Source organism: Bacillus sp. B2-WWTP-C-10-Post-4, from assembly GCF_009183805.1.
Classification (GTDB): domain Bacteria; phylum Bacillota; class Bacilli; order Bacillales; family Bacillaceae_G; genus Bacillus_A; species Bacillus_A cereus.
In genome coordinates this window covers 1-57,671 of sequence record NZ_WEII01000009.1, presented here as the reverse complement: position 1 = coordinate 57,671, position 57,671 = coordinate 1, and the positions used below count along the sequence as shown (strand labels likewise).

Here is a 57,671-nt window from a genome sequence, read left to right as displayed (position 1 = left end):
GTGTAGACGCAGCAATTGTTTTTTTTGTTTTCATATTTTTGTACCTCTTTTCTTTCATATGCATGAACTGTTTTGTGTAAAAATGAGCATATAGAAGTAGATTCTTCCATCATTATATACCATCTGCGCCGTCTAGAGGAAGTATTTGCATAATAATCTATGATTATGTAATTTTTATAATCTCTTATTTTGGAGTAGGGGATAAATCTTTAGCTAGATGAACAATTTCTTCAATAGTAAAGCTTATATCTTTATTATTGCGAATAACAAACAAATAATCAGCCTCATTTTCTATAGGATCTACCACATCATCGTGAAGTGATTCAGTTTGTTGTCGATCAAATACTTCTTTGAAACTAGAATATCCACCTCTAAAAATATTCGTACTTCGCGTGCTTCGAGCCACTCTTTCGTAAAGTACATCATCTGGAATGTCAAAATGAACGAGTATGCGTACATATTCATTCTGTGGAAATAATTCGTTTAGTAAATATATCCTTCCATTTTTACTGCGATTGGAGTTACTAATAATAAGGTGTAAATTTGAATGTTCTTTCGCATAATCAACAATGAATTTTGAAAGACCGTGCTTAAATGTATTAGGGCCTTTAGCCGGCTGTAATTTTTCATAATGCGTGTTAATAAATTCAGCTTGATTATCTTGATCCATAACGAAAGAGTGGGGTAACTCTTTTTCTAATGCTCTTGCAAATGTAGTTTTTCCACTGTGTGTTTTTCCAACTGTAATGATGACTAATCTTTTCATGACGCCCTCCATTTGTATTGTTATGAACTGGAATATTCGGTGTAGATCGAAATCTTCCTGCTAGAGATTACACAAATTATTGGAGCGTTAGTAGGCTGAAAACTTGACAAAAAAACTTATTTATGCTATAATTTACCAATACGAAAATAAGGTGTATAATAGGGTTCTCCTGGCCAGGGGAACCCTATTTTTGTTGTGAAAATGAAGGAGAGTGTATGTGCGTGAAACAAGGTGAAGCAAGTGTAACGTCGTTAGTATCAGCATTCGGAAGGGCGTATCATAGTGAATTTGATAGTCCTAAAATCTTTAATGATTATGTAGCTAAAGATTTCATTTCACAAAAAGAACGTAACAATATTGAAACGAACATGGTTCAAGGGATTCACTTTTTCAATACAGACATTGCAGAGCAGTTTCAAGACAATCCAAAAAAAATATTAAAATGGATTACACAAGTTCAGTTATCACCAACACCTTTAGCACGTGCCGCATATTGTGAAAGAGTATTACTACATGAAATTACATTAGGAGCGAAACAATACGTCATACTCGGTGCAGGCTTAGATACGTTCAGTTTTAGAAACCGAGAGTTAGAGAATAAAATAGAAATATTTGAAGTGGATCATCCTTCTACGCAGGCGTTTAAGAAGGAAAGAATAAAAGAAGTAGAACTTGAAGTTCCAAATAACCTTCATTTTGTTTCGATGGATTTCACGAAAGGATTTTTCTATGAGCAGTTACGGAATGAAGGATTCGAAAATAAAAAGACGTTCTTTAGTCTATTAGGTGTAACGTACTATTTAACGAAAGAGGAACTTTCTAGTTTAATAGAATGTTTATTTGAGGTGGTTCCGGCAGGAAGTTCTATCGTTTTCGATTATCCCGATGAAAACTTGTTTACGGAAAAGGGACTGTCCAATCGAGTTGAAAATATGGTAAAAATGGCTGCGGTAGGCGGAGAACCGATGAAATCATATTTTTCTTATGCCGAAATGGAAGCACTGTTAGAGAAGGCGGGCTTACTCATTTATGAACATTTATCGCCAGAAGACATAAATAAATTATATTTTGAAGGACGAAACGATTATTTGAAAGCTTTTGAGACAGTGCATTATGTGCATGCGGTGAAAAGGTAGGAAATTAGTAGGCATGGGGAGGAATCTCTGTGTCTTTTTTTATAAAAAAGGAAATGAGCTGTAGTGGTGGAAAATATAATTATAAATATATATAAATTAATGTTTTGTAGAAACTAAAGGAAAGGGGAAATAGAAGATGTTGAAATTACGAGGAAAATACAATGAAGCGAAAGTATATACTACGAATGTAGAAGAAATGGCAGCAGGTCAAATTATTGATCTTTGTAACCAAGAATTCGTAAAGGATAGCAAGATTCGTATTATGCCAGATACACATGCGGGTGCAGGTTGCACGATTGGGACAACAATGACAATTCAAGATAAGATTGTTCCTAATTTAGTCGGGGTTAACTAATCGGCTCAGACTTTAAACTACTCACTCAATTGACTGGGAACCCTAACGATAAAAGGCGAGGGCAATCAGCAGCCAGTGGTTATGGTGACATAATCGAATGGTTCAGAGACTTGTACCATGTTAGCAGACTAAGGTACAGAATTATTCCTCATCTATTTTGAATTGAAGAGGAATAATTAATACGGTGAGCCTACAGTAGAGACTGCATATCTCGATGACTGTAGAGAAGGTATAGTCCACTCTTTCAGGAAACTGAGAGGTAAGTACGATATTGGTTGTGGCATGGAAGTTGTTATGATTAATAAGAAAAAAGAGGAAATCAACTTCGATCACTTAGACGAAACGATACGTAAATTTGTCCCAAGTGGTTTTCGTATTCGAGATAAGGAACATAGATTTTCAAAAATGATTGATTTTGATAGTGTAAGAGCCCCGTTTACATTGCAACGTGCTCAAAAAAGTATTGGTACACTTGGCGGGGGCAATCATTTTGTCGAACTGAATGAGGATGATGAAGGAAATGTATACATTGTTATTCATAGTGGTTCGCGTAATTTAGGGAAACAAGTAGCAGAGTATTATCAAAACTTTGCTTACGAGCAACTTATAAACGTTAAATCTATTAAAGAAGAAATTATTGAGCGTTTAACGAAAGAAGGCAGACAACAAGAAATACATGAAGCTTTACGTGAAATTAAGAAACCGGTGATTCGTAAAGAATTAGCTTATTTAGAAGGACAAGGATTTAAAGATTACATGAATGATATGAAAATTGCACAAAAATATGCGGAGTTAAATCGTAAAGCAATGATTGATGAAATCGTCACTACAATGGATTGGAAAGTAACAGATCAATTCACTACAATCCATAACTACATCGATATGGACAATATGATTCTAAGAAAAGGTGCTATTTCAGCTCAGAAAGATGAACGAGTAATCATTCCAATCAATATGAGAGATGGTTCAATCATTGCATTTGGTAAAGGAAATCCAGATTGGAACTTTTCTGGCCCTCATGGAGCAGGGCGTATTATGAGTCGCAAGAAGGCGAAAGAAGTACTTAACTTAGAGGATTTTCAAAATACAATGACAGAGGTTTGGACTACATCTGTTGCAGAAAGTACTTTAGATGAAGCACCAATGGTATATAAGCCAATGGATGAAATTATTGAGAATACAAAAGAAACAATTGATATTAAACATATTATTAAGCCACTTTACAATTTTAAGGCTAATTAAAAGAGGAGTAACTTTTATTAAAGAAAGAGAACTTGAAAAAATAGCATATTTTGTGGCGGTTATATAACAGAGATTAAAAAGACAACATATTAAACTAAGAGATTCATCATATTCATTTACATTTATGTAATGTTAAAGACTAGAAAGCTATATTGGCACGAATTGCTAATTGTGGATTGTGAAAAAAGACAAAATCTCTTAAAAAACACTTAATTTTTTATTCCATTAATCTTTACAATCTCCCCCTATAATGTGAATTGGACAAGCACCTAAGAGAAAGCAGAATATGTCAGTTTGTACATTCTATTATTAGGGGGAGAATTTGTATGAAAAAGACAGTTGCTTCGTTAGCAGTTATGGCGGCATTATTACCTACATTTTCAGCACATGCGGAAGGGAAAGAGCAAGTTCGAAAATCAGCTACAACTTTTAATGTTATTAGTGACATTCAAGGTGATTTAGGAGATTTTGATCACGTATTAAAAGATATGAATAAAGTAACGCCACTTTCTAGAGCGCTTATTATGAATGGGGATATAACGCCGACTGGACAACAGTCACAATATGATGATGTAAAGCGTGTGTTAAATAAAAATAAGCATCCGGAAAATGTATGGTCTACTGTTGGGAATCATGAGTTTTATGCTGGTAAATGGACAGCGGATGGGAAACTCTCTCAAAGTACATGGCCAAATGGTGTAACGGAAGAAACACTATTTGGTCGCTACTTACAATTTAGTGGACAAGAAAAGGTATATCATAAAAAAGAATTAGATGGCTATCCACTTTTATTTTTAGGAACTGAAAAATATATGAAATACCACGATTCAAAAATGTGGGACGAAGTATATATGAGTGATGAGCAATTAGGTTGGTTAAAACAAAATTTAGAAGAGTATAGTCAAAAAGATAAAAATAAGCCAATCTTTATTTTCTCTCATCACGTTTTACCTGATACGGTATCGGGATCAAGACAATCGCCGTATTTACAAGATTATTTAAACGTGGATAAATTGTACGATATATTAAAAGACTATCCGCAAGTTGTTTTCTTCACGAGCCATACGCATTGGGATTTAAACTTACCTGACTGGGCTGGTAAAAAGAAAATTAAAGGCGGAGATGAAAAAGGTTTCACTGTTGTAAATACGGGCGGGATTGAAACAGGCTGGATGTCAGCAGGACCAAATGGAGGAGAGAAAACTGCTCCAGATGGCTATTCATTTAAACAAGGGTTACAAGTGAAAGCATATGGTAACGATGTAATTGTGACAGCTTACGATTACAAACGTGATAAGGATATAAAGAAGTTATTAATTAGTGATTCAAAAATTGCGCAGATGGCACCAAATGTAACGGCAGATGATAGTGGAAATATAATTGTCGGTGCAACTGAATATATGGAGTATTCTATAGAAGGAACGAATGAGTGGCATACGTATAGTAAAGCAAACCCTCCGAAATTTGATGGGGATAAAGTCGTATACGTACGCCATAAAGGTGAAATGAATTTAGAGCCGGGATTAACACAGTTACTTCGTTTTTCGGTAAATAAGTGATTGGAGGGAGTCTGCATTTGAATGTGTGGGCTCTTTTTATTTTGTCACTTTTTGTCGGTAAGTCGATATATTTGAGAATCGCTGATATAAATTGAGAATCGCTGATATATTTTGAAAATCGCCGATATAAATTGAAAATCGCTGATATATTTGAAAAACCGCCGATATAAATTTCATGTACCGAATTTTAATACATTTTTAACCGAGAAAGGTGACTTCACCATTTTTACGTGTAATAATAGTAACGTTACATATATTGTGAAAGAAGTACAAAAGGAGCGTTACAATGAATTTAGCTAAATTCCCGAGAAAAAAATATACAGAATCATATACACCAATTGAAAAGTTAAACAACTTTTCTGAAGCACTTGGTGGCCCGACTATTTATTTTAAACGAGATGATTTACTTGGTTTAACAGCTGGTGGCAATAAGACGAGAAAGTTAGAATTTTTAGTTGCAGATGCACAGGAAAAGGGTGCAGATACGTTAATTACAGCTGGTGGTATTCAGTCAAATCATTGCCGCCTGACACTGGCAGCTGCGGTAAAAGAAAAAATGAAATGTATTCTTGTATTAGAGGAAGGGCTTGAGCCAGAAGAGAAGAGAGACTTTAACGGAAACTATTTCTTATATCACTTATTAGGTGCTGAAAATGTAATTGTTGTACCGAACGGAGCAGACCTGATGGAAGAAATGCATAAAGTAGCAAAAGAAGTAAGTGAAAAAGGTAGTACACCATATGTAATTCCAGTTGGTGGATCAAACCCTACGGGCGCAATGGGATACGTTGCTTGTGCGCAAGAAATTATGGCGCAATCATTTGAGCAAGGGATTGATTTCAGTTCAGTTGTTTGTGTAAGTGGTAGCGGCGGTATGCATGCTGGTTTAATTACTGGTTTTTCTGGAACACAAAGCCATATTCCTGTAATCGGGATTAATGTAAGTAGAGGAAAAGCTGAGCAAGAAGAGAAAGTAGCAAAACTTGTAGATGAAACTTCAGCACATGTTGGTATTCCAAACTTTATCTCGCGCGACGCTGTTACGTGCTTTGATGAATATGTAGGACCAGGCTATGCGTTACCAACGCCGGAAATGGTAGAGGCAGTTCAGTTACTTGCGAAAACAGAAGGTATTTTACTTGATCCAGTGTATACAGGTAAGGCAGTAGCGGGATTAATCGACTTAATTAGAAAAGGTAAATTTAATAAGGAAGACAATATTTTATTCGTACATTCAGGTGGTTCACCAGCTTTATATGCGAATACTTCTTTATTTGCGTAAGTGTAAAAAGCATTGGGTATCCAATGCTTTTTTTGTTATATACTGGAATTACCGAGAGGTAGGAGGATGATATGAATTCAAATTTAAAATGGATTATATATACGGCACTCGGCATTTCTATTCTATTAATCTTATTTGCGGCTTATGGGGTGTATTCTTATTTTGCATTTTAAAAGCGTAATGGAAGTGAACCATAATGTAATGTATGTTATAGTTTGATATGTTAATTACTTACAATACTTTCTACAAGGAGAATACATAATGAGAGCAAAGAAACTAGTAACGTTAGCAGTTCCATTTATGCTGTTAGTCGGATGCGAGGTAGGAGATAAAGATTCTACTCATAAGACTGAGCAAACTAGTAAAGCAATAACGAAAACAGTAATTTCTGAACAACAGTATCCGTACTACATATGTGAGCAAGTGGTAGAGTTCCAATTTAAGAAGGATGAACTATTACTAAACTTAGGAGAATCCTTAAAGGACAAAGAAAAAGCAAAAGCTGTTTTAAAAACATCAAACGAGATAGATAAAATTTTAGACAATATGGAACACATAAAAGTACCTGATACATACAAAGACATTCACAAATCCATACAAGAAGGGGTAACAGAGGCAAGAAAAGCAACCAAGTTAATTAAGGATGCTGGTAAAGAAGATAAACAGAAGATTCAAGAAGCTACAATGAAAGGTACTGAATTTTTATCAGGTGTAGACGGAGAGCATTGGAAAAAAGCAATTTATGAGTTATCGCAGGAAAACAAAGATGCTTATAGTAAGGCACTTGATAAGAAAGTAAAGGAGCACTCAAAGTAAAACGGTAACTTGTAACAATACATATCTACCTAAAATTTCCGCGAATGCTATGCTAGGAAGTTAGAAGGGAGATTACTGTCCTTAAATGTGGCTGATTAAAGCTACAGCCACATTCTCCTGTTCTAATTAACTAAAAGAAGAACTTCCCCATCCCGATTAGACTACTGATCATTCCTATTCCACTCATGGTGCCTTTTCCTGCTGTAAGTAAGTTTCCAAGCATTCCTAGCTGACCGTTACCTCCGTTATTTCCCCATCCCATTGGGGCCCACGGACCACCCCATCCTGGAGGGTTTCCAAAAACACCTGAGTTATTGGTATTGAAATGAAAAGGCTTGGCTGGCGGCGATAGTAAAGCTGCAAGATGACCTTGTGCGAACATCCCTGTATGATTGAATGGTTGTGCCCAGGGGAAGGGAGGTTTTTGAAAATTAAAACCTGCATGACTTGGTAATGGAGTCCAATTAGCAGGATGACCTTGGGGCATTATCCCTCCATAATTAATTGGCTGCCCCCAAGAGAAGAGAGGGGGGCGGGGATTGAACCCCGTATAATTGGCTGATGAATCCCAACTAACTGGATAGACTCGGTAACTCCAATTTTCAGGAATCTTCAAATCATTCATTACCTCAGATGTAGTTATTTCGGACTGTGAATATAATGAAATTTGGTTATTATATTGTTGCCCATTTCCCTGTGAATTCAAATACCAATATTGGTCCATACGCTTATTCTCCTCACTTTAAAAATGTAATGTTAGACTTAGCCTATGTAATATTCCTTTTTATGGATGGTTACATAACTAGATCTACAAGCCTGTATTTAAAGGAATGGGTGCGTGGTCTTTTTGGTTTTTCTCGCTGCCTGTAAAATTCCCATTGATTTAAAGCTTCACTTTATTTTAGAAGGGGATTTTCAGTTGCTTATTTTGTGTATTTCAGCCTAATTTAAATTCCGTTAACAAACATTTTTATAAAGGTTTAATCAACAAAAAGATTTTAAAATGGTATGTTGAGCAAGTGGAATTGCTAAAAAGAGAATATCCATTCGAAGAGTTTGGCAAAATACTGCAAGGGTAATATTTTCTTGTGCAAATATGTAAACGATTTAAACGAATCAATGAAATTTATAATGAAGGGGCAATTAAATATATGAGTGAAACATTACATAAAAGAAAACCACCATATGTAATGCTTGTAATCCTTTTTATTGGGGCATTTGTTTCATTTCTAAATAACTCCCTTTTAAATGTAGCCTTGCCATCAATAATGAAAGATTTAAACATTCAAGATTATTCAACGATCCAGTGGCTTTCTACAGGGTATATGCTTGTAAGTGGTATATTAATTCCGGCCTCAGCATTTTTAATAACGCGTTTCTCGAATAGGAGCCTATTTATTACATCTATGGTGATTTTTATTCTTGGTACTGCCTTAGCGGCTGTAGCACCTAACTTTGGTTTATTACTTACTGGTCGGATGGTTCAAGCGGCAGGCTCTTCAGTTATGGGACCTTTGTTAATGAATATTATGCTAGTAAGCTTTCCGAGAGAAAAAAGGGGAACAGCAATGGGGATTTTTGGACTAGTTATGATTACAGCTCCAGCAATTGGGCCGACACTATCAGGTTATATTGTAGAGTATTATGACTGGCGTTTGCTTTTTGAAATGATTTTACCGTTAGCAATCATTAGTTTACTGTTAGGGATTTGGAAATCTGAGAATGTCATGAAACAAAACAAAAATGCAAAACTTGATTATCTCTCATTACTATTATCTTCTGTCGGTTTTGGCGGTTTGTTATATGGATTCAGTTCTGCAAGCTCCGATGGCTGGACGAATAAAGTTGTCTTAACAACCTTAATCATAGGCGCTATTGCCCTAATTGCTTTCATTATTCGTCAATTAAAAATGGATGAGCCGTTATTGGATTTACGTGTTTACAAGTACCCAATGTTTGCACTTGCGTCTGTAATTGCAATTGTCAACGCGGTGGCCATGTTTTCGGGTATGATTTTAACACCAGCTTATGTACAAAACGTCCGTGGTATTTCGCCGCTGAGCTCTGGGCTGATGATGCTTCCAGGTGCGGTAATAATGGGGATTATGTCACCAATTACAGGTAAACTATTTGATAAATATGGTCCTCGGATTCTTGGCATAGTGGGGCTTTCCATTACAGCTGTTTCAACGTATATGTTGGCAAGTCTGCAAATTGACTCTAGTCACACACATATTATTCTTATCTACACACTGCGGATGTTTGGGATGGCGATGGTTATGATGCCACTTATGACAAATGGTCTTAATCAATTGCCAACTCGCTTAAATCCGCACGGTACAGCTGTTAATAATACAGCTCAACAAGTGTCTGGTTCGATTGGTACTGCTATTCTTGTTACGATTATGAACTCTGTAACAAAAACAAAAGCTGAAAGTTTAATGTCTCATATAGATCCAACAACCTTTACAGAAACTACGAAGGCAATAGTAACTCAGAAGGCTTTATTATCTGGAATTCAATATTCGTTTTATGTAGCGCTTGGCATGAATGTTGTTGCACTACTATTAGTTTTTTTCGTTAAACGTGTAGATACAAGTGCGGAAGCTGTCGAGAAGCTAAATCGGTAGAGAAAAATAAAACGCTTGATAATGATTCCTACAAGTTTTTTGCTGCTAAGGCGCCGGTATTTAAAGCTGGAAAAGAACTAAAAGAAGCAGGGAAATAATTATATAGTAAAAGAGGACCTGATGTTCATATCAGGTCCTCTTTCATTAGTAACACGGTATACTTGCTTATCGTATTGGTTTAACTAAACTACTGATTTTTCGAATACTACAATCTTAAGCTCGTCAACTTCTCTATTTTTGGGGTGTTTTAGAAGAAAATGAATCAAAATAATCGTTTTTATAAACAAATACAAGAGATGAGATCCGTTTGCAATTTCTCATAAACATTACAAGTTTAGATTATCTTTTAACACCAACATTAAAAGGCTCCAACTATATTTATTCGCTTCATTTTAATTTAGTATTTTTCTACAAGTTAGAAATCTAATTGCCAAGCTTATACGTAATATCATAATCATGAATAGTTAGGGAAAAGATAAAATAAGGTAATCAATTACATATCTTTATCCCAGGCGATTAGTTGCTATTTCCTCTTTATTAAATGGGATATGTTATTTCATGCTTTTTTGAAAGGGTGTTTTAAATGGAAAAAAAAGTATCTGCCATTCCTCAGCCGAAAACATATGGACCGCTGGGTAATCTCCCATTAATCGATAAAGATAAACCGACCCTATCCTTTATCAAGATAGCGGAAGAGTATGGTCCCATTTTTCAAATTCAAACTTTAAGTGATACCATTATTGTCGTTTCCGGACATGAACTGGTAGCAGAAGTCTGTGACGAAACACGGTTCGATAAAAGTATAGAGGGTGCTTTAGCAAAAGTTCGCGCCTTTGCTGGAGACGGATTATTTACAAGCGAGACTCACGAGCCTAACTGGAAAAAAGCTCATAATATTTTGATGCCTACATTTAGCCAACGGGCAATGAAAGATTACCATGCTATGATGGTTGATATTGCTGTACAACTCGTTCAAAAATGGGCACGGCTTAATCCGAATGAAAACGTAGATGTTCCAGAGGATATGACTCGCCTTACGTTAGATACAATTGGTCTATGTGGTTTTAATTACCGATTTAATAGCTTTTATCGTGAGACACCTCATCCTTTTATTACTAGCATGACCCGTGCTCTAGATGAGGCGATGCACCAATTGCAGCGGCTGGATATAGAAGACAAACTTATGTGGAGAACGAAACGTCAATTTCAGCATGATATCCAATCTATGTTTTCTTTAGTAGATAATATTATTGCTGAACGTAAAAGTAGTGGAAATCAGGAAGAAAATGATTTACTTTCCCGTATGTTAAATGTGCCAGATCCGGAAACTGGTGAAAAATTAGATGATGAAAACATTCGTTTCCAAATTATCACTTTTTTAATAGCTGGGCATGAGACAACAAGTGGATTGTTATCTTTTGCAATTTACTTTTTATTAAAGAATCCGGATAAATTGAAAAAAGCCTATGAAGAAGTAGACCGTGTTTTGACAGATTCGACTCCAACATACCAACAAGTTATGAAACTGAAGTATATACGGATGATTTTAAATGAATCACTGCGTCTATGGCCTACCGCTCCAGCATTCAGTCTCTATGCAAAAGAAGATACAGTGATTGGCGGGAAATACCCAATTAAGAAAGGAGAAGATCGTATTTCTGTTCTTATTCCACAGCTACATAGGGATAAAGATGCATGGGGAGACAATGTGGAAGAATTCCAACCTGAACGATTTGAAGAGCTGGATAAGGTTCCTAATCATGCTTATAAGCCATTTGGAAATGGCCAGAGAGCATGTATCGGTATGCAATTTGCACTTCATGAAGCCACTCTTGTAATGGGAATGCTTCTTCAACATTTTGAATTAATCGATTATCAAAACTATCAGCTGGAAGTAAAACAAACATTAACGCTAAAGCCCGGCGATTTTAAGATTAGGATTCTACCCCGAAAACAAACTATTAGCCATCCTACTGTTCTTGCACCTACAGAGGACAAGCTGAAAAACGATGAAATTAAGCAGCACGTTCAGAAGACACCTTCTATTATTGGGGCCGATAATCTTTCACTTCTTGTTCTGTACGGCTCGGATACAGGTGTAGCAGAAGGTATTGCAAGAGAATTAGCGGATACAGCTAGTTTAGAAGGAGTTCAAACGGAAGTGGTAGCTCTTAACGACCGAATTGGAAGTTTGCCAAAAGAAGGAGCGGTACTTATTGTGACTTCTTCTTATAATGGAAAACCGCCAAGTAATGCAGGGCAGTTTGTGCAATGGTTGGAGGAACTAAAACCGGATGAGCTAAAAGGGGTTCAATACGCAGTTTTTGGTTGTGGAGATCATAATTGGGCTAGTACCTATCAACGGATTCCAAGATACATTGATGAGCAGATGGCTCAAAAAGGAGCAACAAGATTTTCTAAACGCGGAGAAGCAGATGCAAGTGGTGATTTCGAGGAACAGCTCGAGCAATGGAAACAAAGTATGTGGTCTGATGCAATGAAGGCATTTGGATTGGAGCTCAACAAAAATATGGAAAAAGAGCGCAGTACTTTGAGTTTGCAATTTGTCAGTCGTCTTGGAGGATCTCCTCTTGCACGAACATATGAAGCAGTTTATGCATCTATACTAGAAAATCGTGAACTCCAATCATCCAGTAGTGATAGAAGTACACGACATATCGAGGTATCCTTGCCAGAAGGCGCTACATATAAAGAAGGAGACCACCTTGGAGTGCTGCCAGTTAATAGCGAGAAAAATATCAACCGAATTTTAAGACGCTTTGGATTAAATGGGAAGGATCAAGTTATACTGAGTGCAAGTGGACGAAGTATAAATCACATACCTTTAGACAGTCCTGTTAGTTTATTGGACCTTCTTAGTTATAGTGTTGAAGTTCAAGAAGCAGCCACTCGAGCACAAATACGAGAAATGGTAACATTCACAGCATGTCCTCCTCATAAAAAAGAATTGGAAGCATTATTAGAAGAAGGAGTTTACCATGAACAAATACTAAAGAAACGGATTTCAATGTTGGACCTTCTTGAAAAGTATGAGGCTTGTGAAATCCGATTTGAACGCTTTTTAGAACTTCTTCCTGCGCTCAAACCGCGTTACTATTCTATTTCAAGTTCTCCACTCGTTGCACACAATCGTCTGAGCATTACGGTCGGTGTTGTTAATGCGCCTGCATGGAGTGGGGAAGGGACATATGAAGGAGTCGCTTCTAATTACTTAGCTCAGCGTCATAATAAAGATGAGATTATCTGTTTCATTCGAACGCCACAATCAAACTTTGAATTACCTAAAGATCCAGAAACACCAATTATTATGGTTGGGCCAGGTACTGGAATTGCACCATTCCGTGGATTCTTGCAAGCGCGTCGTGTTCAAAAGCAAAAAGGTATTAACTTAGGAGAAGCACATCTATATTTTGGTTGTCGTCATCCTGAAAAAGATTATCTTTATCGTACAGAACTAGAAAATGATGAAAGAGATGGATTAATCTCTTTACACACAGCTTTTTCTCGTCTAGAGGGACATCCAAAAACATATGTGCAGCATTTAATAAAACAAGATAGAATCAATTTAATTTCGTTATTAGATAATGGAGCTCATCTTTATATATGTGGTGATGGAAGTAAAATGGCTCCGGATGTAGAAGATACCCTTTGTCAAGCATATCAAGAAATTCATGAAGTCAGTGAACAAGAAGCAAGAAATTGGTTGGATCGTGTGCAAGATGAAGGGCGATATGGAAAAGATGTTTGGGCTGGTATATGACTGTTTCTTAATTAGATACATATTAACTAATGAACTTCTTTCGAATAAATTTCACTTTATTAGTATAGTGTATTTAGATGAATAGTGATTAACCGGACTATTTAGTATCTACTAAATAAAAAACAGGACCTGATATGCATCTATCAGGTCCTGTTTCACATAGACATTATACATCGATATTTTCCACGCATTATCAATGTTTGTAATGTAGTTAGCCTTTTGAGTCAGCTATAAAATCAGATATTATTTTTTCAATATCGAAAGGAGTAATCCCTTTATCCAAAGAAAAAATGCTTTCTGCTTCTTCGATGTCTTGAACGAGTTCACCTCTAGCTTCAATATGTAATCGGAACAAGTCATATAAATTCGGTTTAACTAAATTAGTTAAAGCCTTCCCAACTAGTATCATACCTTTTTGATTAGCCTCGATGGTATTATCATAAGTTAGATCTCTCGTAAGAGACAAATCTGTCCAAATCAATTTTCGTTCCTTTAAGTCTAAAATAACTGGAATAGAGATTTGGGTGTCGGCAGTAATATCCACTTTATCTTGAACAGTAGAAGGTTCAAATATTTCACCTGAACCAGGATATTGACGAACCATCCAACCAGTAAAGCATTCTGGTAAATCTTTATACGGTTGGTCTGTGTAAGAAAGCAAAGTCATTACTACATAGCGTGCACCATATTTCAGCACAGACGGAATATCGAAATCAATGAATTCAGATGCCCCCTTTGGTGCAGAAGTAATATCTCCGCTATGGTAGGCTTTGAAATTTTTTGAACGTAAGTTCGTGAAGGATACATGTTCTTTGTATTGCCAATCTTCGTCGTACATTGCAGCAGATAAATCAATGTCAACACGTCCTGTATGTTGTCCATTCACATAGCCTTCTTTCCACCATAGGAAAAAACGAATCGTATCTCCTTCTGGCAAATCTACTTTACTTCCTCGAGATAATGTGCGAAGCGCTTTGCTGGCTGAACGTTGAGAGAAGGGAACTAAGTGATTTTTTAACTGTTCATCCAAAAATACTTTTCCGAGACTTGGAAGTTCTGCGAAGCGATTTTTTAAAGTATCTTCACACATTTTTACAATCATTAAACAAATATCCTCTGAGATAAATGGAAGTGTATTTTCGATACCTATAGCTTTTGCTACATTTCCCTTTGGAAAAAAGGTACGAAATTCATTTTTATCATTTCGATGCTTAAAATGAGCTGTGAGTTGAAGTAATACAGGAGTAGAAACGTTTCCTATTATACTTAGAAAATCTTCGAGAATATTGAAAACATCTGTTGACTTATCACTACATAAACGGATTAAATGATCCAAGCGTCTGGCAAATTCCCCCGGGCGAGTTTTTAAAAGATTTTTTGCTGTCATGATATCACGATTCAACAAAGCTGCTTCTATTTTTCCATTAAATGTTTCAACTTTAATGTTGTTGCGAAGAATCTCAAATGCTCGGTGGGTTTTTGGGAAACGAGTATGATATTCTGCTGGATGAAGAATTTCACCTAAACGAATCCAACGTTTTTTGTATCGAAGCATATCTTCGGTAATGTTTCCGCATTGCTCTAACAATCCTAAAAGGAAGCGTCTTTCTGCTCGGTTAAACTTCTTGAATCGGACGGAGGATGCTAAACTCACATCGCCTTCAGATAAAGCAACTGCAAGGCGAAGAACATCAGTTGCTGTTTTAAAATACTTTGCAGCAGCATCGGCTGATATTTTTCTGTTTATTAATAAAACCCCAATTATAAAAGACATATTTTCCTTATGAGGAATTACATTAGGTAGAAAACAGGAAACATCTTCAGTGTGTGTAATAGCCCATTCTACATCCGTCTTATCAGTTGAGGAAATAGAGCTGTTTGCACTAATCAATTGAGAAATCATTTGATTGAAATCTTCTTCACTTCCTAAGTCAATAACTTTCAAATCAACTCTATCTAAAAGAGGAAGTCGTTCTTCTACTTTTGATACAGGTAGGCGCAACGTCACATAATGAATAATGGCATTAATGTATAAATCAGCGTCACTTAAATCCATCATTTGTTGCGGAAAGTTTGGATACATAGGAGTAAACTGAATATGTGCTCCAACCATTTCTTTTAAATGTTTTACCAACTCTTTGTAAAACGATGTGAATGCATCAACCGAAAGTGTTTGCAACTCTTCTATTAAAGGCTCGGAAAAAGTAAATCCTAAATTTTCCAAGTTTTTTAAAACAGTGGCTAAATAAATGTTCGGTAGTTTATTTTCTTCTCTTTTTATAATTACTTTCAAACTTCTTCTTATGTAAATAGAATTTTTCATGAGAACGCCAGCTATTCACGCCTTATAAAAGAGGGGAATAGTCTGACTCTCCTCCTTTCAGTGGTAGATTTTTATTTTTATATGTATAAACACACTAATTGTAGAAAAATGCACAGAGGGTACATAGCTATTTTTTAGTGGAAAATTAGGGATATAACATTTAGTTGTTAAGTGGTAATTTGTTAATTAAGAAAAGAAAACCTCTACATCAATGGTTGATAAACTAAAGTTTATTCAATCCCAAAGAAGAAAGAGGTTTTATAGTCTAATTATTTTTCATAGGGAATTGACAACTCTAAAACAATTTGAAATTTCTACAAAGAAGGAAGAATTGTCATAGCCTATGTGTTTAGCAGGAAAGTAACATCCCTATTTGGCCAAAGAAGTTAGAAGGAAGGAACGTCATAGCCTGCTTTATTAGTATATTCTCATGCGAAGAGCAATTCAAGTATACTGTCTGATTTTTTATTTTTTTCTTAAAGGGGAATTTTCATGATTATCCCGCATTAACGGGCAGCCAGATTGGTGAGGGTGATTAAAGTTTCACTTTATAAATAGGGAGACCATCACATGCCCTTTTTATAATGCTATTACGGGAGGATTTTTATTTTTGATATATTATACCATTTATTTAATGGTATAATATGGTATGCGTTCTGTGGAATGGAGTTGAATGAGTATTATAAATACAAAAGGTGAAATTAAAAAAACAAAAAGAAAAGTATTACTAACTATACTTACTATGTTAGTAATTATAATTGGATTTGGATATTGGAAACTTTTTAGTTTGCAAGGTGTTCCAAAAGGGGAATTCATTCGAACAGTGAAATCTCCAGATGGAAAATATCTCATCAAGACTTATTTTCATAATGCAGGATCATTAAGTGCGGATGCTGTTAGGGGTGAATTAGTTAACCTTGATACAGATTCAGAGAAAAATATATATTGGAATTATCCAGATACCGATCCATATATTGAATGGGTAAATAAGAATATTGTTAGAATTGGAGATCAAACTTTAGATATTTCACAGAAAGAAACCTATGATTGGCGTGATGATGATAAGCACGTTAAAGAAATGCCTAAACAGTTTAGTAGATAAAGCAAGAAAATTTAAATTTATTTAATCTTATTCGTTTAACTATAGATAGGATTATATGAGTGAAAAAGTCCATTTAGATTTTCTAAATGGATTTTTTTAGGTTTCTAGATACGACTACTGATAAAAATGGAACAAACTTGTTATTTAGGTTGTCTATTAAGTATACGTATAAAACAGGTGTTCATGATAATTCGCTCATTTTATCCCGCTATTTGCCAGGAAGTAAGATCCCCACCTCAAAATTCAGCGAAAGTAAAGAAGTTAGATGGGGGCCCTGCTGCCCGTAAAAGCCCGATTGGTGAGGGCTGATTAAAGTTTCACTTTATGGAAAGTGAGATGCAAGAAGAGTGATATCCGATAGACTTTTTCATTGTGTCGGTATGTATAACACCTAAAAAAACTATATATTCTTGAAAGAGGTTGAAAATGTATGATAGTCTTAAACAAGTTTTTTAACATTTTACATTACAAAAAGATGGTACCTGTAGTATTTCTTTCATGTGCAACGCTTATAGGCTGTTCCGATGGTAATACTCAATCTGAATCACTTAAACAAACGAAACAAACAAATCAAATCAAACAAGAAACTAATGGTAATGATTCTTTTGCTAAACTTGAAAAAGAATTTGATGCTAAACTTGGTATTTATGCATTGGACACTGATACGAATCAAACCGTTACGTATCAATCAGATAAACGGTTTGCATACGCATCTACCCACAAAGCTTTAGCTGTGGGAGTACTTTTACAAAAGAAATCAATAGAAGATCTAAATCAAAGAGTTTTGTATACTCGTGAAGATCTTGTTAATTACAATCCAATTACAGAAAAGTATGTTGATAGGGGTATGACTCTGAAAGAGCTTGCAGATGCTTCCCTTCGATATAGTGATAATACTGCGCAAAATCTTATTCTTAAACAATTAGGTGGACCTAGCGAATTCAAAAAATCACTGAGAGAAATAGGAGATACCGTTACAAATCCTGAACGTTTTGAACCAGAGTTAAACGAAGTGCATCCAGGAGACGTACATGATACTAGTACCCCAAAGGCATTAGCTACTAGTCTTCAGGCTTTTGCGTTAGGAGATGTACTTTCAACTGAGAAACGGGATTTATTAATAGATTGGATGAAAAGGAATACTACCGGAGATAACTTAATTCGTGCTGGAGTTCCAGGAGGATGGGAAGTAGCTGATAAGACGGGCTCGGGATCTTATGGAACCAGAAATGATATCGCAATTATTTGGCCACCAAATAAAAAGCCAATTGTTCTTGCGATACTTTCTAATCATGATAAAGAGGATGCTAAATACGATGATAAGCTTATTGCAGAAGCAACCAAAATAGCGCTGGGTGTCTTAAAAGCTAAAAATAAATAATAGTAGTATTAGTTATTGAAATTTTCCTGTTTTTCCGTCACAATACTGTGACGGTCTTTTTGTGTATTTTACAAAGAATCGTCTTAATTAAAGAAAAAAAGATAGAAACTATCTCTAGTAAGTTTATTAAGTAAGTAACAACAAATATATGCTTTATTGTATACTTATTGCATTTAATGTGGAGGAATAATATGGAGTCAAAAATTCTTATTGTTGATGATGATAAAGAGATTAGAAATCTTATCTCTGTATATCTAGAAAATGAAGGTCTAAAAACTCAAAAGGCAGAAGATGCTATACAAGCTTTACAACTGTTAGAAGAAAAGGAATTTGATTTGGTTATTTTAGATATTATGATGCCGAATATGGATGGCATTGAAGCATGTATGAAAATTAGGGAAAATCGCAATATGCCTATCATTATGCTATCTGCAAAATCTGAGGATATAGACAAAATTCAGGGCCTAGCCTCTGGTGCAGACGATTATTTATCAAAACCGTTTAACCCATTAGAATTAATCGCTAGAGTGAAATCCCAATTAAGAAGATTTAAAAAATACAATACGTCCGTAGAACATAATAAAAGCATTCTAGAAATTGGTGACTTAACCGTAAATACAGATACACGTCAAGTATGGGTAAGAGGAAAAGAAACAAGGTTAACTCCAAAAGAGTTTGCTATTCTCGAACTACTTGCCCGCAACAAAGGGAGTGTTATGAGTGTAGCAAAAATATATGAAGCAGTTTGGAAAGAGGTTTTTTATAAATCAGACAATACCGTCATGGTGCATATTACAAAAATAAGAGACAAAATTGAAGAGGATTCTAAACATCCCATTTACATTAAAACTGTTTGGGGAATTGGGTATAAAATATGAAGAATGTTAGTTTCAGAAATAAGATTATTATAAAACTTCTTGGTGCTGTTGCAATTAGTTTTTTTATTTCATTTGGTTTAACAATCCTCATTTTGGCATACGTCATAGATCCATTATTTATAAAATACGAAGAATTTGGTATGTTTGAATTCAATGTCGCAATGTTGTTCTTATTCGCGTTCGCAATCTTTACCTTTATTATACTTTTTTTGATATTGGTTCGAAAGAAAATAGTATATTTGAAGCTTATTTCTGATAACGTGAATGATATTGCCAATGGAAAACTAGGTCTAACAATTGGGATTAAGGGGAAGGACGAATTGACCCAACTTGCTCAAAATATCAACTATATGTCTAAGGAATTGGAAAATACATTTGAACAAGAAAGACGATTAGAACGTACAAAAAATGAACTCATAACTAACGTATCTCATGACTTACGCACACCGTTGACATCTATTATTGGTTATTTAGATTTATTAAAAAGAGGGCAATACAACAATAACACACAACTACAGGAATACCTTGAAACCACTTATTCAAAGTCACAGAGATTGAAATATTTAATTGATGAGCTGTTTGAATATACTCGTTTATCAGGCATAGATGCTAAGTTAAATCTTAATGAAGTTGATTTATCAGGTCTGTTGGAGCAAATAGTTGGAGAATACATTCCTATATTTGAAAAGGAAAGTTTAATCGTTCAAAAATCAATTACACAAGAAATAATACCTATCTTCATAGATGCAGAAAAAATGGTACGTGTATATGAAAATCTGTTTATGAATGCGATAAATTACAGCATGAAACCATCCCAATTATTCATATGTCTTGAATTAATGGATAACAAAGCAATTTTAAAAGTATCAAATATAGTCGAGAGACCGCCTGTTAGCGATCCAAATAAATTGTTTGAAAGGTTTTTCAGGGGTGATAAGGCAAGAAAAAATGATCAAGGAAATGGACTGGGACTTGCTATCTCAAAAAGAATTGTTGAACTTCATGATGGTAATATACATGCAGAATATAAAGATGGCTGGATGTCCTTTATTGTTGAACATCCAATCAAATAGACCGGCTTATGGAATTACAGGTTCCATAAGCTTTTTTTATAAAACTTAAGAATTCTTAAGGATTTTACAGGGTGTTTCCTAATTTTCATAGTTTATCATAGGTGTATTCAAAGTGATGAGGTGAGCAAAGAAGAAAAAAGGAAAGACTTCATTGTAGCTTTAGGGTGAATGCAACATGACTATTTTATTAGTAGTAAACAAACGTAGTTAGCTTATTGTAATGAAATAAAAAAATGTAGGAGGATATAAATGATAAAGCCAGTTGTAGATGTAAAAAACATTCAAAAATTGTACGGTAAAAAAGGTGAGAATCAATCACATGCATTAAAAGGTGTATCATTCTCAATTCAAGAGGGGGAGTTTGTCGGTATTATGGGGCCTTCTGGTTCTGGTAAAACAACATTATTAAATGTAATTTCAACGTTAGATAAAGCGACAGGCGGCATTGTTGAAATTGCAGGAACGGATATTACGAGAATGAAGCAAGGTGAACTTTCTGATTTTCGTTCACAAAAGTTAGGGTTCATTTTCCAAGACTTTAACTTATTAGAAAATTTATCTATCTATGAAAATATCGCACTCCCACTGTCACTTCAAGGTGTTTCATCTCGTAACATTGGAAAGAAAGTAGAAAAAGTAGCTGATATGTTAGGCATTACAGCTATACTTCAAAAATATCCTTCTGAAGTATCTGGTGGACAAAAGCAACGTTCTGCAGCAGCACGTGCGTTAGTTCATGAACCAGCAATTATTTTGGGAGACGAGCCGACTGGAGCTCTAGATTCTAAAAATGCAACGAGTTTACTTAATGCCATGACAAGCTTAAATAAAGAGCAAGGTGTATCCATTATGATGGTTACGCATGATCCTTATAGCGCAAGTTACTGTCAGCGTATTTTATTCATTCAAGATGGTGAGTTATATAAAGAAATTCATCGCGGTGGTACCCGTGAAGAATTCTATAAAGAAATTTTAGACGTGCTTGCAAACTTAGGCACACAAAAAGCGTAAGGAAGGAAGTTCAATCATGTTATTTAAGCTTTCTATGTCAGGCCTAAAAAGTAAGTTGCAAGATTACATTGTTTTACTTGTTGGTCTTATTGTCTCTATTTCAACTTTTTATATGTTTCAAACGCTAGCATCCAATAAAACATTCCTTGAATCTAACTCTTCTATTAGGGATATTGTGGCTGTCTTTAAAATTGGTTCCTTTTTGTTAGCGGTTATCACATTTTTTTTTATTTTATATGCAAACTCTTTCTTATCAGCTCTTCGTCAAAAAGAATTTGGTATGTATATGATGTTAGGAGCAAAAAAGCATAAAGTTACATTACTTATGTTTATCGAAACAATCGTATTAGGCGCTGCGTCTCTTGCGATTGGTATTACAGTTGGTGTAGGATTTGCAGAAGGGATCGGTCAGTTATTAATGAAACAACTCGAGTTTGCTGGTGAAGGTTATAAAGCATTTTATCTGCCATCATTAGCTATTACTTGCGTCTTCTTCTTTGCACTATTTGTATTATCTGCAATTATGAATAGTATTAAATTATCGCGTATTTCTGTACTGCAACTTGTACATGCAGATGCACAAACAGAACGTGTTGCCATAAAAGGAAAAATGACAGTTGTAATTGCATTCCTTGGTATTCTTTTATTAGGTATTGGTTATGCATCACTGATCTATATGTCATATGCAAATTCGCTAATTGCTTTGGGATTAATGGCCGTTGGATTAATCTCAGCAACCGCTGGTACTTACCTTATATTTGGATCCCTTCTCCCAGTTATGATTAACAAGCTAAAGAGTAATAAAAAACGTAGTGAAAAAGGCCTCAATGCTTTTACTTTTGCACAATTAAATTTCCGCATTAATAGTCTAACAAATGTGCTTGCAACAGTAGCAATTTTAGTGGCTCTTGGTGCTGGTGGAATTGCTTGTGGTATGGCATTTAAAAACAACATTATAAACATGACAGATCAAATGCGAATTTACGATTCAGTCATTCATAATCCAACTGCGGAAGAAAAGAAAATTTTGGATGGTATCTTATTTCAAGAAAAATTTGAATACCATTACAAAGTTGATGATAGGTATGTTTATTATCTTAAAGAAGATGTAGAAAAAAATCGCCCTTTCTTGCAAGGTATGAAAATAGAGAAAGTTTCAGAGGAAATACCAATTGGTGCATTTTCAATAAAATTGGTTAAAGGAGAAATCGACACAAAACAATGGATTCAGGCTTTCAGAACGATCCAGCCAAATTATATGTATCCTCATTATGAAATCAAAATTGTAGAACAAAACATATACGATGGGTTGAAGGGTAAAGAAAGTACTGTGTTTATAGGGAAAACAGATGATTTTGGATCATACATAAAAGAATGGAAAAAACTTGATGAATTACAGATAGCAAAATATAAAAATGTGAAAGCGGAAGAATTGGATAGTAAGTATCAAAAATATATTATGAGTCATAATTTTTCCAGCGGACTAATGTTTATGGGCTTTTTCGTTGGAGTTGCATTTTTAGCAATGATGGCAAGTTGCTTAATGTTTAAAGTTCTGTCGGGAGCATCAAAAGATGTAGCACGTTATCAAATGCTTCGTAAAATTGGTGTTCGCCGAGAATTATTAACAAAATCAATCTATAAAGAGTTATTCTTCATATTCTTATTCCCAGCAATTGTGGGGATTACTCACATATTAGTTGGTATGAACATGTTCAGCGTTCTTTTGGCTGATCCGTACTTTCGTATTTGGTTACCACTTGTTATTTTTGTAGTAATTTACTCGATTTATTACTTGATTACAGTTCAATTATATAAAGGGATTGTACTCCCTAAAAAGGATTAATGTAATGATGTTGTTTATCCCGCATTAACGGGCAGCACGATTGGTGAGGGCTGATAATCAGTGGGGGATGAACAAACCCCACTGATTAAAGTTTCACTTTATCCTTTACTGTACCTTGTAACTACATTTTACCTTGCTGTAAAGAAACAAAAAACACTTTTTTATTCAATAATTCCAATTTCTAGAGCCTTTTGAACAGCTTCTTCTTTGTTAGAGACTCCTAGCTTTGTATAAGCTGTAGAAGCATAATTTCTGACCGTACCATTCGATAAATATAACCTTGATGCTATGGTAGTGTATCGAAGTCCCTTTGCTACTAGCTGTAATATTTCTATCTCCCTAGCTGTTAGCTCATAAGCGGCTGCTTTTGATTCTGGTGTCTCTTTTTGCTCATCAAACTTCTCAAATATTTTGTGAGACATTCCCTGATCAATTAGTGTCCCACCTTTGTGAATAAGTCGGATCGTATTGGCTAGCTCCAACGTTTCAATAGATTTAAGTAAAAAACCATCCGCACCGTTGCGAAGTGATTCCAACGCCTGTTCGGTATCCTGAAACGTTGTGAAAATTAATACGCGGATATGTGGCCATTGTTGCTTGATTTTTTTGGTTGCTTCGACTCCATCCATGTGCTGCATATCTAAATCCATAAGTATAACATGGGGTTGAAGGCGCCCACACAAATCGATGGCTTCATTGCCATCTTCAGCTAAACCGACTACATTTAAATCTTCATATCTATCGAGTAGTGTCCTCAAACTTTCCCGGACAAATGGCTGATCGTCTACAATTAACAAACGAATAAGTCCATCTTTTATTTCAGTTTGTCGCGGTATGGTACAAGTAACAAGCATTCCTTCCTCTGGCTTTGTATATACAGACAATTGACCTTGCAAGTTCATTGCTCGTTCTTTCATCGCATTCATACCGAAGCCTTCCTGCCATTCTACATTTCCTTTTCCATTATCTTGAATTTCTAATCTCGTATATTGTTGTTCAAACTGCAATGAAACTATAATTTCAGTTCCCTGACCATGGCGTACTGCATTCGTAAGGGACTCTTGTAAGCAACGAATGAACGCTATCTTTGCTTGCCGAGACAATTCATATTCCTCTCCGTATGCTCGAAAACTTACATTAACCTGAGCGTGCTCCTGAAATTCGGCTCCAAGATTTTGGAGAGATTGAATTAAGGAAGGCGATTGACACGGAGAATCCATTTGATGTAGGTAACCTCTCACGTCCTCGATGCTTTTCCGTCCCATTTCAAGCAGAGAATCTAGCCTCTGTATACCCATTTCAGTAGCAAGTTCGGTGCGCAACGTTTCCATCCCCATAATAATAGAAGTATAAGCGTGACCAACTGTATCATGAAGCTCACTCGACAGTCTGTTCCGTTCTTCCGCCAGTGTGATGCGTTCAATCTGAGACATATATTGCTCAAGTACCGCGTTTTGTTTACGAATTGATTCATTTTGTTTATGATTGACGATTAATAAATGAAAAGCGAAACCCATTACATATGCGAATCCATAATAGGTGACCATAACCCAATAGCTATTACTTGGCGCAACCGCATAGAAAATTCCAGTCGTTATAAAAACTGTTATTGGAGCTGTCCAATAATAGGACAAATGCTTACTATTCGCAGCAATTAGAAACACTGATATAAGAAATGTGTTGTAAGCTCCTGGAAATAATGAGGTTAAATATATACATAGTCCACCATACAGCAGTATTTCTGTGAACAAATAATATTTATAATTGAATAGTAAGGCTACCCATGGAATAGAGAAGGCAATAATTTCCCAAAGAATAATACTCCAAAGTGGTAATGTTAAACCATCCTGAAAATTTAATGTAGCTAGAATGATAGACACACTAGCAAGTAGGCGTACCCCCAACATAATCCAATCATACCAAAACCAATACTTAACCATATCTAACAAGTTCTTTACCCCCTAAATAGCCTACCATTTTCTTCCTATATTATAATTTAATCCTTCCTGCCTTATTATACTTTTTAATTTAAAACTACGATACTATTCACAGACTGCAAACTTTTATTGATTTAGTTGCCGAATCATACTACGTGTATAGCCCCCAATTTTCTTTGTCAAACCTTCTACTATCCTAATACTTATGGCGGTAAATACTATACCTATAAACATTACAAAGAGTGACTTGGCAAAAGTATCTATCTGTATGAATATAATATTCATATCGATGTATCGATACAGTAGTGGTGCCAACAGGAGCATAAGTGGCATTACATAAAAAATGATTGCACTAATGAGACTGAAAATGCCAATCACAAATTTCTGCATTAACCAAAAGACAGCAGACCAAGTGCGACGATCTGTAAGCACTAATTTCACCTGAGTCCAGTTTGATGTAGCCATTTTTATACTTTTATCGTAAGAGTCGGTCGAAATATCAGTATAAATTTTCGTCTGTATGCGCTCGAATTGGATAAAAGGTGTCGTAGTCTGTAGTACGCGTATAACTAGTGGAATCCCAATTACCGTAAATGAAAGGGTAAAACTGAATAGCAGAGCTATTAGATAAAAACAAAAATAAAATAATCCTGTAACGAAAGTTAGCAATAAAAAATAACCATTCTGGATGAATTTTGATTTCATAAAGTTCATCGCTCCTATCTATGTAATAACCGAATCATACTGCTTTTTTTGTCATTCTCACTAGTGTAAAAGTGTCATATGACAGTTCTAAATGATATTAAAAAGGGGGAGAGCAGTTTACTTCTAGTTAACAAAGATGCTTGTATCCCGCTATTTGCCAGGCAGTAAGACCCCCGCCTCAAAATTCAGCGTTAGGTGGGGGGCGGGCTGCCGGTAAACGCACGATTGGTGAAGGCTAATAATAAGTGGGGGATGAACAAAAACTTGCTGATTAAAGTTTCACTTTATTAATCCCCACAAAACAATCCCGTTCTTACATCTGCAAGAACGGGATTGTTTTGTACTTTTATTTAATATGAGATGGACTTGTTTTTCGAATATGAAAAATAATATCAAATTGCTCAAGCAATGAAGTATCAAAGTATACCGAACTGTTGGGGATGATTTGTCCTCCTATACTTAGTAATGGTCTTTTTGCTTTAACCCATTTCTCTGCTTGTCCTTTAAGGTGACGGTTATCCAATAAAAACGTTTTATAGGGCACTTTTCCGAGAGTGTAATTGAAACTTTTTACATCTTGTGGAATAGCGTCTGTTGTAATCTTACCTCCGGTGGAAGGATTATATTCGCTATATAAGGTGAAATTCCCCTCCGTAGTTGTACTACCAATTGTGACATAATTATTGTTTAAACGTTCCTTTAAAAACTGCCCCGCAACATAAGGGTATAATTTCTCATCGATAATTCCTTTAGCTATATGAATATTGTGTCCCCATACCATCGTTTTACCACCAAATGTCTCTTGTGCCCACATTGCATGATCGGCCAAGTATTGCTCATGTAGCTTTATCATACTTGGATAGTCGTTAGGAAGTAGCATTGTGGTAAATTTCTCTATTGCACTTGCCGTTGCTTTCACCCAGATGTACTCAGGTGAAACTATTTCTGTGTTGGCTTGCTCACTCTCATCTTTTAGTAATCGAGCTACCCTCTCAGCGTTTGCTTTGAACTTCTCTTTCAATTCAGGAGTAAGTTTCATATATTCCTGTATACTTTCAGTAAAAGACGATAATTCTTTATAATTTTCTTCTACTTCTGCCAACAAATCCGGTCGATGCACCCTTACATAATCAATTACTTTATTAAAGCTGCCTTGGTCCAACGTTTTTAAGTCGAGCCCAATAAATTGGATCTTTTTTTTATTGGATGGATCAGCATTATAATCTTTCATCCACTCAATCATGGCTATAATTTCATCAGTAGGATATAACAACTTTAAAAAATCTCTAGGGTTTCCTTTTCCTGTTTGGATATATTCATTTAGTTTTAAGCCGTTTCCCCAATCTTCTTCCATTGTGAAATTTGTAAAACCCATCTCAGTAACCAAATATTTCACAAGGCGAAACTTCATAGTGAAAATTTCAGAGCTTCCATGAGTATTCTCTCCTAATCCTACATATTGTGCGCTCCCAATCATTTTCTTAAGTGGTTTTAAATCCCCAAATGATTTTGACGGCTCTATCGTTTTTAATGGGTAAGCCTGTGATTGTATGGATTTAACTATATTTTTTTGTATTGATTGACCTGAATTTTCGACTGCTACTGTTTGAGCCTTTCCTACTTCTACACCTCCTGTGACTAATAGAGCTGTACTAACCATTGCAATTATTTTTTTCTTATTCATTTTTTCCACCTCAATTGAATTATTTGTAAAAGCAAGAATGATTCATTGTACTTGCACGAATCAATTGCCTTAATTCAATTGTTATTTATTCCATATCATATTTTCTAGTTACATAGTGTCATAAGGTTAATTGACACAGGTCATAGACTAATCATTACACTTTTGTACTATCGGTTATGACAACTTATAAATAATAATTACATGGATGAGTTGCAAGTAAAACTAGATTATAAATTTGGGAGTGATGTTAAAGATGAATGAATCTGTATGCCAAAATATTTTTATTCTAAGGTGTGTCTGTAGAAATGACAAGAAGTAAATTCGATAAACAAGTGAATGAAAGGGGGAAGGCGGATTACAATGATATTACACGCAAAATCGTTCCACAATAAAGATAAAATCCAACGTGCTAAAATAGGACTTCAACTTTTTCTGAGTATCTTAATCATTACTTCTATTATCCTAAATGTAGTAGTAATAATTACGAAAAGTATGCCGCTTATTGTGGTATATATGTTTACCCCAGCACTTTCTTCTATTTTGACTCGCATAATACTGAAAGAAGGGTTTAAAGATGTATCTTTTGGTCTCGGTAACTTAAAGGTATGGAAGGGGATTGGTTTTGCTCTGCTAATCCCTATGATTATTTGTGGAATTACTTATTCTATCGCCTGGCTGAGCGGAATTGCGAGGTTTCAGCATCCTGAAGGTGGTATGTTAGAACCGATCTACAATATACTTGGACTTCAGTATGTAGCGGCACCATTCAGTTTCATTTATCTAGTTGTATTGAGCGGCATCTTCGGAAGTTTGCTTAACTTAATCCCAGTTTTGGGAGAAGAAATGGGTTGGCGAGGTTATATGCTCACAAGGCTAGTCGATGCAGAGTTTTCACGGCCGATCCTTATTAGTGGATTGATTTGGGCAACGTGGCATGTTCCAATTGTTATTGCTGGTCTATATGTAGAGGGACCATCTGTCCTACTTTCAGTGCTTGGCATCTATTTTTGTATTGTGCCATTCAGTTATATTACAGCTTATTTACGACTAATCACAGGTAGCGTTTGGCCTTCGGTTATCATCCATACTACTTGGAATGCCATTATTCAAGGACCTTTCGCACGTGCAAGTACAGGATATCAAACTGAGATTTGGGTTGGAGAATCTGGCTTGATAACCGCTATTATTATCTTAATTACTGCAATAATTACGTCTCGAATCGTAAATTTTACTAAATAGCATACGGATGTGTTTTAAATTCAATTAGTGAAATATGACGAGGCGAAATAAGATGCTCCTAAAAATATTAGAAAAAATCTAGTTGAACAGACTCTTACTTCATCTTAGGCTGCTGGATATGTGGGGGACATCAAGCTAAGAAAATAAACTTGGTTTGCCATAAAAAACATAATGTTTTCATTTAAAGGCTATGAGATGAAATTTCATCATTTTCATCACGTTTGACCTTCAGGAAATAAAAAGTTAAACGATTATACAAATACTCTAACTGAAAAAATGATAGTCCTTCTACATTTTAGATAGAAGGACTATCGTTTATTTTTTTGACAAAATTAGGAGGTGATGTTTATAAAATGGATAATATAATTCGTATTTTGCGTAAAGAGAAAAAATTTTCCGAAGAAGATGTAGTTAATTCCCTTCGTATAACGGTTGATTGAAATTTCATTTTATAACTTGTAAAGGGCTGTTCAATGCATCGTACTATTAAAAAATCTAAATTTAATCATTAAATTGCGATAAAATGTGTTCGGAAATAATGAAATTTTAGGAAAAATAAGGTACACTAGTTTATGATTTTAGTTGAAAATCGTTTGACGTTAATGCATACGGGGGAAAGATTGATGAACAACAATACAACAAATGAATCAGTTGAAGAAATTGATCAAAAACGAGTAAGATCAAAAAAACGTTATACAAATTGGAAGTTTATTGCAGTGGGTATTGGTGTAATTGCACTTCTTATTGGGGGAATGAGTTATTATCAGGCAACTCACTTCAATTCGAATGTTACAATTAATGACACAAAAGTTGGTGGTCTGAGCGCTGATCAGGCAATACAGAAACTAAAGACATCTGGACTAGCAAACAAAGTCTATGTTGATCAACAACAAATTTTAGATGAAAAAGATACAAAAACGGAACTTACGGAAAAAGATTTGCCTCAAGTTAAGAAACTATTAAAAAGTCAGTGGACATTTTTTCCTTCCTCAAAGGGAGAAAATTATTCATTGCTACCAGAGAAGGCAGATCAGTATCGTAGTGAAACGATGAAAAAACTTGTAGAAGAAAAGCTCATCTCTATGAATGAGAAATTAAAAGCGCCTCAAGATGCTATGGCGAAGCTAGAACAAGGGAAAATTGTTATTTCGAAAAGTGTTGAAGGAAAACAGTATGATGTTACTAGTCTACTGAAAGATTATGATAAACAAAAATATAAAAGCGAAATTCATCTGAAGTCTGCATACATAAAACCTATTAAAGAAGACGATCCGATTGTCAAAAAAGAGGAGAAAGCACTACAGAATCTTCTTGGGCAGTCTGTTGAGTATAAAGTGCAGGATGAAGTTTATCCTTTAAAAGCGAAAGATTTAATTCAAAATGCCTCTATGTCAAAGGATATGAAAGTTACAATTGATGCGAGTGACATTAAGAAGAAAATCACTGAAATTAATAATGCCAAATCAACATTAAATAAAGATTTCTCATTTAAAACTCATTCCGGTTCAGTCATATCAGTAAAAGGACAAGGATACGGCTGGGCACTAGATGTTGAAAAAGAAACTAAACAAGTTCAACAAGCCTTTGAGAAAGGCGACAAATCGCTTTCTGCTTCTAATATTCACGGGAATGGTTGGGAGAAGGAAGGTATCGGTTATAAAACAACATCGAATAATGGCATCGGAGACACGTATGCAGAAGTTTCAATTGCAGAGCAACAAATTTGGATTTACAAAGATGGAAAATTAGTTGTTACAACAAATGTAGTAACTGGTAAACATAGTACTGGTGAAGATACATCACCAGGTGTGTGGTACGTCCTTTATAAACGAACACCATATACGCTAAGAGGTAACGCAGTAGGAAAAGCTGATTATGCGGTTCAAGTAGATTACTGGGTTCCATTCACAAATAGTGGTCAAGGATTTCACGATGCCGGCTGGCGAAAAGACTGGGGAAATAATGCTTATTTAACAGGAGGATCAGGTGGGTGTGTGAACCTTCTTCCTAATGTTGCAAAAACTGTATATGATAGTTTGAACACGTATGATCCAGTTATTGTGTATTAAAAAATAGCTACGTATCAAGAAATAAACAAAGCAGGAAATCTTACCTGATGGTATATGAAAAAACACCTCTTGCATTCGCATACTAAGTGTGCAAATGTAATGGAGGTGTTTTTGTTTGAATATAAAAGTGTGTTGCTTATAAGAAACAAAGTAGAAAGAAATAATAAGTATTCAAATAGTCAATAAAATTGACGATGAATATCATTTTCATTTAATATAGAATCGTTGCATGTAATTAGACATGAATTTTTTGTTAATATAATAGATTTCTATTAAGTTGTCACATTTAAGAACTATCATTAAATATTTTAAGAATTTAAACGTAGGAAAGGGTAATATAAAATGGACTGGAAAAAAGGCGGATTATGGGTTATTATTTTTTTTGTTGTAAAAGGCACGATTTCTACACTTTTAATCGTTACAGGTGCTAAATATTTTGATTTATCATTTATGCAACTTATCTTATTAATTCTGACCTTATTAGTGATTTCTCTAATAAGCCGAAAATTGCTGTATAGACATAAACAAAACAAAAAGCAAAAAGAGCTAAATATATAAGGAAGCCCCAGAGACCGTTGGATTTCTGGGGTTTTATTTTGATAGTTTTTTCGCATGTATATCAATTTAACAGAATAGGTTGTCCAAAATGATAAAATCGATGATGTTTAAAATGCGTCAGTTATTTTTAATAACGATTGATACCCGTATTTCTACAATCTATATAAATGGCTCAAGCTTCACATCTTATGAATTCCTTGAAGCGCTAAACTTAAGCAAAATAATGAACTATGGAAGAAAGTTGAGGGAGCCAATCGCATATGTTTTATTGAAAGGATGTGATTGAATTATGGAACGGCCGAATTGGGGAATTGGAGGATTAGTATTCGTTGGCTGTATGTTTCTTGGTGGAGGAGTGGGATCTATGTTAGGTAATGCCCAAACTGGATGGCTAATAGGAATGGGCGCTGGATTTCTTGGTATGGCTTTAACGAGACTGTTCAGAAAATAATGTAACTGGGATTCTTCTTCTGGTAAATAAGGAAATATGTAAGTAAGTCATGACATAAGAGTTCTATAAATTATAGTTAGAATCTTCTCTTTTGTATTTGTTTTTTCTAAATTTCTCCATACATAGATACGATTCTCAAGTCGGAGGATAGCACCTTAGGGTGTCTTTTTTATGCTTTTTAAAAATGTCTTACCATATAATAGCTGAGTTTTGCTTTCAGTCTCCGATGCCCATTAAGCATAGAATAAAAATTCTGCACCATTTAAACTCTGATAACAATTCATACAATCAAGAATAATTGAGTTAATAGCTTTCGGTAGATTGCCATCATTTTTTTTATAATAGATTAGATTCATTGCCGTTTCAGACCTATGTATGAATTCATAATCTAATAGTAAAAGGAGGAATGATTAAAGGTATGGCGGTTAATGAGGAATCAATTTGTCAACAGTTTGCAAGAATCATTGGCGGTCAAGAAGGATTCGCCGGTGGGAAATGCGTGGCAACAATAAACCGAGATGAAATACGAGCAACAATCTTGGGAAAACGTTTTAGAGTAACAACTTCCTTTTCATTCGAATCACGAGACAATAAAACCGGACGGGCATTATGCCTAGGCCGAGTAGCACTCTTACAAAAAGAAGTCACTGAATTTGTGGCGACAATTATTAAACAAGGAATAATCGTTTCGTCTATACACAATGAGTGGTTATGTGATGATCCAAATTTAATTTACGTTAATATCGAAGACGTTGATGATCCACTAAATTTTGCAAGAAAAGTGAGAAGAGCGTTATGCACGTAATCAATTTCTTTAGTTAAACGAGTCATTATATTAAATTGAAAAGTTCAGCGTGTTGGATGGTTTTATAAAACGAAAGAAGGTGTTTCATATTTGGAATGCCTTTTCTTTATGTTTTCGTTACTAATGTGGGTGGTTAACTGATTACATGCTGTTTATCTTGCAACAGCAAGAAAACTGGATGAGGTATCTTTAAAGGTGTTTGACTGTCTATAGATACCATATTTTATCAAATGTTATTAGCATATCATAAAACGATAAGGGAGAAATCGCCAGAGAAATACGTCAAATTAGTCATTCCTTCTATAATCTAAAGGGACGATTTGGTTTTCGAAAAATAATAGGTAAATCATTTGACAATTAAAATAATCTACTTTAATATATGTGCCATAGCATATATATGGTGAAACAAATACATTCATTGTGAATGATTGACTGGTATGCTGTATCCTTTTATATCTTAATTTATAGAGGTGATATATGAACTTACATGATTTAATAGGCTATCTTGTTCACCGTACTGATGTGAAAATGACCAATTATTTTACGAAGAAATTAAAGCCGTATGGAGTTACGCCAGAGCAGTGGGGGATTATTAGTGTTCTTTGTAGCCAAAGGAGCACTACTCAAAAAGAGTTGGCGGAAGCTATTGATAAAGATCAAACTACTGTTGTTAGAATGATACAGTCAATGGAGAGAAAAGGGATTGTAAGGAAGGCTTTGAATGACCAAGATAGGCGTTCACATAACCTTTTTTTAACTGAAAAAGGCGACGAGCTAAAGAAAACAATCTTGCCTGTAGTGAAAGACGCTCACCATTTCGTTACGAGTAATTTGAGCGAGGAAGAAATTAAAGTATTACAATCGTTATTAAACAAATTGTATGATACACACTATTAATATTTGTTCCTTATTGATGCTATGCTATTCATAAGGAACAAACTTTGTTTTAGGTATTATATATGCTGTAGCATATAATTTTTTGTTTGGACGAATGGGAAGATAACTTTATTTTGTATGATATCTGATTCAGGGTCACTTTTTTGCTTAGTACCAGTCAAATTTTTTATATTATATATGCTATAGCATGTAATTTCTGGCCCTTTAATATTGAAAAGGGTAATGTAAATTGAAGCGACTTCCATACGGGTAATCTCAGGAAATAGGATAAAGGTAGTGACTACTATCTGAACAATACTGAGTTTTTACCAAATAATAAGAAAGGTGTGATTACTATTTTAATTTTCATCAATATTGTAAAAGTAGTGTTGTTTCTGTTCTTTTTAATGACAGGAACGAAAATTATATCCGGGAAAATGGCAGATGAGTTCAAACGATTTGGTTTACCTTCGTTTTTTAATTTCTTAACTGGAGCTTTTGAGATTGTAGGAGCGATTGGAATGTTGATAGGAATCTGGATTCCAGTAATAGCTTTATGGGCAGGAGTGTTATTAGCTGGTACGATGCTTGCAGCCGCATTAACTCTAATTGTATTAGCGAGAGATCCCTTTAAGAAAGCGATACCTGCACTTGTTTTGTTTGTCCTTAGTTTAGGGATAAGTTTGTATCACATTTTTTAAAAATAACCGAAAACTATTAAACTTTCACTTTATGCGTTCAAGTTACTATCATTATGTGATTATTTTACAAATAGGGGGATTCTCAAATTAGTGCTTGAATAATAATAGCAATACGGATTTAGACATTACAATCATTTGAATCATAATCAGTAAAAGAACGGGAAGAATTTTATATTAAAATAGGAGTGAGTGAAGGTGGCATATTTACTACAAGTTGATTTTCCGTTTGAAGGTCCTTTTGGTGAAGAAATGGAAAAAACATTTTGGGATTTAGCAAATAGTATTAACGAAGAAGAAGGATTTCACTGGAAAATATGGACTGAGAATGAAGAAAAAAAGAAGCTGGAGGCATTTATGTATTTGAGGAAAAACAAGATGCTGAAAAATACGCTGAAATGCACAAGAACAGACTTGAAGCAGTTGGTGTTAAAGATATTAGAGTAAGAATTTTTAACATCAATGAAAAATTAACGGAACTGAATCGTGGGTATATTAAATAATTTCGACAGTCGGAGCAAGCGTAAAAAGGAGGGGGGATAATCCCCTCTTTTTTAATTCTTAAATTGACGGTGAGAGGACTTGCACAAAAAAATCCCTATATAAATAGGGATTTGTATATCGGTATATTGTTCCTTGGAAAAGGATGTATGAAGTGTAATATATGAGAGTTCTTACATTTGTGAAAGTGATGTAAAAGTACTTTAAAGAAATTTTATTGAAATAATTTCTTCTCCTTTAATTCTTTCAGTCTGCTTTTTCTTAACGTTCCATGCCCATCAAGCTAAGAAAACAGATGAACCCAAAAACAAAAAAAACTTCGCAAAATTTGTGAGAGAAAAGGAGAGATAAAGGTATTTTAACCTTATCTCTCTTTTTCTATATTAATTTATTTTCAGGTAAGGAGTTGATTAGTTATTACTAGTAATAAGAACGTGAAGAAGTGTTGATGCCGGGTTGGAACTGTTGTAAAGGTTGAGGGGGGATGCAAGGAAATATCAGAGATGTGCATGATGATTTGGCGCAGGGGTATTAATCCATCTTCTATGAAATCGTGGGATTATATAAGCAGTTATTATCCTGGGGATTTTAAAATAAAACCTACCTAATTATAGAAGTGATTTGAACGTAAGGAAATTGTAAGAAATGCATAAGAAAAAAGAAATTTTTATTATGTAGGATACAAATATAGAGAAGCACAAAAGAGGGAGGATAAATAGGATTTATTTATACGAAAACCAAACTAGTAATAAGTACATTCTAAATAAAAAAATCATTTATGGTACTAACATACATGTGAAAAAGAGAGGTTTTACCGTTTGTTACGACAGTAGGGATAAAGCCAGAATAGTAGTTTATGTGATGTTTGTAATTGAACAAATAAAAGATGAAATTAATCATTTATCTAAGGAGGCATTTTTTTATGGAAAATAAATTATCTGGGGTGTTAGCCGCTACTTTAGCTCTAACGATGAGCCTGCCAACAGGAGCGATAGCGTCTTCTAGCAGTAAGGCTCCGGTTGTATCTAGCCAAGAAGTTGCTAGCAAAGATTTGGAGAAGATTGCTGCAGAGAACGCTGAACTACTCACGAAGTCCTATGAGACGACTAGCGTGCAGTATGCGCTGATTGATAATGGTAAACTTATTTTGTCGGGGCAGACAGGCAAGAACGACATAGAAGGGAAAGAACCATTAACTAAAGATACTTTATACGGAATTGGTTCAACCAGTAAAGTATATACAGCAGCGGCTGTTATGAAACTAGTAGACGAAGGAAAAGTTGATTTGGATGCTCCTGTTACTGGCTATATTCCTGAGTTCAAAATGAAAGATAAACGATATAAACGCATTACACCGCGTATGCTGTTGAATCACTCCTCAGGTTTGCAAGGTTCGACGTTCAATAATGCATTTTTATTTAAAGATAATGATGCTTATGCCCATGATATCTTGTTGCAACAATTGTCCAACCAAAACTTGAAGGCAGACCCTGGCGCGTTTTCAGTATACTGTAATGACGGTTTTACGCTGGCTGAGATCTTGGTAGAAAGAGTCAGCGGTATGAGTTTTACTGAATTTCTACATCAAAAGTTTACAGAGCCATTAAAACTGAATCAAACGATAACATCGCAAGACAAATGGGAAGACGAAAAGCGGGCTGGACAGTATTCTCCGACATACCAGGGACAGCTTCCAAGTGAAATGGTAAATGTGATTGGTACGGGAGGAATCTCCTCTACTGCAGAAGATGTGGTGCGATTCTCACAAATATTTATGGGACTGGGAAAAGAAATTCTCTCTAATAAAGCAGTCAAGGCGATGGAACAAGAAGAATATAAAAAAGGAATGTGGCCAGGAGATAGCGGAAATATGTTCAACTATGGTCTTGGCTGGGATAGTGTGAAACTATACCCATTCAGTGAATATGGGATAAAAGCGTTGACTAAGGGTGGGGATACGATGCTACATTAGTCGTGCTTCCAGAACAGAAGATGGCAGCAGCTGTATTGTCCTCCGGTGGGAGCAGCATGACAAATCAACTGTTGGCAAATAAATTACTGCTAGCTAGGCTTAAAGAGAAAGGGGCAATTAAGGATATAAAACCAGATAAATCCTTCGGCAAGCCAGTCAAGGCTAAAGTGCCTCAAGATGTGGTAAAAAAAGCAGGATTGTATGGAAATATCCAAAGCCATTTCAAAATAGAGATTACGAAGAAGGGAGAACTGTTTTTACCAACTAAACCGGAAGAAAAATATGTATATACGGCGGATGGAAGCTTTATAAATGAAAAGGGTACTTCCAAGCTTAACTTCGTCACTGAGAAGAATGGAAAAGTTTATTTAAGAGAGAGCACATATGAATTATCACCGGGATTGGGGCAAAATGTGCTGACTCACTATTTAGCTCAGAAATTAGAAAACAATGTGTTACCGAAGAAAACAGCTGCTGCATGGGCGAAGCGCGAGGGCGGCAAGTTCTACCTTGTTAACGAAAAATTTAATTCTATAAATTATCTAGGACAACAAATACCTCTTAACACACAAATTACGATCAAGGATGGTTATTGGGACGGCAAAAAAATTACAGGTCCGAATACGGCGACGCATCAAATTCAGATTCCTGTGATGAATGGGAGGGATACGAAGGAAGCTCATTTCTATACAGAGAATGGTACTGAATATATGGAGATGGCCAGCTTTTTATACGTCAGTGAATCTAACGTAAAATCCCTTGATGCAGGTCAATTATCGAAAGTTACACTGCAAAAAAATGGGCATGCGAAATGGTTTACGATTCCGCAAGAGGCAGCAGGGAAAACGATGAATGTGGAGTTGCCATCAGGAAGTTCATTCGCGGTGTATGATGGGAATGGAGTATGCGTCAATTTTAGCGTTGTTAGTAATAATAACAAAGTGAAACTACCAGAGAACGGAACGGTTGTATTTGCTGGCGCACCGAACTCCGAATTTACAGTCGCATTGAACTAGCTACAACTCGGGATAGACTTCAATAAAACAGTGCGACATGGAAAAGATATTTTATTTGTATCTTAAGTATTACCTTAAATGATATTACACTTAAATTCTTAGCTTAATAGCAATGGGATGGCACCACATGTCTACTAACCTAAGAAAATAAATCAAACCCATGTCCATCAAGCTAGTAAAAATAAATACCCCAAAAATAGTAAAATTGACATTCTCATAGTAAAAATGTAAAAAATTATTGTTTAGGAGCAGCGTAAAACATTAGTTTGATAGCGATATGGCGCTACTCATAAAAAAAGAAATAGGATAGAATATCCTATTTCTTTTTATTGATATAATAAAATGTAAAGAATAGATCCAAAGTAATGATAATAATTAGAAGTAACAAGTGTATAAGTGCATCAGTTTTTCCGTTTAGTAAAGACTTTACAAAGAAATCCCATTCTGTTTCATAGGGAGATTCTACCCAATTTCGTTGCAGACCTAACACCATTCCATTTATGAAATAGAAAATGCTTAATAGAATCCTTCCAACAAATAAGGCAGCTATTTTTATATTCCAATCCTTTATCTTGATTACATAAAGGATTGGAAATAGTATCAGTATCCAAAAAACAATAATAAAGACTGTATTTCCCATTCTCTCCTCCTAACAAAATGATTGTGTTTTTAATCTTGGTAAATTCTTAGGTTGGAGGTATGTTTCATTGTTACTGGTTAAAAACAAGGGTCGGAATTCCGGCTCCTTTTCTATCCCGCAAAATAAAGGTTTGCTTTATCTCTCCGTCTCAAAAAACTCAATCCACTCTCCATCAGGACCAGCGAAGAATATGTAACGTGTTCCATCTGGTAATGTTTCGATTTCTTCTCCTAGTAAAAAGGTTACTGCGTGTTTCTTCAGTCTTTCGATCTCATCCTCTAATGAATCCACTTTAAAGCAAATGTGATGTACTTTTCCTTCTGCCGGAAGAGAAGAGTTGTAGCCTTCAATGAGTTCTAGTATCGTTTCTTTTGATTCTTCTACACCTAAAAAAGCGAGTTTTAAGTCTGGATTCGGATGACCCATACGTTTCATGAGCCGTAAGCCGACTACTTCTTCATAAAATGAAATAGATGTTTCTAAGTTTGCAACCATAAGTCCGACGTGTTCAATTCTTCTAACTGGCATGTAGATTCCTTCTTTCTGAAAATTATATACAATATATTATTGAAAATTAAGAAAATAAGCAAGATAAAAACCTTACAAATTTTAGCGTGTTATATGGTATAGTGAGAAAGTATGTTTGGGGAGAAGGAAGGAGATTATACGATGAATACAACTACTCAAACTCCTTCATTATCGGAAACGATGAAAGAGTGGCATTATGCATTAGCATATGAAATTAAACATTGGAAAACGATAGGTGGTAGTAAAATTTCTATCATGAATGGTCGTTTTTTATATACAGATTATGAAAGTACAGTATACGTATTTCAGCTTATTTCGGAAGTAAGCTTACCTGAAGGTTCACCCATTCGAATTGAGTTTGATGGTGAGGAAGCGACAGGAGAAGTATTGTCTGTACATGGATTAGAAATAGAACTGAAATTAAATGATTATATACAAGGTGAAATACGAGAAGCTGTTTTATATAGTGAACCGTGGCAACTTTTAGAGCAACTACAAGAGAGGTTGAAAGAAGCACGTAAAGATAAGCTGAAACGTAATCGTATAAAGCGTCTTGTTGATGGGACGAGCAGTCCGAAACATATTGAGAAGATGAAAAATCCGAAAAATGAATTGGCGTATCGTTCGTTTTACAATCCGACGACGTACGTATGGGGACCACCAGGAACAGGGAAGTCTTACAATTTATCACGTATTATTTCAGCTCATTATCAAAAAGGAAAATCGGTACTTGTGTTGGCTCATAGTAATGCGGCAGTAGACGTATTAATGAGTGAAGTAACGAAGCAAATTGAGAAGAAAAAGAAATGGACGCCTGGCGAAATTGTTCGTTACGGTTATAGTCAACATGAACATATACGAAATCATGAAACGTTACTTGCGTCGAAGTTAGTTGAAACGACGAACGGATCTTGGGGTGAGGAAAGACTCTATTTAGAAGAGACACGACAAGATCTTCGTGAAAAAATCTTATCGTATAAAGCAACATCTGCTGATAAGAAGCGCATACAAGAGATTGAAAGTGATCTTCGAAAGCAAAAGGCTAAAATTAAAGAAGTAGAAAAAGAATATATTGAAAATGCAAAAGTAATCGGCGCAACTTTATCAAAATGTGCCATTGATTCACTTATTTATGAGCGCACATTTGATTTAGTTGTTGTAGATGAAGTAAGTATGGCATATGTTCCGCAAATTGCATTAGCTGCTTCACTTGGAAAACGTATCGTCGTTTGCGGTGACTTTTTACAGTTACCTCCAATTGCGATGGCAAATCATGAACTCGTTCGCAAATGGCTTGGGGAAGATATGTTTTACCATGCTGGGATTGTTGAGTCTGTTAATAAATCAGAAGCACACCCAAACCTATTTATGTTGCAGGAACAAAGACGTATGCATGCGGATATATCGAAGTTTACGAATTCGTTTATTTATAAAAATAGAGTATACGATCATCCGTCTGTTTCAGAGCGTAAAGAACTTGCGCAATTGCAGCCGTTCGCAAATGAAGCGAGTGTTTTATTTGATACGAGCCAAATGGGAGCTTTTTCGTTAAAAGATGCTGCTTCTGGTTCACGTTTTAACATTATGTCTGGTTTAGTAGCAATGCAAATGATGTTAATCGGATTGTTAGACGGTGTGCAATCAATTGGTATTGTGACACCTTACAGGGCGCAGTCACGCTTTTTATCAACGTGTATTAGAGAAATGTTGCAGAGAACGAAATATCAAAACATACCAGTTTTAGCGGCGACAGTTCATAAGTTCCAAGGTTCTGAAAGAGATATGATGATCTTTGATACGGTTGACAGTTATCCGCAAGAACGACCTGGCGTATTATTCTTTGATCACAAAAACCATCGCCTCGTCAATGTAGCAGTGACAAGGGCGAGAGGGAAGTTCATTCAATTATCAGATTGCCATTATATGCGTAAAAACCTTTCGAGAAAACAAGCATTATCACAATTAACAGCTCATATAGAACGTCACGGAGATGTGTATGATCGCACGACATCAAGACAATTGTGGGAACGGAAAATTTCGAAACGTTTACGCTGGTTTATGGAAATGAATCTTGAAGAGCCGAAAGGGTTATTAAAAGATATTTTAGCCGCAAAACGAAAAATTATTATTTCACTTCCAAGTACAAAACAAGTGGATAAACGAGTATGGCAAGCGTTAATGCGTACAAATGCGCAAATAACAGTGTATAGTGATGGACCAGTTCCACTGAAAAATGTAAAGTTACAAAGACAAAATAAAGCATTCCCGTTTATCGTAATTGATGATGAAATCTTCTGGGCAGGCGCACCGCTTACATCTCAAATGATGTTTGAAGGTAGTACGGAATTTCCGTACGTATGTGCAAGACTGCAAGCACCTGAGACAATTGGTGTATTAAAAGGATTTTTAGATATTCGGTAAATTCGGATAGGAATTCCTTGACTTTTACTTGGAATGAACTTAGAATAAAAAATAATTTAATATAATTTTATGAAAATTCTTATCACGAGAGGTGGAGGGACTGGCCCTATGATACCTCGGCAGCGGATTCGTTATGAATACTGTGCCAATTCCAGCAAGGTAACTTGAAAGATAAGAAAGAAGCTCATTTTGACTGTATATACAGAAGCCTCTTTCTATCTTTTAGAAAGAGGCTTTTTTATGTGAAAATAAAAGGAGGAAGAAAAATGGGAGCGACAGGAGTAGCGTCACAAAGAAAAACAATTGAAGAGAGTATCGAAAGAAATAAGGAAAAGTACATAGAAACAAGTCATGATATTCATGCGAATCCGGAAATTGGTAACCAAGAGTTTTATGCATCTAGAACGTTAAGTTTATTGCTAGGCAGTGCAGGATTTCAGTTGCAGCACAATATAGCTGGACATGAAACGGGATTTATCGCGCGAAAAAGCTCTGGAAAACAAGGACCTGCAATCGCATTTTTAGCGGAGTACGACGCTTTACCAGGACTAGGTCATGCGTGTGGTCACAATTTAATTGGCACAATTAGCGTTGCAGCAGCAATTGCATTATCAGAAACGCTTGAAGAAATTGGCGGGGAAGTTGTCGTGTTCGGAACACCAGCTGAAGAAGGAGGACCGAACGGTAGCGCAAAATCGAGTTATGTAAAGGCAGGCTTATTTAAAAACATTGATGCGGCGCTTATGATTCATCCAAGCGGAAAGACAGCGACAACGAGTCCTTCACTAGCGGTCGATCCGCTTGATTTTCATTTTTACGGAAAAACAGCTCACGCTGCAGCTTCGCCAGAAGAAGGGATTAACGCATTAGATGCGGTTATTCAGCTCTATAACGGTATTAACGCACTTCGCCAACAACTTCCGTCAGACGTGAGAATTCATGGCGTCATTACAGAGGGAGGAAAAGCACCTAATATTATTCCTGACTATGCCGCAGCAAGATTCTTCATCCGTGCAGCAACGCGAAAAAGATGTGCAGAAGTAACAGAAAAAGTAAAAAATATCGCACAGGGAGCAGCATTAGCAACAGGTGCGAAAGTAAAAATCCATCAATTCCAAAATGAAATCGATGAATTACTCGTAACAAAAACATATAACGATATCGTAGCGGAAGAACTAGAACTATTAGGTGAAGATGTAAATCGTAAAGAAAGAGTAGGGATTGGTTCAACCGACGCAGGAAACGTAAGTCAAGTCGTACCGACAATTCATCCGTACATTAAAATCGGTCCAGATGATTTAATTGCACATACGAATGAATTTAGAGAAGCAGCACGTTCAGAACTTGGAGATAAAGCATTAATTACATCGGCAAAAGTACTAGCGAATACGGCATATCGATTAATTACGGAAGAAGGGTTGTTAGAGAAGGTGAAGGAGGAGTTTAGAGAAGCGCAGAAGAATCAGGGGTAGATGGTTAAAGGGAGTGGGGGATCCACTCTCTTTCTTTTTTGCGTAACACTGATGCTAAGATTTTTTTGCAGTAAAATCAATGTTAGTGGAACTTTTTTAATCAAACTTTTTTCTAAATTAACATAAATACTTGTAATATTTAAATTAGTACTATATAGTTCTAGTTATGACAAAGGTAAAATTAATGAATCAAAGACGTGTGATTGAAGTAGCTGCAACATTATTTTTAGAAAAAGGGTTTGCTTATACAAGTATGGATGAATTAGTACGTGTAAGCAAAGTTTCAAAGTCTAATGTGTATTATCATTTTTCTAATAAGGAACAATTATTAGAAGGAGTCGTTGATTATTGGATTGAAATGTATCAATCTGCAATTGATGACGTACTTTCTCAGAATCAATTTTTAGTTGAAGATCGTATCCAACTGTTTTTAAAGCAATTATCACAAGGAGTTCAGTCGAGAGAGTATAAGGGGAGCTGTCCATTTATTACTCTTTATATTCAAAGTCCTAAACAGGCCACGCAAATAAAAGAAAAAATAGGTCTTTTTTTTACAGGATTACAAAAGAAAGTTTCTCTATTACTTAAACAAGGGGTAGAGAATGGAGAATTTAGAAATACGATTCAGATTGATGAGGTTGCATCACTTTTTATTACAAATCTTGAAGGAGCGTTATTTATTTCAGAAACATTGAAGGATGCAACTGTAATCACGAAAACAGCAGATCATTTTTTAAAATTGCTTCGATAAAAGAAGCATTTTTTTTACATCAAATTAGTACTGAGTAGTACTAAAAGGGGGATTTTATATGAGAACAGTATTTTTAACTGGTGGAACAGGCTTTATTGGAAAGCAATTAGTGAAAGAATTAGCCAAAGAGGATGTTAAAATTCTTCTTTTAGTGAGGTCGAAAAGTAAAGCAATACGTCTTTTTCAAGAAAGAGGCATCTTAAAAAAGGAAGTTATGCACTTTATTGAAGGTGATTTGACGAAAATAGATTTAGGTCTAAGTGCTGAAGATAAGGAGAGGGTATTGAAAACGGATGTGATTATTCACGCAGGAGGCCCCATGGATATTCAAGCGACAAGTAAAGAGGCAGCTTCCATATTTTTAAATGGTGCCAAACATATTAGTGAATTAGCTAAAAGTATTCATCAATTGAAGGGCTTGCAACAATTTATTCATGTTGTAGGTTATATGAGCCCCTTTGATGATAAAAATAGCAAGATTGCAATTGATGTGTTTAAAGAAGGAAACAGTTATTTGAAAATAAAAAATCCATATGAGAGAACAAAATTTTTAGCAGATCTTTATATCCGTCAACAGGCATCAGCAGTAGGTTATCCGCTTTCTGTAATTAATCCACCAACTGTAGTCGGTAGTAGCAAAACAGGGAGTACAGAGCAGATAGCAGGATTAGGTTTGCTTGTGATGAGTATGCGAAGAGGGCTCATGCCAGTGATTCCTGGAGGTAAGGGATATAGGTTACCACTTATTTCAAACGATGAGTTTGCGAAGTTTATTGTGCAGGTTTTCAGGTTGGAGCAACCGACTATTCAAACATATACACTTGTTGAAGACAAACAGCACGATCAGAACATTGCTGAATTATTAAGTATTATGTCGGAAAGTATGAATATGAAGGCACCAAAGATCTCGGTTCCAATGCCGCTTATGAAAACAATTATGAATAGTGGAGTAAGTAAAATAACAAAAATTCCTTCTGATGGACTGAATTTTATTACAAAACGAAAATTTTCAAATGTTTCAGCGAAAAAAATTATGGGAGGGGATTGGTTTAAGAAGACGAGTGTAATGAAATTTCTCCCTGCCGTAGTAGCTGATCTGGATTATCGAATGATAGATCAAAATGGCCAGCATAATCATGTATTTAAACGAACATTATGCGATAACACTACCCTTTACCAATTACAAGGAGAGGGTAAACCGTTTATATTATTACATGGTTTATTGAGTGATGGAGAGGATTTATTTCCTTTAGCACAAGAGCTTCATGAAAAAACTGGTCAACCTGTATGGATCTTGGATCTTCCAGGTTTGGGACGTTCTCCCTTTAAACGGGAGAAAAATCTTCTAGATATCTATTTGAATGTAGTGAAAAAGTTATTGGAGAAAGCTGTGAATGGTGCACATCTAATTGGCCATTCATTCGGTGCGTTTATTCTTCTAGAAGCATTGGTAAAAGAGTACATAGATAAGAAGTATGCAATCACTTTACTTCAGCCACCTGTTGCTAAAAAAAATGCTAAATCGCTAAATGTTCCTCAATTTATGAACAAATGGACATTAAAATTGGCAACTACTAATTTGATAGGGCGTTATTTATTAAGTAATGGTTTGTTTGAAAGTATGGAGAGCATCCCTGAACATTATATTGAAAAAATAAGTAAAAGTTTTACTTCCCCTAGAATTTTAAATACTACGGTTCAGCTTAACAGTTTACTACTGAAAAACGATCAAGGTGATTTCAATGAAGTAACAAAGTATAATCTTCACATTATTTGGGGGGATTATGACAGAGGTTATTCTGCTCCATCGCATCTTGGTAAGGTTGATTTTGTTCCATATGGCCATCATTTTCCTCTTAGCCATCCGAGTGAAACGGCAACATTAGTAATAAAAAATAGTAATACTAGCATATGAGAGTGTGGGATAAATAAAAAATGTGTAGTAAGAACGTTGTGTCTTTGAAATAAAATCGTACTGTTTGGGGTCCCGCGAACAAGACGCGAATTTTGCACGCTAAGCAAAAAAATACAATAAGCTGCCCATATGGACAGCTTATTTACATAATTTTCGAAAGCGGAAGTAACTACACTATATTTTTTAACTGTTGTTAACAGTACAAGTTAACTTTTCTAATACTTGAGCTACACCATCTTCATCATTAGTGTCGGTAATAAAATATGCAATATCTTTTAGTTCAGGTATTGCATTTCCCATAGCAATTGGAAAACCACATGCATAGAATAGCTCTAAATCATTCCAATCGTCTCCAAAGACCATTACGTCACTTATAGGGATATTATTTTGAATGCAGATTTCCTTTATAGCTTGTTCTTTAGAAACACCTTTTGCCATAATTTGCGTTAAAGTTCCTGCATCGGTACATATTGTATTTACTTTGTGTTCAAACTGTTTTTGTAACTTTTCATGATGAGAATATTGTGAAATTAATAATTTTGAAGCATTAACTTTTTTTAATTCATTTAAGGAAATTACAGTTGGATTTACATCTGTAGTCATGGCTTTTTTATAATCTAATGTTTTATTACTGTACCATGTATCTTCTGATTCAATGGAAAGACATGCATCAGCTTGGTAAGTAATAACAAATTCTATAATTTCACTTGTGATAGCTGAATCAATTGGATAATGTTGTCTATAATCTAATGCTTTATTCACTATCAAAGCCCCATTGTAATAAACCATAGTTGCAATGTTTTGAAGTTCATGAGGAAGAAAATCTTTAACTGATCGTGGCGGTCTTGCTGTAGCAAAAATAACTATGATTCCTTGTTCATGAGCTGTTAAAATGGCTTTTTTATTTCTTTCAGACACTTCTTTTTTTGAATTTAATAAGGTTCCATCGAGATCCAAAACAATTGTTTTAACATTTTTTATTAGTTCCATATGATATCTCCTAGTTTAAAAATATTGTTACTTCTTTATATGTTCTATATTGAGTTATAAAATCCTGTATATCTTATACATGCTTGGTTAACATAACATCCCATTATCGGTAGCAAGTTTTTCATAGCATCCTTATTTTTACTAAATTTTTTGTCTCTATGTCTATCTATCTCTTATACAAGATTTTATACATCATTGATATAGCGGGGATTCTAGGGTCTTCGCTATTCTTTTTTGCATAAAATCTTGTATAGAAAAGTAGTTAGACTAGTGTGTTTTACTTCGGTCTATTTCAAAATATAATTGAAAATTCATCTTTAAATTAAAAAAAAGTGTTACCTATATATATTAATAACTTCGAAATATTGTATAACAGATAATTTTTATTGTGCTAACGAATCAGGATAGTGTGGCGACTGACCAACTAAATAGTTGCTTATTCTCGATTATTAGAAGGGAAGTTCTATCATTTCGCGAATTGATTAGACATAGACGAGTCCTATAATTTTCTATATATACATAAAGAGGTGACTACGTATGAATCAAAGACCGTCAGAAGAAGAATACGCCGGGAGCTCCGGTGAATATATCCGTTTGGTGCCGGACGGTAATATCATCGATATTCTGTTCGCCCAGGAAAAGCAAATGATCGAGCTACTGGCATCGTTGACCGAAAGCCAGGCCGCATATCGGTATGCGGAAGGAAAATGGACGCTGAAAGAAGTCGTGGGCCACATTGCAGACGCGGAACGCGTCATGACCTACCGCCTGCTCCGGTTCGCAAGAGGGGACCAGACGCCCCTGACTGGTTTCGATCAGGAATTGTTCATGCCCCCTTTCGGAAGTTGGACAACTGAGCAATTGGCCGAAGACTACCGGGCTGTACGGCAATCAACGATCACATTGCTGCGCGGGCTACCGGCGGAGGCGTGGACCCGCAAGGGCACAGCCAACAACCTAAGCATTACGGCGCGCGCCCTCGCGTACGGCATCGCAGGACACGAACTTCATCACATGGGGGTCATCAACCGGTACTTGAGTTAATCGTCGGCTGAGGCCTTTTGAATGGAACTAACACCTTTCATACAATCTTAGATACCGTTCTTATTGGGGCCCGCCCCACAACCATCAACTTAAGGATTTAGACTATTTTTGAAATTGAAAGCACGTTACTATTCTCTTATGTTAATGAGGAAGGGTGACGTGCTTTTTATGATTATGCACTAAAAACAAGAGTTATCTTTATTTGCCGAAGAGTTATATCGATTTTTCTCATTTTGGGGTATTTGTTTTTCTTAGATTGATGGTGATGGGGCACTACTCTATAATGATCAAATTAAAATTTAAAATAGTTATAGAGACTCCATTTCTCGGAAATATTGTAACTATTAAGTTGTAAAAAGATATAATGGGAGGAAGTTTTTCTAAATCAAAAAAATTGATTAATAAGTTGCATAATAAACTCACTAGCGTATATACTATAAACATCAAAAAAAGTTGATGAAGGGAAGTGAACTACAGTGGCACAAAATTTTCAGTTATATGAGAAAAAGTTTAAAGCGTTGGCTGATCAAAAACGTTTAGAAATCATGTATGAACTTTGCCAGCGAGGCCAGACTTGTGTATGTGATTTAACAGAGATTTTTGAAATGACGCAATCTAAATTGTCCTATCATTTAAAGATTTTATTAGATGCAGGTTTAATTGTAAAAGAAACAAAAGGTACGTGGAGTTATTATGATTTAAATGATGCGGAAGTGAATAATTTGTTATCAGAAGAGTTGTGCTGTATCTTTAGAAAAACAGGCAAAGGTAGTTGTTGTTAAAATTTTGCGTTATTAATCAAAAAAAATTGATTAATAACATATAAAGAGGAGGAATAAGCTATGAGATATGTTCATGTCGGTATAAATGTTACGGATTTAGAGAAGTCTATTGAATTCTACGAAAAGGTATTTTGTGTGTCACCAGTTAAGGTGAAAGTAGATTATGCAAAATTTTTATTAGAGACGCCAGGACTTAATTTCACGCTAAACGTACGAGATGAAGTGAAGGGAAATCAGGTAAATCATTTCGGTTTCCAAGTGGATACAGCTGAAGAAATTACGTTACATAAAGAAAGATTAGAAAAAGAAGGTTTCTTTGCGCGTGATGAGATGGATACGACTTGTTGCTATGCGGTTCAAGATAAGTTTTGGGTAACGGATCCTGATGGGAACGAGTGGGAATTCTTTTATACAAAAGCACAGAGTGATGTTCATAAAATAGAAGAGGCACCTTGTTGCACGACTTCTAACGTAGTAGAACAAAATTCTTGTTGTTAATAGGAGATGGAAAATAAAATGAAACGTTTATCTTTTCTAGATCGATATTTAACACTATGGATTTTTCTAGCTATGGCTGTTGGGATTGGTTTAGGGTTTGTATTTCCTAGTGTAGTAGACGGATTGAATACATTACAAGTTGGAACAACGTCTATCCCGCTAGCTGTTGGTTTAATTGTCATGATGTATCCACCGTTAGCGAAAGTTCGTTACGAGGAAATGGGCCGCGTATTTAAAGATGTAAAAGTATTGGTTTTATCTTTAGTACAAAACTGGATTATTGGACCTGTACTTATGTTTGTTTTAGCAATTATTTTTCTTCCTGATAAGCCAGAATACATGGTCGGACTCATTATGATTGGTTTAGCACGTTGTATTGCAATGGTAATTGTTTGGAACGATCTTGCAGATGGGGATAAAGAGTATGCAGCAGGTTTAGTGGCTTTTAACTCAGTATTTCAAATGTTATTCTTCTCCGTTTATGCATACGTGTTTGTAACAGTCATTCCAGAATGGTTAGGGATTGAAGGGGCTATTGTCGATATTACAATGGGAGAAGTAGCGAAATCAGTATTTATCTATTTGGGAATTCCTTTTATAGCAGGCATGTTAACACGTTTTGTACTCGTTAAGTTAAAAGGAAGAGAATGGTATGAAAAGGTGTTTATACCGAAGATTAGTCCACTTACATTACTTGCATTATTATTTACAATCATCATTATGTTCTCTTTAAAAGGGGAGATGATTGTTAGCGTACCATTAGATGTGGTAAGAATAGCGATTCCGTTATTAATCTATTTTATTGTAATGTTTTTTGTATCTTTCTTTATGGGAAGAAAAATTGGTGCAAACTATCCGGTGACGACAACGTTAGCATTTACAGCAGGTAGTAATAACTTTGAGTTAGCAATTGCTGTAGCAGTTGGGGTGTTTGGTATTCATTCAGGCGCAGCATTTGCAGCAGTTATCGGACCATTAGTTGAAGTACCTGTAATGATTGCACTTGTAAACGTTGCTTTTTGGTTTAAACGTAAATATTTTAATGACCAACCAGTCTAAATATAAAATAAAGGTGGAAAATACCATGGAAAACAAAAAGACAATCTATTTCTTATGTACGGGAAATTCATGCCGAAGCCAAATGGCAGAAGCGTGGGGTAAACAATATTTAGGGGATAAGTGGAATGTGTATTCTGCAGGAATTGAAGCACATGGAGTAAATCCAAACGCAATTAAAGCAATGAACGAAGTAAATATCGACATAACAAATCAAACATCAGATATAATTGATGCAAACATTTTAAATAGTGCTGATTTAGTCGTTACGCTGTGTAGTCATGCGGATTCTGTTTGTCCATCTACTCCGCCGCATGTAAATCGTGTTCATTGGGGATTTGATGATCCAGCAGGAAAAGAGTGGTCTGAATTTCAACGTGTTCGTGATGAAATTGGTGAACGTATAAAGCGATTCTCTGAAACAGGGGAGTAAATAAAGGAAAGAGTCAATCTTCTATCTTATAGGGGATTGGCTCTTTTTTTATTGTACATAGTCATGACTGTATTGGTTCGCATAAATTACCGGAAAATAGAGGGTATTCTATTGAATTGATAAAATTAGAAATCTATTTAATCATGTAGGTGTTCACAAATAATAAATTCATTTAAAAGATAATATAGTTGTTTAGAATTAGAGATGGTATGATGAATAATTACAATATCTTCCTTGTTTTATGTATAATTTAATAAAGGGATTTTCGGATGTTGAAATAAAGGGTAGTATATTAGCGCAAGGGGGAGAATGATGGATAAGTTGTTACAAGAAATTATAAATTGGTTAAGGATGAGCGATGAAAAAATTGTTATTGGTATTTCAGGACATGGTGCAGCTGGAAAAACAACGTTTGCTAATAGACTCGTAAATCTACTAAATCAAAATGAAGCAAATTATATTAATACAGATCCTTACATTGTCAGTTCAGATATCCGTAAGCATGCAGTGATTCACTATACATATCAAAATGAAAATCATCGTTATAAAATGACAGCTTGTCATCCAGCGGCACACCATTTGGCAGCTTTAGAAAGAGATATTCAGATGGTTAGAGCTGGGCTAGATTTTTATACGATAGATACGCATTATATGAAAAGTAAGTTGATTTCTTCGAAAAATAAAGTAACGATTGTGGAGGGAATGAGTGCCGCATTTATTAACCCTGATTTATTTGATTTGAAAATTTATTTTTATACAGATGGCGAAACGGAACTAATGAGAAGATCAAGCCGGGATATAGCTGAAAGGGGAGCGGATATAAGTTATTTAAGGCAGTCTCATGAAGAACGACGGATTCAATATGAAGTATTTATGCATTCGTATAGTCAGCGTTTTGATATCATTATCAAAACTTCTGATGAAACAATATGTTTAGAAAAGAATACATTTGAGTTTTATAAAATTTAAATGAAAATCCTCACTTTGTTAATTACATTATGACGGTTAATTTTTCTTACGGAGTACTTGTATTAAACAAATGTATTATTTAATCAATAATACATTCATTATGAAATATCTAAATTTAAAAAAAGATTTAGTAGCCTTCTTTCATCTATATAGATAGAAGGCTACTGTAATTTTTGCATGAAAGGAGAATAGAATGAAACACATAATAAAAGACATATTAATAAATTATTTTAAAGAAATTCATTCACTAGCAGTGGAAGAAGAATTGTATAAGGATAGGTGGAATACGGATCTGCATTATAAAATAATGGTAAATGGAAAGCGATATTCCGCAAGATTTATAAATAGCAAGCGAACAATCAATCCAGCCTTTGGGGCGTTATCAAACGAACAACTGATAGAGCAAGTACGGTTTACCTATTATTTACGCGAACATGAAATTCCTTTTATGCAGATAAACAAGAATAGGGCAGGAGAGCTATTTACACTTGTCGCTTGGAATGATGAACAATACCGATTTGTATTGTCTAATTGGATTGAGGGAGAACATATTACGCATTGCACAGAAAACATTGTAGAAGCCTTCGGAAAGGAAGCAAGAAAGATTCATGATATTTCTTGCGCATTTCAAAGCTCGATTTTTCAAAAGATATCTCATTTGGATGGGTATGTTGAGTTTATTAATATGTTAGAAAGTAGGGCAAGCGCATGTAAGGAATTGCGGGAGTATATAGATCTTGCTAAATATCATATAGAGTGCGCATATACGAGTGAACTAGAATTTATCGTACAAACAGATTTAAATCCTTTGAATGTTTTATGGGGCTCAAGTCAAAAGGTAAAAGGAATTGTGGATTTTGAATCTATTAGTTATGTTGACCGCATTGAAGGACTAGCCTTTTTAATAAAATGGTATTCTCGAACAGAAGGAGTACAGTCTCATGAGGTGTGTTCGAAGGTTGCTAGTTCATTTTTAGTAGGGTATAAGGCCCATAATATTTTAACACCAAATGATTATAAGAGATTTTCTTCCTTGTTATGGTTATCCGGTAGTTTGAATTGGAATTTTGTGAAGAAAACGCTAGGTGTAATAAGTGATGAGAGGGAATTAGAAGAACATTTGGAAGTTTATAGAGTGAGGGGAGAAAGACTATCTTCATTATTAACTTGTACATAACATGTATTCTCCTAGTCTGGGACTCAAATAAGAAACCATAGGATGTGTTCTAAAAATGAAAATACAAATAGTATTGTTTGATGGTTTCGGAGAACTTGTCTCTTTCGCACCGTTTGAGGTACTGAAAAGAGCTATAGAAGAAGGGGCTCCATTTATAGTTGAATTCGTTTCGAGTGAACAAAAGCAGGAAGTTATTACCTCGTTTGGAGTTACAGTTAAACTACATGATTTTTTACGAATGGAGAATCGTCCAGATTTGTTAATTGTACCTGGTGGTGGCTGGAATCATAAAGCAGAGCATGGGGCTCGAAAGCAAGCAGAGCTTGGAACTTTGACTAAAATGATTAGCGAGATGCACAATGCAGGAACAATCGTTGCTGGTGTGTGTACAGGAGGTATGCTATTAGCTGCCTCTGGTATATTGAACGGTCGAAAGGCAACGATGCACTATTTGGCACAGGATGAAATGAGTGAATACGGGGCAGAGCTTCTTCATTACAGAATTGCGGATCAAGGGGATGTTATCACTGCAAGAGGAGTCACTTCAGGAGTTGATTTGGGGCTTTGGATCACGGAAAGATTCGCAAGCCCTAAAATTGCGGCTGCCGTTGAATACAGAATGGAATATGAGAGGCGAGGTGTTGTTTGGAAGTAATTTGCTTTCTTTTTTATCCTATTTTAAATGGGAGGGGGGGCTGCCCATAAAAGCCCAATTCATATGTACTAATAATCAGTCGGGATGCCAAAACTCTTACTGATTAAAGTTTCATTTTATAATTTTTACTTTATTAAAAGTTGATTTGTTAGAAAGGATAATCATTTATTGATATAATGAATGGATGCGTGGCAGGAAATAGATAGAAAGATACTGCTAGTAATTTATACTTAAAATGTAGGGAGATTGAACAGAGTTATGGGGACAGAAAAAGAAATTAGTTCCGCTAAATTAATATGGAAGATGACGCGCCCGCATACGTTAACGGCGACGTTTTCTCCTGTAATTTTAGGGACAGTGGCATCACTTTATGTTGCTAAAATTGATTGGCTGTTATTTATTGCGATGATGCTTGCATGTTTAGCATTGCAAATAGCAACGAACTTATTTAATGAGTACTATGATTTCAAACGTGGATTAGATACCGCTGAATCCGTTGGCATCGGTGGTGGAATTGTCCGTCATGGATTGAAGCCAAAAAATGTGTTAACAGTTGCGCTTTTATTGTATGTAGTAGCAGCTTTTATTGGCATTTATATTTGTATGAATAGTAGTTGGTGGTTAGTGGTTATTGGTTTAATTGGGATGGCAGTTGGCTATTTATATACAGGTGGTCCACTACCAATTGCGTACACCCCGTTTGGAGAATTAGTTTCTGGGTTGTTAATGGGGACATGTTTTGTACTCATTGCTTTCTTTATTCAAACGAATACTGTAACGATTGAAAGTGTATTGATTTCCATTCCAATTGGAATTTTAGTAGGTGCAATCAATATGTCAAATAACATCCGAGATATCGAAGAAGATATTAAAGGTGGAAGAAAGACATTAGTAATCCTCCTTGGGAGAGAAAAAGCTGTGGTAACACTAGCGGTAGCCTTTTTCATTGCGTATTTATGGATTGCCGTAATTGTATTAATGGGTTATATAAGCCCTTGGGCATTAGTTATGTTCCTAGGTTTGAGAAAGCCAATTTCTGCGATTCAAAGTTTCCAAAAAGGGGCAAAGGATCCTGGATATATGCGCATCGCAATGAAATCAACAGCGATGACAAATACGATTTTCGGCTTCTTGTTGTCAGCAGGATTATTAATTAGTTATTTGTTTTAAATAACTTAACCCCAATTTCTCGATTTTAGTATAGAGAAATTGGGGTTTTATTTTGAGTTTTTTACGTTATAAACTATTATCATTTGAAATGTATATACCAATAAATTGCAACTTCATCACTTGTCTTATCCAAACCTTTATAAACAAGAAAATCAAACCCACCAATTACAAATCCACATTTTTCATAAAATTTACATGCTGCGACATTATTATTTTGCGTTTCAAGCATGATACCTGGCATATTTCATTTTTTTGCCCACTGCTTTGCTTGATCAACTAATCTTTTACCAACTCCGAGTGTACGATATTTTTTATCTACCGTTATATCTTCTATGTAAGCATAGTGGTTCCAATTCTTTTTCAATACCATTAATCCAATGATTTGGTTATGTAACAGTGCTATGTAAATGACTTGATTAGGTTTATTTATATATTCATTGTAAGCCAGTTCTTCATTATCATCTTGATTTTGTAAATAACTTTTTTCATAACTTGGAACGTCTTCTACTGTATATTCTATACGTTTATTTCCTTTGGAAAGAGAAAGAATTAACCGAGCATTCACTATAAAACTGTCATCAATCTCCGGGAGATTATCTAAATCATTTGTTTCTAACTCTCTAATTACAAGGTTCATCGGGGCACCTCCACATAATAATATTTCTTCTAGTTCTTCATTTGGTTCAAATGAATTCCAATTACAAAATTATAATAGAATTTCAATAGTACGGCTATTTTTGTATTTTATCTTTATACCAGTATGTTGTTATCTTGATATAAAAATATTGTTTAGAAAGAGTAGTATCTTTTATTTTGGATGTATATCCAGTTTTTAAATTTAACTGTATTAGAGAAACAAATATTTTTCTAAAGAGTGGATGCCATACGTTATTCTTTAACTAAATTCGACATTATCTGCATTTTATCTTCACCTTCCTCTATTAATCTATTTATTGTAAACATCAGCTGGAGTTAATGCTCAGCTGTATAAATAATGAATATAAAAATTAATAGGGAAAGGATCGAAAAATAATGAAAGAATCACAAAGTAAGAAAAAAACAAGTCGACTAACTAAGGTAATAATATCTCTAGGAGTTGTTTTAGCAACGACCTTTTTCACCTTCTTTTTAATAGGAAAATGGAACTCTATCCCAGCGAAGGGAATAGCTAACGAAAGTAGTAATCAAGTTAACACGCAACAACAAGAAAAGAAAAAAGAAACACCACCAGCAAAACAGAAAAGACCTGATGGAAAACCGGTGGGAAAGGTTGTTTATTTAACATTCGATGATGGTCCTAGCGAACTAACTGGGAAATTTTTAGATGTACTAAAAGAGCAACATGTTGCTGCGACATTTTTTATGCAAGGTAGCAATTTACAAAATACAGGTTTTCAGGAAAACGTAAAACGAGCGGTAAAAGAAGGACATTATATTGGTGCTCATAGTATGACACATAATAGTGATAAGCTATACAAAAAAGGACAATTTGTAACGGAGATGAAAGAAACGTTAGCTCTTATCCATAATATTACGGGTACAACTCCTAAATTAGTTCGTCCGCCATATGGATCTGCACCAGGATTAAAGGGTGAGGAAATTCGTAACCAAATTGTAGAAGCAGCAATAAAAGTTTGGGATTGGACAATAGACTCAAATGATTGGAATAATCCAACTCAGATTATCGATAATGTAAAGAAACAGACAACAGAAGAAGTAGAAGTTGTTTTAATGCATGAAAAGGCGCAAACATTACAAGCCCTTCCTGAAATTATTAAATTTTATAAAGAGCAAGGGTATGGATTTGGGGTATATAATGACGAGGATCATTTTCGTCTAAACTTCCAAAAAGATCAACGTCTATAGTATAAACATAGTTATTTTAAAAAGGTGTTTTTATTACTAAATCAATAATTAAGCCAAAAGTCGATTTCCTATACGATAAAGAAATCGGCTTTTTTTATAAAGTTGACTTTTTAATCAAAAAGGTTTATTCTACTTGTGCAAGTGACGACTTGCATTCGGGTTTGGATAAAGATTATGTGAAAGTTGGATGAAACGTGAATGAAATGACAAATACATCAGAACGTATTATTGAGGCTTTTTTAGAACTATTTCGTACTCATGGCTATAAGGGAACGACGACTCGCTCGATTTCGGAATTAGCGGGCGTAAACGAAGTAACGATCTTTCGGAATTTCGGAAGCAAAAAGAATATTATGGAAAAAGCTGTCGAATCTTTATCGCGTGATATGGAATTGAATAAATTAATGCCTGGAGAGATGACTTGGAATCTTGAAGATGACTTGCTATCTATTGCAGAAGGATATCTTGCATATATAGAAAAGTTAAAGGATTTAATTTTGATTAGTTTTCAGGAAGCTGAAATGTTCCCAGAGCTTAAAGAAAAAATTGCATTAATTCCTAAACAATTAAAAGATAATTTGGTTTCATATTTTATTGAGATGAGAGAAAAGGGAAAGCTTATTGAAACTGATATGGAAGCTCAGGCGATGAACTTTATTTGGATGAATTTCGGTTACTTTCTTTCTAACTCACGCTTCGGGGACAATTTATTTTCAAATTCAAAAGAGATTTTTCTAAAACATAGTGTCCAACTATTTTCTAGGGGGCTAACTCCCTAGGTCTTTTTTTACACCGGATGCAAGTAAGTACTTGCTATAATAAAACAACAAGGAGTACGACAATGAAAATTTTAAAAAATTTCTTTAAATTCCCCCCAACATTCATTGGAATTGCAACAGCATTTGCCTTTCTGTTAATTTTCTTTTGTGTGTGGATGACTGCATACGATGGTGTTACTGATCGGGTAAACCAATTAAAAATCGGATTAGTTAATGAAGATAATCAAATGGGAACTGATATTGAAAAAAGCTTGAAGGAAAATCTGCCCTTTAAAGTTAAAAGCTATAGCTCGGTAACGCACGCCCAAAAAGACATGGATAACAGGAACTTAGATATGGTTATTCAAATTCCTGCAAATTTCTCAAGCCTATTGAAAGAAAATAATACTACAGAGATTAACTATTTCATCAATCAAGCAAACTCATCTTTGGCAAAACAGATTATGGAAGGCGCGGCAAAGGATATTACGCAAACAGTTAATAAAAACGTATATGCGTATAAACAAAAGTTTATTTCATCTAACCTATCTAACGAACTAAGTACAGTGATACCGTCAGAAGAATTGGCCCAAAAGTTATCAGAAAACATTACGAAAGCTGTAAGTTCATTAAACATTGATTCTGTGCAATCATCTGTCGAAAAAACAAACAATACAGATGGCTTTGCAGCAACCATGATTCCATTTTTAATTGTTCTTGCTTCATGGGTTGGAGCGATGCTTATGAGTTTAAATCTTAATATTGTTGCAACAATATTAAAAAACACGCACGGAAAATGGTCTATATTTTTCTCAAGACAAGTTATTAATATTGTCGTATCTGTTATTTTAGCT

The 57,671-nt window shown here is 35.2% G+C and carries 47 protein-coding genes, 3 pseudogenes and 1 riboswitch (1 of these 51 running past the window's edge); of the genes and pseudogenes, 39 read left to right on the top strand and 11 right to left on the bottom strand.

What is annotated here, in order from left to right:
• Together GBN78_RS07100 and GBN78_RS07095 are read right to left on the bottom strand one after the other, a co-directional pair.
• Positions 1–34, bottom strand: partial view of an LPXTG cell wall anchor domain-containing protein gene (locus GBN78_RS07100; protein WP_000850437.1) — the start only. Its footprint begins 1,079 nt before the window's first position; 34 of the gene's 1,113 nt are visible here — the first part of the coding sequence; the start codon lies at positions 32–34; its stop codon lies beyond the left edge, outside the window.
• Between the two features lie 150 nt (positions 35–184).
• The gene (locus GBN78_RS07095; RefSeq protein ID WP_088046423.1) at positions 185–766 is read right to left on the bottom strand and encodes an ATP-binding protein; all 582 of its coding nucleotides are present in this window, start codon (positions 764–766) and stop codon (positions 185–187) included.
• Between the two features lie 215 nt (positions 767–981).
• Between GBN78_RS07095 and GBN78_RS07090 the strand changes: the two genes are divergently transcribed.
• The 6 genes from GBN78_RS07090 (at position 982) to GBN78_RS07065 (ending at position 7,156) form a co-directional block, all read left to right on the top strand.
• Positions 982–1,902, top strand: a complete 921-nt coding sequence (locus tag GBN78_RS07090; protein ID WP_088046422.1) for a class I SAM-dependent methyltransferase — start codon at positions 982–984, stop codon at positions 1,900–1,902.
• A gap of 136 nt (positions 1,903–2,038) precedes the next feature.
• Positions 2,039–2,257, top strand: a complete 219-nt coding sequence (locus GBN78_RS07085) for an RtcB family protein (protein ID WP_002005384.1) — start codon at positions 2,039–2,041, stop codon at positions 2,255–2,257.
• A 282-nt stretch (positions 2,258–2,539) separates the two neighbouring features.
• Positions 2,540–3,499 (top strand): RtcB family protein, encoded by a 960-nt coding sequence (locus tag GBN78_RS07080; protein WP_088046421.1) that lies wholly within the window; start codon positions 2,540–2,542, stop codon positions 3,497–3,499.
• A 326-nt stretch (positions 3,500–3,825) separates the two neighbouring features.
• On the top strand, positions 3,826–5,058 hold the full coding sequence (locus tag GBN78_RS07075; protein WP_088046420.1) for a DUF4073 domain-containing protein: 1,233 nt from the start codon (positions 3,826–3,828) through the stop codon (positions 5,056–5,058).
• Positions 5,059–5,344: 286 nt separating this feature from the next.
• Entirely contained in the window at positions 5,345–6,340 is a 996-nt protein-coding gene (gene cuyA, locus GBN78_RS07070) for a D-cysteate sulfo-lyase (RefSeq protein ID WP_001046604.1), read from the top strand.
• A 261-nt stretch (positions 6,341–6,601) separates the two neighbouring features.
• Positions 6,602–7,156 (top strand): hypothetical protein, encoded by a 555-nt coding sequence (locus GBN78_RS07065; protein WP_001201801.1) that lies wholly within the window; start codon positions 6,602–6,604, stop codon positions 7,154–7,156.
• A gap of 130 nt (positions 7,157–7,286) precedes the next feature.
• Here GBN78_RS07065 and GBN78_RS07060 read toward each other — a convergent pair whose 3' ends face one another.
• A complete protein-coding gene (locus tag GBN78_RS07060; protein ID WP_000373146.1) occupies positions 7,287–7,880 on the bottom strand; it encodes a hypothetical protein in 594 nt (197 codons plus the stop codon).
• Between the two features lie 427 nt (positions 7,881–8,307).
• Here GBN78_RS07060 and GBN78_RS07055 point away from each other — a divergent pair, with 427 nt between their 5' ends.
• Together GBN78_RS07055 and cypD are read left to right on the top strand one after the other, a co-directional pair.
• The gene (locus GBN78_RS07055; protein ID WP_000005138.1) at positions 8,308–9,786 is read left to right on the top strand and encodes a DHA2 family efflux MFS transporter permease subunit; all 1,479 of its coding nucleotides are present in this window, start codon (positions 8,308–8,310) and stop codon (positions 9,784–9,786) included.
• Positions 9,787–10,369: 583 nt separating this feature from the next.
• Positions 10,370–13,567 carry a bifunctional P-450/NADPH--P450 reductase gene (gene cypD, locus GBN78_RS07050; RefSeq protein ID WP_030026396.1) on the top strand — a complete coding sequence of 1,066 codons (3,198 nt, stop codon included), beginning with the start codon at positions 10,370–10,372 and terminating at the stop codon, positions 13,565–13,567.
• 211 nt (positions 13,568–13,778) lie between these two features.
• On the opposite strand, the gene GBN78_RS07045 is transcribed toward cypD, so the two are convergent.
• On the bottom strand, positions 13,779–15,890 hold the full coding sequence (locus GBN78_RS07045; RefSeq protein ID WP_000798021.1) for a TerD family protein: 2,112 nt from the start codon (positions 15,888–15,890) through the stop codon (positions 13,779–13,781).
• A gap of 673 nt (positions 15,891–16,563) precedes the next feature.
• On the opposite strand from GBN78_RS07045, the gene GBN78_RS07040 reads away from it, so the two are divergent.
• The 6 genes from GBN78_RS07040 (at position 16,564) to GBN78_RS07010 (ending at position 23,181) form a co-directional block, all read left to right on the top strand.
• The gene (locus GBN78_RS07040) at positions 16,564–16,992 is read left to right on the top strand and encodes a DUF5412 domain-containing protein (RefSeq protein ID WP_086408848.1); all 429 of its coding nucleotides are present in this window, start codon (positions 16,564–16,566) and stop codon (positions 16,990–16,992) included.
• Between the two features lie 430 nt (positions 16,993–17,422).
• Positions 17,423–18,373, top strand: a complete 951-nt coding sequence (gene bla, locus GBN78_RS07030) for a class A beta-lactamase (protein WP_025708667.1) — start codon at positions 17,423–17,425, stop codon at positions 18,371–18,373.
• Positions 18,374–18,564: 191 nt separating this feature from the next.
• Positions 18,565–19,251 carry a response regulator transcription factor gene (locus GBN78_RS07025; protein WP_098397589.1) on the top strand — a complete coding sequence of 229 codons (687 nt, stop codon included), beginning with the start codon at positions 18,565–18,567 and terminating at the stop codon, positions 19,249–19,251.
• The gene (locus tag GBN78_RS07020) at positions 19,248–20,324 is read left to right on the top strand and encodes a sensor histidine kinase (protein ID WP_044307070.1); all 1,077 of its coding nucleotides are present in this window, start codon (positions 19,248–19,250) and stop codon (positions 20,322–20,324) included. Before GBN78_RS07025 ends, GBN78_RS07020 begins: the two co-directional genes overlap by 4 nt.
• A 249-nt stretch (positions 20,325–20,573) precedes the next feature.
• Positions 20,574–21,335: an ABC transporter ATP-binding protein gene (locus GBN78_RS07015; protein WP_000595165.1), complete on the top strand. Its 762-nt coding sequence runs from the start codon at positions 20,574–20,576 to the stop codon at positions 21,333–21,335.
• 16 nt (positions 21,336–21,351) lie between these two features.
• Entirely contained in the window at positions 21,352–23,181 is a 1,830-nt protein-coding gene (locus GBN78_RS07010; RefSeq protein WP_152127126.1) for an FtsX-like permease family protein, read from the top strand.
• Between the two features lie 161 nt (positions 23,182–23,342).
• Here GBN78_RS07010 and GBN78_RS07005 read toward each other — a convergent pair whose 3' ends face one another.
• From GBN78_RS07005 to GBN78_RS06995, 3 genes are all read right to left on the bottom strand, one after another.
• On the bottom strand, positions 23,343–25,130 hold the full coding sequence (locus GBN78_RS07005; protein ID WP_069604638.1) for a helix-turn-helix transcriptional regulator: 1,788 nt from the start codon (positions 25,128–25,130) through the stop codon (positions 23,343–23,345).
• Between the two features lie 114 nt (positions 25,131–25,244).
• On the bottom strand, positions 25,245–25,823 hold the full coding sequence (locus GBN78_RS07000; protein WP_025966688.1) for a sensor domain-containing protein: 579 nt from the start codon (positions 25,821–25,823) through the stop codon (positions 25,245–25,247).
• Between the two features lie 346 nt (positions 25,824–26,169).
• Positions 26,170–27,507: an erythromycin esterase family protein gene (locus GBN78_RS06995; protein ID WP_152127124.1), complete on the bottom strand. Its 1,338-nt coding sequence runs from the start codon at positions 27,505–27,507 to the stop codon at positions 26,170–26,172.
• 360 nt (positions 27,508–27,867) lie between these two features.
• Between GBN78_RS06995 and GBN78_RS06990 the strand changes: the two genes are divergently transcribed.
• The 9 genes and pseudogenes from GBN78_RS06990 to GBN78_RS06950 all read left to right on the top strand — a co-directional run bounded on the left by GBN78_RS06990 (position 27,868) and on the right by GBN78_RS06950 (position 37,692).
• Positions 27,868–28,746, top strand: a complete 879-nt coding sequence (locus GBN78_RS06990) for a CPBP family intramembrane glutamic endopeptidase (protein ID WP_050821980.1) — start codon at positions 27,868–27,870, stop codon at positions 28,744–28,746.
• A gap of 623 nt (positions 28,747–29,369) precedes the next feature.
• Positions 29,370–30,815, top strand: coding sequence for a L,D-transpeptidase family protein (locus GBN78_RS06985; RefSeq protein ID WP_152127122.1), 1,446 nt, complete (start codon positions 29,370–29,372; stop codon positions 30,813–30,815).
• 342 nt (positions 30,816–31,157) lie between these two features.
• A complete protein-coding gene (locus GBN78_RS06980; protein ID WP_152127120.1) occupies positions 31,158–31,373 on the top strand; it encodes a hypothetical protein in 216 nt (71 codons plus the stop codon).
• A gap of 289 nt (positions 31,374–31,662) precedes the next feature.
• Positions 31,663–31,824, top strand: a complete 162-nt coding sequence (locus GBN78_RS30095; protein WP_000441008.1) for a hypothetical protein — start codon at positions 31,663–31,665, stop codon at positions 31,822–31,824.
• Positions 31,825–32,242: 418 nt separating this feature from the next.
• The gene (locus GBN78_RS06970; protein WP_001986336.1) at positions 32,243–32,629 is read left to right on the top strand and encodes a DUF1259 domain-containing protein; all 387 of its coding nucleotides are present in this window, start codon (positions 32,243–32,245) and stop codon (positions 32,627–32,629) included.
• 477 nt (positions 32,630–33,106) lie between these two features.
• Positions 33,107–33,526: a MarR family winged helix-turn-helix transcriptional regulator gene (locus GBN78_RS06965; RefSeq protein WP_001048566.1), complete on the top strand. Its 420-nt coding sequence runs from the start codon at positions 33,107–33,109 to the stop codon at positions 33,524–33,526.
• A 329-nt stretch (positions 33,527–33,855) separates the two neighbouring features.
• Positions 33,856–34,206 carry a DoxX family protein gene (locus tag GBN78_RS06960; protein ID WP_029960785.1) on the top strand — a complete coding sequence of 117 codons (351 nt, stop codon included), beginning with the start codon at positions 33,856–33,858 and terminating at the stop codon, positions 34,204–34,206.
• Positions 34,207–34,455: 249 nt separating this feature from the next.
• Positions 34,456–34,634, top strand: a pseudogene (locus GBN78_RS31130) (YdhR family protein); the annotation flags it as partial.
• 992 nt (positions 34,635–35,626) lie between these two features.
• Positions 35,627–37,692: pseudogene (locus GBN78_RS06950) on the top strand (serine hydrolase domain-containing protein).
• A gap of 316 nt (positions 37,693–38,008) precedes the next feature.
• Here GBN78_RS06950 and GBN78_RS06945 read toward each other — a convergent pair.
• Positions 38,009–38,332: a hypothetical protein gene (locus tag GBN78_RS06945; RefSeq protein WP_000528634.1), complete on the bottom strand. Its 324-nt coding sequence runs from the start codon at positions 38,330–38,332 to the stop codon at positions 38,009–38,011.
• Positions 38,333–38,467: 135 nt separating this feature from the next.
• A complete protein-coding gene (locus GBN78_RS06940) occupies positions 38,468–38,860 on the bottom strand; it encodes a VOC family protein (RefSeq protein WP_152127118.1) in 393 nt (130 codons plus the stop codon).
• A gap of 111 nt (positions 38,861–38,971) precedes the next feature.
• On the opposite strand from GBN78_RS06940, the gene GBN78_RS06935 reads away from it, so the two are divergent.
• The 4 genes from GBN78_RS06935 (at position 38,972) to GBN78_RS06920 (ending at position 45,419) form a co-directional block, all read left to right on the top strand.
• Positions 38,972–41,281: an AAA domain-containing protein gene (locus GBN78_RS06935; RefSeq protein WP_002005395.1), complete on the top strand. Its 2,310-nt coding sequence runs from the start codon at positions 38,972–38,974 to the stop codon at positions 41,279–41,281.
• A gap of 76 nt (positions 41,282–41,357) precedes the next feature.
• Positions 41,358–41,459: riboswitch (SAM riboswitch) on the top strand.
• A gap of 88 nt (positions 41,460–41,547) precedes the next feature.
• Entirely contained in the window at positions 41,548–42,753 is a 1,206-nt protein-coding gene (locus tag GBN78_RS06930) for a M20 family metallopeptidase (RefSeq protein ID WP_152127116.1), read from the top strand.
• A gap of 184 nt (positions 42,754–42,937) precedes the next feature.
• Complete coding sequence (locus GBN78_RS06925) at positions 42,938–43,504, top strand: TetR/AcrR family transcriptional regulator (RefSeq protein ID WP_001076335.1); 567 nt, start codon at positions 42,938–42,940, stop codon at positions 43,502–43,504.
• 58 nt (positions 43,505–43,562) lie between these two features.
• On the top strand, positions 43,563–45,419 hold the full coding sequence (locus tag GBN78_RS06920) for an alpha/beta fold hydrolase (protein WP_152127114.1): 1,857 nt from the start codon (positions 43,563–43,565) through the stop codon (positions 45,417–45,419).
• Between the two features lie 183 nt (positions 45,420–45,602).
• Here the strand turns inward: GBN78_RS06920 and GBN78_RS06915 are convergent, their stop codons facing one another.
• Positions 45,603–46,409 carry an HAD family hydrolase gene (locus GBN78_RS06915; protein ID WP_152127112.1) on the bottom strand — a complete coding sequence of 269 codons (807 nt, stop codon included), beginning with the start codon at positions 46,407–46,409 and terminating at the stop codon, positions 45,603–45,605.
• 537 nt (positions 46,410–46,946) lie between these two features.
• On the opposite strand from GBN78_RS06915, the gene GBN78_RS06910 reads away from it, so the two are divergent.
• From GBN78_RS06910 to menA, 9 genes are all read left to right on the top strand, one after another.
• Entirely contained in the window at positions 46,947–47,453 is a 507-nt protein-coding gene (locus GBN78_RS06910) for a DinB family protein (protein ID WP_152127110.1), read from the top strand.
• Positions 47,454–47,929: 476 nt separating this feature from the next.
• Positions 47,930–48,235, top strand: a complete 306-nt coding sequence (arsR, locus tag GBN78_RS06905; protein WP_000068188.1) for an arsenical resistance operon transcriptional regulator ArsR — start codon at positions 47,930–47,932, stop codon at positions 48,233–48,235.
• A gap of 60 nt (positions 48,236–48,295) precedes the next feature.
• A complete protein-coding gene (locus tag GBN78_RS06900) occupies positions 48,296–48,733 on the top strand; it encodes an ArsI/CadI family heavy metal resistance metalloenzyme (protein ID WP_050821974.1) in 438 nt (145 codons plus the stop codon).
• An 18-nt stretch (positions 48,734–48,751) separates the two neighbouring features.
• Positions 48,752–49,792, top strand: coding sequence for an ACR3 family arsenite efflux transporter (gene arsB / locus GBN78_RS06895; RefSeq protein ID WP_000826557.1), 1,041 nt, complete (start codon positions 48,752–48,754; stop codon positions 49,790–49,792).
• Between the two features lie 25 nt (positions 49,793–49,817).
• Complete coding sequence (gene arsC, locus GBN78_RS06890; protein ID WP_000428354.1) at positions 49,818–50,222, top strand: arsenate reductase (thioredoxin); 405 nt, start codon at positions 49,818–49,820, stop codon at positions 50,220–50,222.
• Between the two features lie 312 nt (positions 50,223–50,534).
• Positions 50,535–51,191, top strand: a complete 657-nt coding sequence (locus GBN78_RS06885; RefSeq protein ID WP_000359532.1) for a uridine kinase family protein — start codon at positions 50,535–50,537, stop codon at positions 51,189–51,191.
• Between the two features lie 193 nt (positions 51,192–51,384).
• Positions 51,385–52,368, top strand: coding sequence for a phosphotransferase (locus tag GBN78_RS06880; protein ID WP_152127108.1), 984 nt, complete (start codon positions 51,385–51,387; stop codon positions 52,366–52,368).
• 55 nt (positions 52,369–52,423) lie between these two features.
• Positions 52,424–53,023 (top strand): DJ-1/PfpI family protein, encoded by a 600-nt coding sequence (locus GBN78_RS06875; RefSeq protein WP_000701553.1) that lies wholly within the window; start codon positions 52,424–52,426, stop codon positions 53,021–53,023.
• Positions 53,024–53,281: 258 nt separating this feature from the next.
• Positions 53,282–54,193: a 1,4-dihydroxy-2-naphthoate polyprenyltransferase gene (gene menA / locus GBN78_RS06870; protein WP_000536369.1), complete on the top strand. Its 912-nt coding sequence runs from the start codon at positions 53,282–53,284 to the stop codon at positions 54,191–54,193.
• A 79-nt stretch (positions 54,194–54,272) separates the two neighbouring features.
• Here menA and satA read toward each other — a convergent pair.
• Positions 54,273–54,830, bottom strand: a pseudogene (gene satA / locus GBN78_RS06865) (streptothricin N-acetyltransferase SatA).
• A 395-nt stretch (positions 54,831–55,225) separates the two neighbouring features.
• Between satA and GBN78_RS06855 the strand changes: the two are divergent.
• From GBN78_RS06855 to GBN78_RS06845, 3 genes are all read left to right on the top strand, one after another.
• Positions 55,226–56,059 (top strand): polysaccharide deacetylase family protein, encoded by an 834-nt coding sequence (locus tag GBN78_RS06855; protein ID WP_152127106.1) that lies wholly within the window; start codon positions 55,226–55,228, stop codon positions 56,057–56,059.
• A 194-nt stretch (positions 56,060–56,253) separates the two neighbouring features.
• On the top strand, positions 56,254–56,838 hold the full coding sequence (locus GBN78_RS06850; protein WP_001004645.1) for a TetR/AcrR family transcriptional regulator: 585 nt from the start codon (positions 56,254–56,256) through the stop codon (positions 56,836–56,838).
• 62 nt (positions 56,839–56,900) lie between these two features.
• The coding region (locus tag GBN78_RS06845) for a YhgE/Pip domain-containing protein (RefSeq protein ID WP_152127104.1) at positions 56,901–57,671 on the top strand (771 nt) is incomplete at its 3' end.

Coding starts and splice junctions, on each gene's coding strand:
- GBN78_RS07095 (WP_088046423.1), bottom strand. CDS start 766: ATGAAAAGATTAGTCATCATTACAGTTGGAAAAACACACAGTGGAAAA.
- GBN78_RS07090 (WP_088046422.1), top strand. CDS start 982: ATGTGCGTGAAACAAGGTGAAGCAAGTGTAACGTCGTTAGTATCAGCA.
- GBN78_RS07085 (WP_002005384.1), top strand. CDS start 2,039: ATGTTGAAATTACGAGGAAAATACAATGAAGCGAAAGTATATACTACG.
- GBN78_RS07080 (WP_088046421.1), top strand. CDS start 2,540: ATGGAAGTTGTTATGATTAATAAGAAAAAAGAGGAAATCAACTTCGAT.
- GBN78_RS07075 (WP_088046420.1), top strand. CDS start 3,826: ATGAAAAAGACAGTTGCTTCGTTAGCAGTTATGGCGGCATTATTACCT.
- cuyA (WP_001046604.1), top strand. CDS start 5,345: ATGAATTTAGCTAAATTCCCGAGAAAAAAATATACAGAATCATATACA.
- GBN78_RS07065 (WP_001201801.1), top strand. CDS start 6,602: ATGAGAGCAAAGAAACTAGTAACGTTAGCAGTTCCATTTATGCTGTTA.
- GBN78_RS07060 (WP_000373146.1), bottom strand. CDS start 7,880: ATGGACCAATATTGGTATTTGAATTCACAGGGAAATGGGCAACAATAT.
- GBN78_RS07055 (WP_000005138.1), top strand. CDS start 8,308: ATGAGTGAAACATTACATAAAAGAAAACCACCATATGTAATGCTTGTA.
- cypD (WP_030026396.1), top strand. CDS start 10,370: ATGGAAAAAAAAGTATCTGCCATTCCTCAGCCGAAAACATATGGACCG.
- GBN78_RS07045 (WP_000798021.1), bottom strand. CDS start 15,890: ATGAAAAATTCTATTTACATAAGAAGAAGTTTGAAAGTAATTATAAAA.
- GBN78_RS07040 (WP_086408848.1), top strand. CDS start 16,564: ATGAGTATTATAAATACAAAAGGTGAAATTAAAAAAACAAAAAGAAAA.
- bla (WP_025708667.1), top strand. CDS start 17,423: ATGATAGTCTTAAACAAGTTTTTTAACATTTTACATTACAAAAAGATG.
- GBN78_RS07025 (WP_098397589.1), top strand. CDS start 18,565: ATGGAGTCAAAAATTCTTATTGTTGATGATGATAAAGAGATTAGAAAT.
- GBN78_RS07020 (WP_044307070.1), top strand. CDS start 19,248: ATGAAGAATGTTAGTTTCAGAAATAAGATTATTATAAAACTTCTTGGT.
- GBN78_RS07015 (WP_000595165.1), top strand. CDS start 20,574: ATGATAAAGCCAGTTGTAGATGTAAAAAACATTCAAAAATTGTACGGT.
- GBN78_RS07010 (WP_152127126.1), top strand. CDS start 21,352: ATGTTATTTAAGCTTTCTATGTCAGGCCTAAAAAGTAAGTTGCAAGAT.
- GBN78_RS07000 (WP_025966688.1), bottom strand. CDS start 25,823: ATGAAATCAAAATTCATCCAGAATGGTTATTTTTTATTGCTAACTTTC.
- GBN78_RS06995 (WP_152127124.1), bottom strand. CDS start 27,507: ATGAATAAGAAAAAAATAATTGCAATGGTTAGTACAGCTCTATTAGTC.
- GBN78_RS06990 (WP_050821980.1), top strand. CDS start 27,868: ATGATATTACACGCAAAATCGTTCCACAATAAAGATAAAATCCAACGT.
- GBN78_RS06985 (WP_152127122.1), top strand. CDS start 29,370: ATGAACAACAATACAACAAATGAATCAGTTGAAGAAATTGATCAAAAA.
- GBN78_RS06980 (WP_152127120.1), top strand. CDS start 31,158: ATGGACTGGAAAAAAGGCGGATTATGGGTTATTATTTTTTTTGTTGTA.
- GBN78_RS30095 (WP_000441008.1), top strand. CDS start 31,663: ATGGAACGGCCGAATTGGGGAATTGGAGGATTAGTATTCGTTGGCTGT.
- GBN78_RS06970 (WP_001986336.1), top strand. CDS start 32,243: ATGGCGGTTAATGAGGAATCAATTTGTCAACAGTTTGCAAGAATCATT.
- GBN78_RS06965 (WP_001048566.1), top strand. CDS start 33,107: ATGAACTTACATGATTTAATAGGCTATCTTGTTCACCGTACTGATGTG.
- GBN78_RS06945 (WP_000528634.1), bottom strand. CDS start 38,332: ATGGGAAATACAGTCTTTATTATTGTTTTTTGGATACTGATACTATTT.
- GBN78_RS06940 (WP_152127118.1), bottom strand. CDS start 38,860: ATGCCAGTTAGAAGAATTGAACACGTCGGACTTATGGTTGCAAACTTA.
- GBN78_RS06935 (WP_002005395.1), top strand. CDS start 38,972: ATGTTTGGGGAGAAGGAAGGAGATTATACGATGAATACAACTACTCAA.
- GBN78_RS06930 (WP_152127116.1), top strand. CDS start 41,548: ATGGGAGCGACAGGAGTAGCGTCACAAAGAAAAACAATTGAAGAGAGT.
- GBN78_RS06925 (WP_001076335.1), top strand. CDS start 42,938: ATGAATCAAAGACGTGTGATTGAAGTAGCTGCAACATTATTTTTAGAA.
- GBN78_RS06920 (WP_152127114.1), top strand. CDS start 43,563: ATGAGAACAGTATTTTTAACTGGTGGAACAGGCTTTATTGGAAAGCAA.
- GBN78_RS06915 (WP_152127112.1), bottom strand. CDS start 46,409: ATGGAACTAATAAAAAATGTTAAAACAATTGTTTTGGATCTCGATGGA.
- GBN78_RS06910 (WP_152127110.1), top strand. CDS start 46,947: ATGAATCAAAGACCGTCAGAAGAAGAATACGCCGGGAGCTCCGGTGAA.
- GBN78_RS06900 (WP_050821974.1), top strand. CDS start 48,296: ATGAGATATGTTCATGTCGGTATAAATGTTACGGATTTAGAGAAGTCT.
- arsB (WP_000826557.1), top strand. CDS start 48,752: ATGAAACGTTTATCTTTTCTAGATCGATATTTAACACTATGGATTTTT.
- arsC (WP_000428354.1), top strand. CDS start 49,818: ATGGAAAACAAAAAGACAATCTATTTCTTATGTACGGGAAATTCATGC.
- GBN78_RS06885 (WP_000359532.1), top strand. CDS start 50,535: ATGGATAAGTTGTTACAAGAAATTATAAATTGGTTAAGGATGAGCGAT.
- GBN78_RS06880 (WP_152127108.1), top strand. CDS start 51,385: ATGAAACACATAATAAAAGACATATTAATAAATTATTTTAAAGAAATT.
- GBN78_RS06875 (WP_000701553.1), top strand. CDS start 52,424: ATGAAAATACAAATAGTATTGTTTGATGGTTTCGGAGAACTTGTCTCT.
- menA (WP_000536369.1), top strand. CDS start 53,282: ATGGGGACAGAAAAAGAAATTAGTTCCGCTAAATTAATATGGAAGATG.
- GBN78_RS06855 (WP_152127106.1), top strand. CDS start 55,226: ATGAAAGAATCACAAAGTAAGAAAAAAACAAGTCGACTAACTAAGGTA.